The organism is Mesorhizobium sp. WSM3859 (assembly GCF_002295065.1).
Lineage (GTDB): Bacteria > Pseudomonadota > Alphaproteobacteria > Rhizobiales > Rhizobiaceae > Mesorhizobium.
The window spans coordinates 53581-104327 of record NZ_NSGG01000018.1; the positions used below are offsets into that span (position 1 = coordinate 53581).

Below are 50747 nucleotides of genomic sequence, written 5' to 3' on the forward strand. Positions count from 1 at the left end.
GGCGGGGCTGGCGGCCGCTGTCTATGCCGCCTCGGAAGGGCTGTCGACCATCGTGCTCGACTGCCGCGCCTTCGGCGGGCAGGCGGGCGCCTCGGCCCGCATCGAAAACTATCTCGGCTTCCCGACCGGGATCACCGGCATGGCGCTGATGGCGCGCGCTTACAATCAGGCGCAGAAATTCGGCGTCGAGATGGTCATACCCGACGAGGCGAAGCTGCTCGACGATGACGGCGACGGCGCACGCTACAGGCTTGCCATCGGCGATGGCGAGAGCGTGCGTTCACGCGCGGTGGTGATCGCCAGCGGCGCGCGCTACCGCCGCCTCGACATCGCCAACCTGGCGCAGTTCGAGGGCACGTCGGTGCATTACTGGGCCTCGCCGATCGAAGCGAGGCTTTGCCAGAGCCAGGAGGTGGCGCTGGTCGGCGCAGGCAATTCGGCCGGACAGGCGGCCGTCTATCTGGCGAGCCAGGTGCGCAAGGTGACGCTCCTGGCGCGCCGCGGCCTCGACGCCACCATGTCGCGCTATCTGGTCGAGCGCATCGCCGCGCAGCCCAATATCGAGGTGCTGACCGGGACCGAGGTTGCGGCGCTGGCGGGCCATGACGGCAATCTCGAGCGGCTGCGCTGGCGCAACCGGATAAGCGGCGAGGAGACGGAGCGCGCCATCCAGCACCTCTTCCTGTTCATCGGCGCCGATCCGAACACCGACTGGCTGGCGAACTGCAACGTGGCGCTGGACGCCAAAGGCTTCGTGCGCACCGGGCCGGACACGACGCCGGGGCACGGGCTGATGGAGACGAGCCGCAGCGGCGTCTTCGCCATCGGCGACGTGCGCTGCGGCTCGACCAAGCGGGTCGCGGCCGCCGTCGGCGAAGGCGCGCAGGTGGTCGCGGCTCTGCATGCTTATCTGGCGCGGAACGGCGGCGCCGCCAACGAATAAATCAGCCCGAACCGGCCAGGAGACCGTGATGGACGAATGCAGGCACACCAGGGACATCAAACAGGTCACGCCGAGCGCGCTTGGCTGCGAGGAATGCCTGAAGAGCGGTTCCTGGTGGGTGCATCTGCGGCTCTGCCGCACCTGCGGCCATGTCGGCTGCTGCGACGACTCGCCCAACCGCCACGCGACAAAGCATTTCCATGCCACGCAGCATCCGATCATCGAAGGCTACGACCCGCCGGAAGGCTGGGCCTGGTGCTTCCTCGACGAGGTCTTTGTCGACCTTGAGGGCGATACGACGCCGCAGAAGGGGCCGATCCCGAAGTTTGTTTGAATACAGCCGTCCGGGCGGCGCTTCTTCAGCGCACCGAGCTCGTGACGGTCGGATCGATCACGTCGGGCACGGATTTGCGCTCATTGCCGGCGAAGATGCCGATGAGCAGCAGGCTGAGCACGACCGGCACAAACAGGATGGCGATGCGGGCCTGCACATAAAAGATCGCACGCCATTCATTTCGCTTTTCAGGGCTGTCCTTCATCATGCTCGCTCTGTGGTGCCTCCCGGAGAGGGGACATAGAGACGAAGCGTTAAACATCTCCTTCCGATTCGGTTAACGGGCGGATTTGGCGGGCCAGCGAATCGCACGTGCCGAGTGTCTCGATGGAGGTGGTCCCAATCAAAGTCGATGCCGCGTTGAAGCGGCTCGACGACCATAGTGCGGTTCGACGGTTTGTTTTAACATTCCCGGGTCGAGTCGTGCGGAGGTGGGACCATGCGCGAACTGATGATTGCAGCGGGTACGCTGGTGGCATTGTGGAGCTCGGTCGTTTCCAGCGACGCTCAGGATGCCTCTCCGACATGGACAGGATGCTACGCCGGGGGTCATGTCGGAGGCCTTTGGGTCGATGAGGGTTGGGTCAATCGAACGCCGGGCGGAGCGCATCCCAATGCATACCTCGGGGGCCACGAAAGCTCGGGCGGGCTCGGCGGCCTCCAGGCAGGCTGCGACTATCAGTTTACCGGTGGTTTTGTCATCGGCGTCCAGGGGGATTATTCGTGGGCGAATGCCGACGGCAGTCATCCGAGCGCGAAGGAAACGGGCGTCTTCTATCACAGCAAGGCCAACTCGGTGGCGACCGTCACTGGCCGCGTGGGCTATGGGTGGGATCGCTTCCTCGGCTACGTCAAGGGCGGTGGCGCCTGGCAGGGCGACGACAATTGGGCGACCACGCTGATACATGGTCCCGCCTATACTTCGCACGACACGCGGGCGGGGTGGACGGTGGGCGTCGGCGGCGAATATGCCCTGACGGACCATCTTTCGGCTTACGTCGAATACAATCACTACGATTTCGGCACGAGCAGGATAAGTTTCACGCCGCAGGTGGCGGGGCTGCCTCCGGCGTTTGTCGACATCAAGGAGACCACGAACAGCGTGCGCGTGGGGTTCAACTTTCGCTTCAACCCTTAGCGGCAGCAACCCGCTTCGGGGCGGAACTGCTGGATGAGATCGGTGAGGAGCACCGCTCACACGGCTTTCAAGGCAAACAGCCGGCCTCCGGCCGGCACGACGTCGTCGATGCCGGCGAGGCGCAGGCAGTGCCAGGCCATGGCGTGGTTGGAGGAGGTGACGGGAATGCCGATGCGCCGCTCCAGATCGGCGACCGCTTCGGCGACGCGCAGGCTGGTGCAGGAGATGAAGATCGCGTCGACGCCGGGCACCTCAGCCATGCGCTCGGCCGCGGCCTCGATGGAAGCCAGCGAGATGCGGGCCGCCTCGCGGTCGTCGCGGCGGTCGAAGGTGGCAACAGCCACGATATCCAAGCCCCGGCCGGTGAAATAGCCCACCAGGCCCCGGTTGATCTCGGGCGCGTAGGGGGTCAGCAGGCCTATACCCTTCGCGCCCAGCGCCTTGAAGGCGGCCAGAGCGCCGGTGACCGGCGTGGTGCAGGCGACGCCCGGCCGCGCCTTCCTGATCTCGGCGAAGACGGCCTCCTCGCCGAGCGTCATGGTCGCCGAGGTGCAGCCGAAGCCGACGACGTCGAGCGGGATGCTGGGCAGGATGAGGTCGACGGTGGGCGCGATGCGCGGGCCGATGGCGCGCAAAGTCTCCGGCGTGATGTCGTTGTCGTTGAACAGGCGCGCCTCGTAGAAGGCGACGCCCGGAATGCGCACCAGCGCGCGGAACTCGTGCTCCAGCGTCTGGTCGGTGGCGAGGATCGCCAGGCCGATCGCCGCGCGCGAGGCGAGGCCGCCATCGATCTCCGATGGCAGCACGCCCAGATCGACCGGTCCTGATGACTGAGGGCGGGTAGCGGCGCTGACGGACATGGCATTCCCTTTCTCGATCGGAGCGAGGACGGGCCTCGCTCAGCAGGATCCTGCGTTCAGTTCAAAAGTCCATCCATGGAAACAGAAGGCTTGCGGCCGGCGATCAGATCGGCGGTGATGCGGGCCGAGCCGTGCGACATGGTCCAGCCGATATGGCCGTGCCCGGTGTTGAGGTAGAGATTGCCGAGGCGCCGCCGGCCGAACTCGGGCAGGTTGTTCGGCGTCATCGGACGCAGGCCTGCCCACATCTCGGCGCGGTCGTAATCGGCGCCTTCCGGATAGAGCTCCTCGGTCACGCCCTTCATGAAGGCGAAATCGGTCGGCTTGTGGCTGGTGTCGTAGCCGGCGAATTCCGCGGTAGCGGTGACGCGCAGCCGGTCGCCGAAGCGCGAGACGGCGACCAGATTGTGTTCGTCGATCGCGGCGATGGTCGGCGGCGCCGGCCGGTTGCCGATCGGAATGGTCAGCGAATAGCCCTTGATCGGATAGATCGGCAGGCTGAGCCCGATCGTCTTCGCGATCAGCGGGCTGTAGGAGCCGAGCGCCAGCACATAGGCGTCGCCCTTGACCGCCCCCTTGTCCGTCATCACCTGCGCGACGCTGTCGCCAGATGTCTCGATGCCGGTGATGGTGGTGCCGGTGCGGATCTCGCCGCCGCGCTCGACCACCTTGGCGGCAAGCGCCCGGGTGAATTTCGCGGGGTCGCCGGTCTCGTCGGTCGGGCAATGGATGCCGCCGGCGATCTTTTCCTTGGCCGCGGCCAACGACGGGTCGAGCGCGACGATGGCGTCGCGGTCGAGCACCTTGATCAGCTGGCCGTCGGATTCGAGCAGCCGCATATGCTCGACGCCTTTGTCGAGCGCCTGCTGGCTGCGATAGAAATAGAGGATGCCGCGATCGTTGCGGTCATAGTCGATGGCCTCGTCTGCAACGACCTCCTGCAGCACCGATTGCGAATAGACGGCGAGGCGATGCTTGAGCAGCGTGTTGCGCCTCGCCTTGTCGGCCGTGCATTCCATCAGGAACAGCCAGGACCAGCTGTAGAGCCGGGGATCGGCCGAAAGCTTGAAGCGCAGCGCCTGATCCTTCAGCACCAGCGACTTCAACAGGATCATCGGCGCCCTGGGCGACGACCAGACGAAGGAATGCCCCGGCGCGATCATGCCGGCATTGCCCCAGCTGGTCTCGGCGGCGACCTGTTGCCGGCGCTCGAGGATGACCACCTCGTGCCTGTCCTTCTGCAGTTGGTAAGCGGTGGTGACGCCGACCACGCCGCCACCCAACACGATCACGCGCATCACGCCTCCGGAGATCGCAAAGTGAGAGGCAGTTTAGAGTGTAAGCTGCGGTCTGCAATGGCACACATTGCGAGATGTCGGCGGGACAGCGCCCCTCTCTGGCCTGCCGGCCATCTCCCCCACGAGGGGGGAGATCAGATGTCACGCCGGCTTTCGCCAATCGCCAACATCGCAGAGATGCGCGGGACGCTGGAACTGTCAATCTCCCCCCTTGTGGGGGAGATGTCCGGCAGGACAGAGAGGGGCGCGAAGGATCACCACGCTGACGGGTACGGGTATCGACGAGTTCTCACCCCCCCAGCGCCTGCTCCAGATCCGCGATCAGATCATCGCCATCCTCGATGCCGCAGGACAGCCGCACCAGCGAATCGGTGATGCCGATGGCGCCGCGCTTCTCTGCCGGGATCGAGCCGTGCGTCATCAGCGCCGGGTGCTCGATCAGGCTTTCGACGCCGCCCAGGCTTTCGGCCAGCGTGAAGAGCTGGGTTCGCTCGAGGAAGCGTTTCGTCCCCGCCAGGTCGCGGTCGAGGTCGACCGAGATCATCCCGCCGAAGGCATGCATTTGCTGGACGGCGATGGAATGCTGTGGGTGGCTGGCGAGGCCGGGGTAGATCACCCGGCGGACATCTTTTCGCGTTTCCAGCCATTGCGCTATTTTCAGGCCGTTCGCGGAATGGCGCTCCATCCTCAGCGCCAGGGTCTTGATGCCGCGGAGCGCCAAAAAACTGTCGAAGGGACCGGAGATGGCGCCGATGGCGTTCTGCAGGAATTTCAGCTGGTCGGCGAGATCCTTGTTGTCGCCGACCACCGCCACGCCGCCAACCATGTCGGAATGGCCATTGAGATATTTCGTCGTCGAATGGACGACGATGTCGATGCCGAGCTCCAGCGGGCGCTGGATATAGGGGCTGCAAAAAGTATTGTCGGCGACGGTAAGCAGACCCTTACGCTTTGCAAGCGCCGCGAGAGCTTCGAGATCGACGATGCGCAGGAGCGGATTCGTCGGCGTCTCGACCCAAAGCAGTTTTGTTTCCGGCCGGATCGCGGCCTCGACCGCCGCAAGGTCGGTGAAGTCGGCGAAACTGACCTGCAGCCCGGCCGAACGCTTGCGCACCCGCTCCATCAAGCGGAACGAGCCGCCATAGATGTCGTCGGTGGCAACGATATGGGCGCCGGAATCGAGCAGCTCGAGCACCGTCGAGATCGCCGCGAGGCCGGAGGCAAAGGCGAAAGCCCTGGTGCCGCTTTCAAGGTCGGCGACCGCGCGTTCGAAGGCAAAGCGCGTCGGGTTCTGGCTGCGCGCGTACTCAAAACCCTTGTGCACGCCGGGCGACTGCTGGCCATAGGTGGAGGTGGCGTAGATCGGCACCATCACCGCGCCGGTCAGCGGGTCATGGCTCTGGCCGCCATGGATGGTGCGGGTGGAAAAGGCCAGGCGGTTCTTGCCGTTTGACGTCATTTTGCGCGGCGCCTCAGATGGTTGATCAGGTCGATACGGGTTATCAGGCCGATGAACTCCTCGCCATCGAAGACGATGGCGACCTCGTTGCGGTCGAAGACCGGCAGCAGCGCATCCAGCGTCTGATTGGCCTGCAGCGTGTGCAGGTTCGAGGTCATGGCGGAGCGCACCGGGCCGTTGAAGCGGTCCCAGCGGCCGTCATAGGGGCCGTCGACCTTAGCCAGGATATCGCTCTCGTCGACGATGCCGATCAGCTTGCCGCCGTCCAGCACCGGCAGCTGCGAGACGTCGGAACGGCGCATGCGGCCATAGGCATTGAGCAGGCTCTCGTCCGGGCCGACAGTGACGATGTCGCCGGTGCGCGGCGAGCGCATGACGAGGTCACGCAGGTCGCCATGCTGTTCCTGGTCGGCTAGGCCCTGCTCGGCCAGCCAGATATCGTCGAACACCTTCGACAGATATTTGTTGCCGCTGTCGCAGACGAAGGTGACGACGCGCTTCGGCACCGTCTGCTCGCGGCAATAGCGCAACGCCGCCGACAACAGCGTGCCCGACGACGAGCCGGCCAGAATGCCTTCGCGCGACAAGAGATCGCGCACCGCCAGCATGCTCTGCTTGTCGGGGATGGAGTAGGCCTTCTTGACCAGCGAGAGATCGGCATTGGGCGGCACGAAATCCTCGCCGATGCCTTCGACCGTCCAGCTGCCGGCCTCCTCCATCTTGCCGGTCTTGATCAGCGGCGCCAACACCGAGCCGACCGGATCGGCGAGCACCATCTCGGTCTTCGGCGAATGTTTCGCAAAGTAGCGGCCGAGCCCGGTGAGCGTGCCGCCGGAGCCGACGCCGACCACCACCGCGTCGACGTCGCCCTTGAGCTGCCAAAAGATTTCCGGCCCGGTGGTCGTCTCATGCGCCAGCGGATTGGCCGGGTTGGCGAACTGGTTGGCGTAGAAGGCGCCGGGCAGCTCGGCGGCAATCTTCTCGGCCATGTCCTGGTAGTATTCGGGATGGCCCTTGCCGACGTCGGAGCGGGTCATGCGCACCTCGGCGCCCAAAGCGCGCAGATGCTGGATCTTCTCGCGCGACATCTTGTCGGGCACGACCAGGATGATGCGGTAGCCTTTTGGGATGCCGACCTGGGCAAGGCCGAGGCCGGTGTTGCCGGCGGTGGCCTCGACGATGGTGCCGCCGCGCTTCAGCGCGCCGGATTTCTCGGCCGCCGCGATCATCGACAGGGCGATGCGGTCCTTGATCGAACCGCCGGGATTCTGGCTTTCGAGCTTGATGAACAGACGGCATTTGCCGGTGTCGAATTTTGTCAGCTCGACGATCGGCGTCTGGCCGATCAGGTCGAGCACCGAAGCGTAAGGCGGACGCAAACGGGACAGATTGATGTCCGCGCCGCCGGGCGCCGGTTGTCTCTGCTCGCTCATCTGAGATGCTCCATGGAAGCAGTGTTGGCAATCTCGCGCATCGGGCCGCCGAAAGCCATTGCGGTTTCACGGATCGCTCGCCCTGTCTTTTCCAGCCCTTTTCATCCTGAAAGAAGATAGATCGTGCCAATCCGGCGGCGAGTCGGGGAATGGAATTTCGCAGGCGGCGCCAAATCTCCGCCCTCGAGGGGGGAGATGTCGCCGAAGGCGACAGAGGGGGTCGCCGCGCGTGAAGCGCCAACCTCCTATCGGGCAGGTGGGCCGAGCCCGGTCGAACCGACCCCCCTCTGCCTGCCGGCCATCTCCCCCTCAAGGGGGGAGACTAGGCTCTCGGCCGCTTTCGCCAATCATCGACGTTGCAGGCGAGGTGCCGTCGGCGGAGCTGCTGATCTCCCCCCTTGCGGGGGAGATGGCCGGCAGGCCAGAGGGGGGTGCTGTCCCGCCAGCGTTTCAGGAAATCTCGCACAACGACAAAATCGCGCTACCCCAGCAGCTGCTTGCCGAGCTTCGCGCATTGCACCCGGATATCCGGAATGGCGTCGATCTCGAAAAAAGTGCCGCGCGTCAGCGGCCCGACGGCGAGCAGCTTCGACGATACCGTGCCGTCGGCCGCGATCAGTTCGCATTTCGCGGTAACGTCGAGGCCGAGGCGCAGCGGATCGGGCCGCGCCACGCCGCGCTCGATAAGCGAGCGCACGACGCCGTTCGACGTCCTCGAAATGTCGCGGGCGATGCCCATGCAGTCATAGAGCCGGGCGACCTCCAGGGTCTCGATGTCCTGTGTGCCGCGCGGCTGGATTTTCACGGTGAAGCTGCCGTTCGCCTCGACATTCACGACCCTGCCGGCGACCAGGCGGATGCGGCCCGACCCGACCGCCTCGGTGACGCGCGCGTAGACTTCCGGCGCCATGCGGTGGCGGTGGATGTCCCACCAGGCCTTGGTATGCTCGACGAAGCGGCGCTTGGCCGAGGACGGCCAGTTCTGCCAGATCGTCTGGTTGAACGGCCGCAACCCGTCGACCACGTCGCGCCAGTCGCCGCCGGCCTTCTGGGTCTCGCGGATCAGGTTGCGGAACCAGCCGACGAAATAGGAAAGCTCCGTGCCGAGCGGGATGTCGGCGATGTCGAGCTTGATCGGATTGCCCTTGCGGTGCGGCGACGGCAGCAGGCCGCGCCGCGACACCGCAATGATCGGCCCGCGATGGCCGCGCTGCTCCAGCGACAGGAAGGCGTCGACCATGCTGAGGCCGGTGCCGAGCAGCAGGACCGGAGCGTCAGGATCGAGCGCGGTGTCGGCCTCCGTGCCCATGCGGATGGCGTGGCCCTGGAAGGCGCCGGGCTGCTCGTCGTGGCCGGTGGCAAGCACGGCCAGATGCCCAACGACGCTGGTGCCGTTGGCGAGCACCACTTCGACGCCAGCCGGCGTCGGCGAGATCGACAGGCTCTCCTCGGCAATCAGCCGCAACCGGCCGGTCTCGCGCTCACGTTCCACTAGATCGTCGAGCAGTTCCCTCAGGTAGCGCGCATAGAGGCTGCGCGGCGCATAGAAAGGCCCCTGGTCGGGTTTGGCGAAGCCGCGCTCCAGCACCCAGCGCGCGAAATGGGTGGGGTCGTCGGCATAGGCGCTCATCCCGGAGGCTTTGACGTTGAGCACATGCGCGGACAGCAAAGTGGAATAAGCCATGCCCTGGCCGAAATGCGGACGCTTCTCGATCAGCGTGACGCGCAGATCGGAGTTTGATGACATCAGCAAATGCGCTGCCAGCACAACGCCGCTGGCGCCGCCGCCGACAATGATGATGGAGTTGCCGCGTCCAACCATGGTTGCGAGCCGGTTTTGTCGAGCGATCAGCGTGCGGGGAGCGCCGCGGGTGGGCTCGTCCGCAGGCCACGAACGATCGCCGGAACGGTTTTCAGAAGGTCGCGCATCGTTCTCTCACTCCCAATGTTGATAAGATTACTATACTAAGCGAGGCAGGCACGAAACCCGCTTTCCAATTCGCCTGCAATTTGAAGCATGGGTTTGCCCGGATGGGTCAACCGGAGAATTTTCGTTCGCAGGACCCATCACCCTTGGCGAGTGGCTACGCAATCCCTTCCGGTCGTCATTCCAGGGCGGAGTAAGGAGCGAAGCGACGCGCGCAGACCCTGGAATCCATGCCGTGACATCGAGGCGACGCCACGGTGCAAGCTATCTGCTGTTGTGCCCGGTCTTTATTCTGCACCGTGCTACCTATCATGAATGTAACGGCATGGATCCTAGGGTCTCCGCTTCGCTTCGCCCTAAGGCGAGGCGCACCAAACCCTCCCCGCGACCGTTCCTTTGCGCGCATTCCGCCGGTACCCGGCGACACTTTTCCAATAAAGCCCGCTTCGTTGGAAGGATTTAACTCTACAAACATGATAGAATTAGCGGACGATAGAAAGGCAATCCGGTTTTCAGGGGTTTATGGAGCCTTTCAATGTCAATCCTTTCACGACGCATTCTGTTGCTTTCGTCGGCCGCCGCTCTTGCCGGCACCGCCCTGCTCGGTCCGGCCAGCGCCGAGGACCTCAAGATCACCATCGGCTACCAGACGGTGGTCGAGCCATCGAAAGTGCCGCAGGCCGACGGCGTCTATGAGAAGGCCACCAAGGCGGCGATCGACTGGCGCAAGTTCGATTCCGGCGCCGACGTCATCGCGGCGATCGCTTCCGGATCGGTCGACATCGGCTATGTCGGCTCGAGCCCGCTGGCCGCGGCCGCCAGCCGCGAATTGCCGATCCAGACCATCTTCGTCGTCGGCCTGATCGGTCCCTCGGAAGCGCTGGTCGCCCGCAACGGGTCCGGCATCGAGAAGGTCGCCGACCTTGCCGGCAAGAAGGTCGCGGTGCCGTTCGTCTCGACCACGCATTACAGCCTGCTCGCGGCGCTGAAGCATGAAGGCGTCGATCCGAAGTCGGTGCAGATCCTCAATCTGAGACCGCCGGAAATCGCCGCCGCCTTCGCGCGTGGCGACATCGACGCGGCCTATGTCTGGGACCCGGCGCTCGGCCAGGTGAAGACGTCCGGCAAGGTGGTGCTGGACTCTTCGCAGGTGGCCGCCTGGAGCGCGCCGACCTTCGACGCCTGGATCGTTCGTACCGATTTTGCCGAAAAGCATCCCGAGGCCGTGCGCGACTTCGTCAAGGTGACGGGCGAGGCCTATGCCCGGTTCCTCGCCAAGCCGGAGGCCTGGTCGGTGTCATCGCCGGAAGCCGGCAAGATCGCCAAGCTCACCGGCGCCAAGCTGGAAGAGGTGCCGGAGCTGCTCAAGGGCTATGTCTTCCCGCCGCTCGAAGAACAGGCCTCGGACAAGTTCCTCGGCGGCGCGACCGTCAAGGCCGTCGCGGCAACATCCGCCTTCCTCAAGGAGCAGGGCAAGATCGACGCCGTGCTGCCCGACTATTCGAAATATGTGACGGCGAAATATGCCAGCGAGGCGCTCGCCTCGAACTGAGCCTTCTCCACGCAATTCCCGGAAGGATGACCGCCTTTCCGGGGACTGTTCGGAAGCGCGGCGCCTTCTTCCCTGGCCTTGCGCTTGCCTGTCCCGAAGCCGCTTACGAGGCGCGGCTTCGGGGCAGGCCTCCTAATGCAGTGAGGCCAGATCCGATGACGCATCTCATCCTCGACAAGGTCAGCGTTCATTATGACGGCCAGCCGGCGCCGGCTGTCGAGCGCGTTTCGCTCGACATCGCTAAGGGCGATTTCGTCGTGCTGGTCGGCCGTTCCGGTTGCGGCAAGACCTCGCTGCTCAACGTCGCCGCCGGCCTGGTCGAGCCCGCGGGGGGCCTGGCCACGGTGGGTGGCCGGCCGATCACCGGGCCCGGCTCCGATCGCGCCGTGGTGTTCCAGAACGATGCATTGTTCCCCTGGCTGACGGCACGGGAAAACGTGGCCTTCGCGCTCAGGCTGCGTGGCGTATCCGCCGACAAAAGGGCGCGCCGCGCCGACGAATTGCTGTCGCTGGTCAAGCTCGGCGATGCCGGCGACAAGCGCATCTGGGAGCTTTCCGGCGGCATGCGCCAGCGCGTCGGCCTTGCCCGGGCTTTGGCCGCCGAACCCGAATTCCTTCTGCTCGACGAGCCGCTCGGCGCGCTCGACGCTCTGACGCGCGAGCGCATGCAGACGACCCTGCTGGACCTGTGGGCAGCGGCCCAAGTCGGCGTGCTGATGGTGACGCACGGCATCGAAGAGGCGCTGGTGCTCGCCACCCGCATCGTCGTGCTGGCGCCGGGTCCAGGGCACGTGGTTCGGACATTCGAAACCCATTTCGGCCGCCGCTACGCCGCAGGCGAGCCGATCCGCGCGATCAAGGCGGATCCCGCCTTTGCAGCGGCCCGCGCGGAGCTGACCGGCGCGATCTTCGAAGGAGAGGCGGCATGAGCGTGAGCACCTACAGCGAAAGGCCCGCCGCGAAGGCCGGTGAGACCGACGGGTTTTCCGTGCCGTGGTCGCGGCCTCGGCCGAAACGGGCAGTGGTTTCAGGCAGGCTGGTCAGCGCGGTCACTATCCTTCTCTTGTTGGCCGCCTGGACGGCGGCAGCCTCGCTGGAGTTGGTATCGCCGGTCTTCCTGCCCTCGCCCGCCGCGGTCTGGGCGAAATTTGTCGTCGGCGCCCGCGACGGATTCGTCGATGCGACGCTGCTCCAGCACACCCTCGCCTCGCTTTGGCGCGTATTCGCAGCGCTGATCGTGGCGATCCTCGTCGGCGTCCCGATCGGCCTTGCCATCGGCATCAGCCGGATCGGGCGCGGCGTGTTCGATCCGCTGCTCGAGTTCCTGCGGCCGATCCCGCCGCTCGCCTATCTGCCGCTGATCATCATCTGGTTCGGCATCGGCGAGCCGTCGAAGATCCTGGTGATCGCCATCGCCATGCTGGCGCCGGTGGCGCTGTCGACCGCCGCCGGAGTGCGCGGCGTTTCGCGCGAACGCGTCGACGCGGCGCGATCGCTCGGCGCCACGCGAGCCCAGGTCATCCGCCATGTGATCCTGCCAAGCGCGCTGCCATCGATCCTCACCGGCCTGCGCATCGCGCTCGGCGCCGGCTGGTCGACGCTGGTCGCGGCCGAGCTGGTGGCGGCGACGCGCGGCCTCGGCTTCATGATCCAGTCGGCGGCGCAATTCCTGGTCACGGATGTGGTGGTGATGGGCATACTGGTGATCGCGATCATCGCTTTTGCCCTGGAATTCGTCATCCGGCGTGTCGAGCGGGTGCTGGTGCCCTGGGCGGGGCGGGAATGAACGAAAGCGAAGGAGTAGGACTTGTGACCCATTCCACCGCGGTGCTGTTCGCGCATGTCGGCGCTTGGCTGTTGCGTTTGCCGCCGAGCGACACACGACAGGAAGACGAACCGAAGTCGCCGACGCCGGTGTTTCTGGCCGGCGACCGCGATCGTCTGCCGCCCCGTGACGAGAGCTTCTACTGGGCCTGGCAGTACTGGTCGCAGTGATCGGGGCGCAGGAGCATTCTTTGTTCCGGCGAGGCGATGTGTGGTCGACCGCCGCTGCTTGTAGAAAATGATTCCGACTTGCGCCGCGAACTCGCAAGATCGTTCCTCTACTAACTTTATAGATTTACCTAGCCTGACCTTATTCAAACGGCCCGGCAGCTCCGGGACCAACGAAGGAGAGGGTCATGTTCAATCTGACGAGACGCGCTTTCGGCGTCGGCCTGCTGGCAGCGGCGGCCTTTGCCGCATCCTTTGGGACGACATCCTTCGGTGCCGCGGCGGATGATCTCAAGGCGTTCAACATCGGCTACCAGAAGACCGGCCTGCCGGTGATCGCCCGGCAGCAGAAGATCATCGAAAAGGCGCTGGCCGACAAGGGCGTCACGGTGAAGTGGGTCGAGTTCACCGCCGGCCCGCCGCTGGTGGAAGCCTTGAATGTCGGCGCCATCGATGTCGGCTGGACCGGCGACGCGCCGCCGATCTTCGGCCAGTCGGCCGGCGCCAACATCGTCTATGCCGCCGCGCTGCCGTCCAACGGCAAGGGCGAGGCGATCTTCGTCAAACCGGCCTCGCCGATCCAGTCCTTGGCCGACCTCAAGGGCAAGCGCATCGGCGTCGGCAAGGGTACCAGCGCGCACAATCTGGTCGTTGCCGCCCTGGAGAAAGCCGGCATCCCCTTCGACCAGGTCACGCCCGTCTACCTCAGCCCCGCCGATGCGGCGGCCGCCTTCGCCAGCGACCAGATCGATGCATGGGCGGTGTGGGATCCGTTCTTCGCCATCGCTGAAACGCGCTATCAGCCGCGGGTGCTTGCCCGCTCCATCGACGTGCTCCAGGTCAACACCTATTTCCTCGCCAACAAGGATTTCGCCAAGGCGCGTCCGGATTTCGTCTCGACGACGATCGCCGCGCTCGGCGACGCGGCAAAATGGGCGGACCAGAATCGCGACAAGGTGGCCGAGGCGCTGCATGAGGTGACCGGCGTGCCGCTCGACGCGCAGACGATCGCCGCCAATCGCACCAAGTTCGGCATCTATCCGATCACCGCCGAGATCGTCGCCGGCCAGCAGGCGACGGCCGACCGCTTCTTCAAGCTCGGGCTGATCCCGAAGGCGGTGCGGATCTCCGACGCCGTCTGGACCGCGCCGGGCAACTGATTTTCGTCCACGGCGCCGGGCGGCGAACGCCCGGCGCCGCCGTATTTTCTCCTGCCTTCTCCCGGGTATCAGCCATGACCGCTTCAGCCAGCCCGCTCGATTTCTTCTGGTTCATCCCGACACATGGCGACGGAACCTATCTCGGCACCGAGAAGCAGCAGCGTCCGCCCGAATTCGGCTACTTCAAGGAGATCGCGCAGGCGGTGGACCGGCTGGGCTTCCCCGGTGTGCTCCTGCCCACCGGGCAGAACTGCGAGGATTCCTGGATCACCGCCACCGGCCTCGCGACGCTGACCGAGAGGCTTAAATTCCTGGTCGCGCTGCGACCCGGCGTGACGCTGCCGACCTTCGCGGCGCGCCAGACCGCGGCGCTCGACCGGCTGAGCAACGGCCGCCTGCTGCTCAATGTCGTGGTCGGCGGCAATCCGACCGAGCTTGCCGGCGACGGCGTGTTCCTGCCGCATGACGAGCGTTATGCGCAGGCACACGAATTCCTGACCATCTGGCGCGGGCTGGTATCCGGCGAGCGGGTGAATTTCGAAGGCAAGCACTACCGCGTCGAGAACGGCCGGCTCGATCTCTTGCCCCTGCAGGAGCGGCCGCCGCTTTATTTCGGCGGCTCCTCCGATGCCGGCCAGGAGCTCGCGGCCGATCTCGTCGACATGTATCTGACCTGGGGCGAGCCGCCGGCGCAGGTCTCGGGCAAGATCGCCGCGGCGCGCGAGAAGGCGGCGCGGCGCGGCCGCAAGCTGCGTTTCGGCATCAGGCTGCATTTCATCGTGCGCGAGACCGAGGACGAGGCCTGGCGCGCCGCCGAGCGGCTGATCAGCCATGTCACCGACGCGCAGATCGAGAACGCCCAGGCGCGCTTCCTCAAGGAGATGGATTCGGTCGGGCAGCGGCGCATGGCCGAGCTGCATGGCGGCCGGCGCGACCGGCTCGTCGTCTCACCGAACCTTTGGGCCGGAGTCGGCCTGGTGCGCGGCGGCGCCGGCACGGCGCTGGTCGGCACGCCGGAGCAGATCGTCGAGCGCATCGGCGAATACCAGGCGATCGGCATCGACACCATCATCGGCTCCGGCTACCCGCATCTCGAGGAAGCCTATCGCGTTGCCGAGCTCCTGTTCCCGCGGCTAGGCCTCGGCACGCAGCGGCAGCGGGCGCACAAGAATATCGCCAACGAATTCTCGGTCGGCTTCCACGGCGCCAGCCGCCTGCAGGCCGCGTCATGAGCCTGGCCATCCGCCTTGCCCGCAACGGCGCGGCCGGCTGGCTGCTGCCCGCGGCAATCATCGCCGGCTGGGAAGCCGCGGCGCGCGCGGGCCTGATCCCGGCCAATGTGCTGCCGGCGCCGAGCGCGGTGGCCGAGGCCTTCTGGCGGCTGACCCTGTCCGGCGAGCTGATCCGCAACATCGGCGTCTCCACTTTGCGGGCGCTGTCGGGCTTCGCCATAGGCGGCTCGATCGGCTTCGTGCTCGGCCTCGCCAACGGATTGTCGACGCTGAGCCGCGGCCTGACCGACACGACGCTGCAGATGATCCGCAACATCCCGCATCTGGCGCTGATCCCGCTCGTCATCCTGTGGTTCGGCATCGACGAGGAAGCAAAACTCTTCCTGGTGGCGCTCGGCGTGTTCTTCCCGATCTATGTCAACACGCTGCTCGGCATCCAGAGCGTCGATCCGCAGCTGGTCGAGATGGGCCGGGTCTATGGGCTCGACCGGCGCGCCTTGTTCTTCCGGGTGATCCTGCCCGGCGCGCTGCCGTCGATCTTTGTCGGCCTGCGCTATGCGCTGGGCATCATGTGGCTGACCCTGATCGTCGCCGAGACGATCTCGGCCAGTTCCGGCCTCGGCTACATGGCCATGCAGGCGCGCGAGTTCCTTCTGATCGACGTCGTGGTGCTGTCGATCCTGATCTACGCGCTGCTCGGCAAGCTCGCCGACAGCCTGGCCCGCCTGCTCGAGCGCCTGTCGCTCGGCTGGCATCCGGCTTTCCAGAAAGGGTGAGAACAAAGATGCCAGCCGCCGCCCTCACCGCCGCACGCTCCCTCGTCGCCACGCCGGCGCAAGCCCGGACGATCGGCTCGGTCGAGGGCCGCCGCGCCTTCGCCTTCAAGGAGGTGGGAAAACGCTTCGGCGACAAGATCGTGCTCGACGGCATCAGCCTCGACGTGCGGGCCGGACAGTTCCTGGCCGTCATCGGCAAGAGCGGCTGCGGCAAGAGCACGCTGCTTCGGCTGCTGGCCGGGCTCGACCGCCCGACCAGCGGTTCGCTGACCTTCGGCGCCGCCGAGGAGGGTCACAGCCGCACGCGCTTCATGTTCCAGGAACCGCGGCTGCTGCCCTGGGCGAGCGTGGTGAAGAATGTCGAGATCGGACTGACCGGCATCGCCGGCGGCACTGACGCCAGGCAGCGGGCGCTTGCCATGTTGGACGAGGTCGGGCTCGCCGACCGCGCGGACGAGTGGCCGTCGGTGCTGTCGGGCGGTCAGAAGCAGCGCGTCGCGCTTGCCCGCGCCCTGGTCGGCCAGCCGCAGATCCTGGCGCTGGACGAGCCGCTTGGCGCGCTGGACGCGCTGACCCGCATCGAGATGCAGCAGCTTCTGGAACGGATATGGCTCGACCAGAAGTTCACCGCCGTGCTGGTGACGCACGATGTCGGCGAGGCCGTCGCGCTCGCGGACCGCGTCGTGGTGATCGGCGCCGGCAGGATCGCCCTCGACCTCGACGTGCCCGTGGCCCGGCCACGCCGCCACGGTTCGGCGGAGCTTGCCCATATCGAGGGCACCATCCTGGATCACCTGTTCAGCCGGGTCTGAGCGCGGCGCGCGCGTCGCCGCCCGCCGGCACAGCAAGTTCAGACACGCGAGCGGTTCGCCCAGCGCAGCCCGACGATGCCAACCAGCATGGCGATGAGCCCGATATAGAGCCATTGCGTCCGGCCGGTCATGAAGCTGCCGCCCACCAGGCCGAGGCCCTGCAGCGACCATAGCGCGCCCAGCCCCAGCACAATCAGCGCCAGCACAAACCTGATCAATCGCATCGGCTGGACCCTCTCCGGAAGTCGATCCTGAACTGCAACAGGGACGCAACAAAAGACGTCGAGGAATCGGAATAATCCGGTTTCTCTGTACTTCCAATCTTGGGTACCGATCTTGTCCGGAACGTCCCGGATAGTGATCCGATATTCATCAAGAATACGCCTTGCCGGCTCCAAGAATATCATGACAAACTGTTTCGCGGCGACTCCAAACGTGTGCCGTCGCCATGGAACCGCCAGAAGGCTGCCGCATTTCCCGCCTCATTCGGTACTTACGCGGGGCTACTCGATCAACGGAGCCACCCCCAAAGCATGAAGAGAACCAACCAGACCGCGCTTGTCGCGGTAACGATCGCGGCTGGGCTGATGGCTGGCGCCTCGTCCGCCTCCTCCGCCGCCGCGCAATGCGGCCGCGCTTCCTGGTATGCGCTGCATTCCAGAACCGCCTCAGGGGAACGCATGAACCCCTCGGCACTGACTGCCGCCCATCGCTCCCTGCCCTTCGGCACCAAGCTTCGGGTCACCAACAAAGACAATGGCCGCAGCGTCGTCGTGCGCATCAACGATCGCGGTCCGTTCGTGAGGGGACGCGTGCTCGACCTCTCCCGCGGCGCCGCCAGCCAGCTCGGTTTCATCGGCTCGGGCCACACCGCCGTCTGCATGGCGCGCGTCTAGAGCGCTTTACCGTTTTCGCCGGGCCATAATCCAACGCAGCCCCAGGGTTCTGGATTATGGCCGGTGTCCGGCGTGGAGGGCCGGACACATATCCTTCACATTTCGGCACCGCACAGTGAGCCGGCTCGCCCGCTCAAGCCCGATTTTCAACAGGTTGAACCAAAGAAGCATTCGTCAGACAAAATGACGTATTGCATCGCAACAATATCTCGTTAACCTCGCCGGGAGACATGCAAGGCTCGGCGCTGTTCGTCGTCCTTTGGTCGATGGACGGCAGCGAGGTTCTCGATGTTCTACCAGCTCTACGAAATGAACCATGCGGCGCTGCAGCCGGCCCGCCTCTATGCCGACGCGGTGCGGCTCTTCTACTCCAACCCGCTCAATCCGATCTCCCACACCCCCTTCGGCCGTTCGGTCGCAGCGACCGCGGAACTCTTCGAGCGCACCACGCGCCGCTACGGCAAGCCGCAATTCGGCCTGGATAAGACGACGGTCGACTGGAAGAGCGTCGACGTCACCGAAAAGACGGTCTGGTCGAAGCCCTTCTGCAATCTCGTGCGTTTCGAGCGCGCGCTGCCCGCGGGGCGCAAGCCTGACCCGAAGCTTTTGATCGTGGCGCCGATGTCGGGCCACTACGCGACGCTGCTGCGCGGCACTGTCGAGGCGATGCTGCCTCACGCCGACGTGCATATCACCGACTGGGTCGACGCCCGCATGGTGCCGGTGGCGCAAGGCAGCTTCGATCTCGATGACTATATCGACTACGTCGTCGAGATGTTCCATGCGCTCGGCCCCGATACGCATGTGATGGCCGTGTGCCAGCCTTCGGTGCCGGTGCTGGCGGCGGTGGCGCTGATGGAGAAGCGCGGCGATCCTTTCGTGCCCTCGACCATGACGCTGATGGGCGGCCCGATCGACACGCGCCGCAACCCGACCGCGGTCAATCTTCTGGCCGAGGAAAAGGGCACCGCCTGGTTCCGCGACAATGTCATCATGCAGGCGCCGTGGCCGGTGCCTGGCTTCGGCCGCGAGGTCTATCCGGGCTTCCTGCAGCTTTCGGGCTTCATGAGCATGAATCTCGACCGCCACATCATCGCGCACAAGGACTTCTTCATGCATCTTGTGAAGAACGACGGCGACGGCGCCGAAAAACACCGCGACTTCTACGACGAATATCTGGCGGTGATGGACTTGACAGCGGAATTCTACCTGCAGACGGTCGACACCGTGTTCGTGCGCCACGCTTTGCCGAAGGGCGAGATGACGCATCGCGGCGAGACGGTCGATTGCACGGCGATCCGCAACGTCGCGCTGCTCACCATCGAGGGCGAGACCGACGACATTTCCGGGCTCGGACAGACCGAGGCCGCGCATGATCTGTGCGTCAACATTCCCGCCGACAAGCATGTCCATTACATGCAGCCGGCGGTCGGCCATTACGGCGTCTTCAACGGCTCGCGCTTCCGCTCCGAAATCGTGCCGCGCATCGCCGACTTCATTTCCAGCTATGGCCGCCAGCAGCGTGTGGCGACCAAGCCGAGACTGGTCCGTTCGGCGAAAGGCTGAACGCCGCAGGCCGCGCCAGCGCGAACTTTCCACCGCTAGGCGGCGGCCGCTGGTGTTGCGCCGTTGCCTCTGTTGCGAAAGTGCCGCTACGGGATCGTCGAGGTAACCATGCCGTCAAACTGGCCGCGGTCTCTAATTGACACGGACTGTAAATCGCCTTTAACGTTTCGTTAATAAAGAGAGGGCGGCGGGGGCAATGACTTCCTCAGCTATGACGCGGATACTGCGTTTGTGTTCAGTCGCAGGGCTGGCGATTTCGGCTCACTGGGCGGTGCCCGCCTGGGCGGCGGGCGCGATGGCCACGGGCGGCCTGACCTCGCAGCCGATCGGACATTATGATTTCTGCAAAGCGCGCCCGAACGAATGCAACATCCATCCGGCCGATCTCGAGCCGGCCAGGATGACGGACGGCCTGTGGCGCAAGCTGGTCAACGTCAGCGCCAAGGTCAACGCCGCCGTCAAGCCGTTGAGCGATCTCGATCACTACGGCAAGGATGAAGTCTGGGCCTATCCGGATGACAGCTATGGCGACTGCGAGGACTATGTGCTGGAAAAGCGCCGCCAGCTTTATCGCATGGGCATGTCGCTCGCCGATCTCCTGATCACCGTCGTGCGCAAGCCGGATGGCGAAGGCCATTCGGTGCTCACGGTGCGCACCGACAAGGGCGACTATGTGCTCGACAATCTGACCGACAAGGTCAAAGTCTGGGACGCCACCGGCTACCGCTTCCTCAAGCGCCAGGCGATCGACAACACCGGACGCTGGGTCTCGATCCGCGACGGCCAGGCAGTGCTGGTCGGTTCGGTGCAATAGGCGGAGGCCCACGCGGCTTTCATCCCCGCGCGAAGCAAGAAACACGTAGCGACGCAGCGCGGACCCTAGAATCCATTCCGTTACCTACAGGCGTCATTCGCGGTGCAGAACGACCTCTGTTCTGCACCGCTTTTACCCTTCGCGCGAGGTTACGGAATGGATCCTCGGGTCTGCGCGTCCGCTTCGCTCCCGCTCCGCCCGTGGATGGCGAAAGCGATGGGCCTCCGAAGATTTTCAGGCGACTCCATGAACCGTTTCCGTTCAGCCGGCGACACACAGCCGTGAATGGCAAACCCAACCATGGAGACCTCAAATGACTGCCTTTCTGCGCAACACCCTTCTTGCCGCCGTCGCCGTGTCGGCCCTGACCGGATCGGCCCTGGCGGACCAGACCTACAAAAGCTGCGCCGCGACCAATCTCAATGACCTGTGGAGCGGCCGCTGCTGCAGCGTCGGCTCCGAGAACTGCCTTGGCGGCGGCAATGGCGGCCGCGACCATCAAGGCCATCAGGGCAAGGGCGACCGCGGCAGCACCAACGGCGCCGCCGGCAAGTTCTGATCGGAAAATGAGGGCTGCCCGCGAATCGTACACGGGAGCCTTGGCCTCGCGCCGCCGTCATTCCATGGCGGAGCAAGCAGCGAAGTGACGCGGTGCAGAACTACCTCCGTTCTGCGCCGCCTCTACCCCTGGCGCGAGGTCACGAAATGGATCCTCGGGTCTGCGTGTCCGCTTCGCCCGTGGATGACGAAGTTCCGGCGCTTCGGCCAACCGCGGCCGTTGTCACCCGGGCAAACTATCTGCGCAGCGCGGTCCGGACCAATGCTGTGATTTTCCGCAGCTGCTCTTCATCGAGCTTTTCGATGCTTTCAGCCAAGAGATTGGCAAGCTCGGTCGCCGCCGGCGACAGGCCGGAGGTGTCGATCCTGACCCTCGGGTGCGAGCTCTCCGCAAGGCGGGCGAGGTCCTCGGCATCGTCCCAGATGATGTTGAAATAGCCGATGATCTTCTGGATCAGCGTCCAGGTCGGCGCGCCGCGACGGCCGTGCTCGAGCGCCGACAGATAGGCGGCGCTGACGCCGATGGCCTCGGCCATCGCCTTCTGGCTGACGCCGCGTTCGGCACGCAGGGCCCTGAGCTTCTCGCCGAACGGGGTCATGTCGGCCTGCCAATTGCCGAGCCCCTCATTGCCGAGCCCCTCATGGGCGCGTCCGCCGCAGCCGCACATAGAGCGCGCCCGAGCCGCCATGGTTGCGGGCCGCGTGATCGTGGCTGGAGACGAGATGGCGGAAGGCCGGCGTCGAGAGCCAGGCCGGCACGGCGCGGCGTAGGATGCCGTCGCCGCCGGAGGACGAGCCCTTGCCGGTGATGATCAGAACGTAACGAATGCCGCCGGCATGCGCCCGATGCAGGAAGGTGAGCAGCAGCGAATAGGCCTCGTCCTGCGTCATGCCGTGCAGGTCGACACGGCCTTCGATCGGCAGCCGGCCTTTCTTCAACTTGTGCAGCGTCTGGTCGTCGAGCGCGTGCGCTACATGCGGCGTCTTCGGTTTTGCCGCGACGGCCGGGATACCGTTGACCGGAGCGGCGGCCGGCGTCGGCTTGGGCTCAATGATTTCGGGAATCTCGACCGCGGTCTTGCCTTTCAAGGGCCGGGCCGAACGCGCCACCAGGTTCCACAGGATGCGGTCGTCGTCGCTGAGATGATCGTCGCGGCGGCTCACTGGGCCGCTCCTTTCACAAGCGCACGCGGAACCAACGCATAGAAATCGGCCGCGTTGCGGACCACGCCGGCGATCTCACCGGCGGCATCGCCGGAGCCTGCGAAGAGGTCGCCGCGGGCGGGCCCGGTGATGGCCGAGCCGGTGTCCTGCGCGATCATCAGCCGCCGAAACGGTTTTTGGTCGAAGGCGGTGAGCAACGGCGCGTCGATATAGAAGGGCGTGCCGAAAGTGTGCAGCAGCCGGTCGACGGCGACCGAGCGCCCCGGCGTCAGCGGCACCTTGGCGGCGGCGATCGGCCCAAGCGCGGCGTCGTCGACCGCGGCTTCGCGGAAGAAGATATAGGAGCGGTTTTGCCAGAGGATCTCGTCGACCCGGTCCGGATGCGCCTTGAACCAGGCGCGGATCGACTGCATCGTCACCTTTTCCAGCGGGATCTCGCCGAGATCGCTCAAGATCCTGCCGGGACCGGTGAAGCGCTGGCCGGACTTGGCGGCATAGGTGACGCGGGCGAGCCTGCCGTCGGTCATCTTCAGCCTAGCTGCGCCCTGCACATGGATGAAGAAGGCGTCGACCTTTTCGGCGAGCCAGGCGATTTCGAGCTTTTTGTCGGCCAGCGCGCCGCGCTCGATCGCGCCGCGGTCGAAATATTCGACTGGGCCCTCATTCGTCTGGCGGGCGAAGGCCAGATAAGGATCCATGGCGACCGGCCGGTTGCCGTCATCGATGTCGATCAGGTCGGCGGGGCGGGATAGCAGCGGCACGGTGAACCGTTCCGTCCTGACCGGCGAGGCCTCGACCTCCGGCTCGTAGAAGCCGGTCACCAGGCCGGCGCCGTCATTGTCGGGCATGACCAGAGTGGGAACGAAATGCCGTTCGAAGAAGGATCGCGCTTCCGACCGATTCGGCGCCGAAACGGCGCGCGCCTCGGCATAGGCATCGGCAAAGGCGTTGAAATCGACGCCGAGCGAACCGGTGCGATAAGGTTTTATGGGCGCGTGGAAGGCTGAGCGCCGGAACGCAGCGAAAGCCGCGGCGTGGTCATCCTCGCCCCACGCCGGAAGGTCATCGAAAGATTTTTCGCCGAATGTGGGAAAGAGCGGCACGACCGAGCCCCGCCGCCAGAAATTAATCTTCTTCTTCGGTGGCGACGAGCTTCCAGTTCGGGTCGCGCGAGCGTGTGTCGCGGGCGAAGGTCCAGACATCCTTGACCTCGGCCACCGTTTCCGGATCGCCGTCGATGACGGCGCCGGCCTTGTCGCGGGTCGCCGAGATCAGCTCGGAGACGACGCGCAGCGTGATATGTGCTTCCGAGCCCTTCATCTCCGCGGCGACGATGTCGGCCTTGTCGATGCCGACGAAGGAGGACTGGATCTTTTCCGACTTCGCCTCGCGTTCGCCGATGGCGGCGACGAAGCCGTCATAGACCTCGCGCGACAGAAGATTCTTCAGCGTTTTGCGGTCGCCGTCGGCATAGGCCATGACGATCATCTCATAGGCCATCTTGGCGCCGTCGACGAAGCTCTTGGGCTCGAAGGACGCGTCATTGTCCTTGATCGTGCGCAGGCCCTTATTCAGATCGGTGTCCGGCTTGGCGAAGGCGTCGATGTCGGCATAGGTTTCGGCGGCGCTTTCGCCCGGCGCGCGCTTGCGCGGCAGCGACACGACGTTTTCTGGCTTCTGCGCCGTATCGGCCTCGCGCGTGCGGCTCGCCGAATAGGGATCGAAGGGCGGGCGCTCGTTGCCGGTGCGACGTCCGAGCACGTTGCGCAGCTGGAAAAAGATCACAACCGCCGCAATCAAAAAGAAAATCGTGCCGAAGTCGAAGAAACCCATATTTTCCGCCAACTCGAACCCTGTTCTTGCCGGACCGGCGTAACCCCTCGGGGATCGCGGTCGCGTAGCGTTCAACACCCAAAGCATATAGAACGGCAGGCGCAATCATTCAAATCAAAGGCAGCCATACCTATCTAAGAGCGCCAAGGCCAGCGGCGATTGTCCGCGAGCGCCCCAAAAGAAGAAAGCGATCGGTCGAAACTTTGCGCATTTCGTTCATCCCGCTGTTCCTGCTCCTGCTACCGCTGCTGGAGATCGCCGGCTTCGTGGTCGTCGGCCGCGAGATCGGCGCCTTGGCGACGGTCGGGCTGGTCATCCTGTCCAGCGTCGCCGGCAGCCTGCTGCTCAGGCATCAGGGTTTCGGCGTCATGACGCGGGTGCGGGCCGAGATGGATGCCGGGCATGATCCCAGCCGGCAGCTCGCGCATGGCGCGATGATCGTGCTGGCGGCGATCCTCTTGATCATCCCGGGCTTCATCACCGATATTTTCGCCATTCTTCTGCTGCTGCCGCCGGTGCGCGACTTCGCCTGGCGCCTGCTCAAGAGCCGCATCGTCATGGCGACTAGCTTCAGCAGCGGCTTTTCGGCGCGCCGGCGCGACACTGTCATCGATCTCGACGACAGCGACTATTCGCGCGACGATTATCCGAACCGGCCGGATCACAATTCGCCCTGGCGGCGGCTGAAAAACGACTAGTCCCAGGCCCTTTGCCCGACGGGGGCGGCAAAACTTGTTTTGTCAGACCGAGCATGGTAGCGAACCCGCGATTTCAATCCGGTCAGCAATGCTGCCCAGGCAGAAGGACTAAAGGCTCATGGCCAGCAACGATGACGCGGCGACCGGCGCCGCCAACGGCAACGGCACCCAGAACCAGCCCTCGCTCAATGTGCTTGCGCAATATGTGAAGGATCTGTCCTTCGAAAGCCCCGGCGCGCCGAATTCGTTGCGCGGCCGCGACAAGGCGCCCGGCATCGCGATCAATGTCAACGTCAACGCCAATCCGCTTTCGGACAAGCAGTTCGACGTCAACCTGACCTTGAACGCCAAGGCTTCCTTCGACCAGGAAGTGCTGTTCAATGTCGAACTGGTCTATGGCGGCGTCTTCGCCATCTCGGGCTTCCCGCAGGAGCACATGCTGCCGATCCTGTTCATCGAGTGCCCGCGGCTCCTGTTCCCCTTCGCCCGCCAGATCATCTCCGATGCCACCCGCAATGGCGGCTTCCCGCCGCTGATGCTCGACCCGATCGATTTCGCGCAGATGTTCCAGCAGCGCATCGCCGAGGACCAGGCCGCGAGCAAGGTCCAGGTGAGCTGAGGCGGGTCTGCGCCACACCGTATCGAGAGCCCGGCTTCGGCCGGGCTTTTTGTTGTACACCTCTGAGCGAAGGCCTCCGTGCGGTCGTCATTCCAGGGCGGAGCAAGGAGCGAAGCGAAGCGCGCAGACCCTGGAATCGATGCCGTTACGCTAAGGCGTTGCTGCGGTTACAGAATTCTGCACCGCTGCGCCCTACGGTGGCGGTCACGGCATGGATACTCGGGTCAAGCCTGAGTATGACGACGTCACAGAGGGATTCGGCTAATCTCCGACGTCGGTGCCAAAAGCTCTCAGCCTACCGCCACCTTCAGCCAAAGCGCCTTTTCGCCAAGCGTCGAAACCAGCCCGACATGCGCCGCGCGGTCCGCTTCGCTCAGCCTCGGCGGCAGGGCGATGGGCCGCGCGCCGATCGAGACGTCGATATCGGCCACCTCGCCGGCACCGTTCATCTGCACCGCAACGGCTTCCAGCACCAGCGCCGCCTGCTTGCCGCCGATGAGCTCGATATAGACTTCGGCCAGCAGCTCGGAGTCGAGCAGCGCGCCGTGCTTGGTGCGGCGGGTGTTGTCGATGCCGTAGCGCCGGCAGAGCGCATCAAGCGAGTTCGGCCCCATCGGATGCTTGCGGCGCGCCAGCGCCAGCGTGTCGATGATGCGGCCGGGATCGATGGCCGGATGGTCGAGCCGGCTGTATTCGAGATTGAGGAAGCCGAGGTCGAAGGTGGCGTTGTGGGCGATCAGCTTGGCGCCATCGGTGAAGGCCAGCCACTCATCGACGATTTCGGCGAATACTGGCTTACCAACAAGGTCGGCGGCGCTGATGCCATGCACGGCTTGCGCCTCGGCGTGGATGGCGCGGCCCTGCGGATTGATGAATTTATGGAAGGTGCGGCCGGTCGGGAAACGGTTGACCAACTCGACGCCGCCGAGCTCGATGATGCGGTCTTCGCGCAAATCGAGGCCGGTGGTTTCCGTATCGAAGATGATCTCACGCATTCGAATCAATCCGCTCCAAAGAGCAGAATCACGAACCAGAACAAAATGGCAATGGGGACTGCTGACGGCAGACGTCAGGAGCTGGCTTTGCCGGACTTTTCCCCTGAGAGTTCAGTGATGATCGCGTCGACTGCCGCACGGGCGGCATCAAAACCTTGTCCGGTGTCGACGACGAAATCGGCCTGGCGGCGCTTCTCGGCGTCGGGCACCTGCTTGGCGAGGATCGATAAAAACTTCTCCTCGCTCATGCCAGGCCTCGCCAGCACACGCTCGTGCTGGATCTCGGGCGACGCGGTGACGACCACGACCTTGTCGACGCGGTTGCGGCCGCCGGTTTCGAACAACAACGGGATGTCGAGCACGGCGAGCGGCGCGCCGGCGGCGCGATGCTTCGCCAGAAACGCATCGGCGTCGGCCCGCACCAGCGGGTGGATGATCGCCTCGAGCTTCTTCAGCGCGGCGGGATCGCCGAGCACTTTTCCGGCGAGCTTTTCGCGGTCGACCACGCCCGCCTCAGTCGTGCCCGGGAAGGCCGCCTCGACCAAAGGCGCCGCCTTGCCGGAATAAAGGCGATGCACGGTCTCGTCGGAATCATGCACCGGCACGCCGGCCTCGGCGAACATCTTCGCCGTCGCCGATTTTCCCATGCCGATCGATCCGGTGAGGCCGAGCACGATCATCAATGGCCCTCGATGTCGGCGACAATCATGCGCCGCAATTCGGGCGTGACTTCGGGCTTCCTGCCGAACCATCGTTCGAAGCCGGGCACGGCCTGGTGCAGCAGCATGCCGAGCCCGTCGACCGTCTTCAACCCCCGCGCCCGGGCGGCGGCAAGCAAAGGCGTCTCCAGCGGCACATAGACGATGTCGGTGACGATGGCGCGGTCCGGCAAGCCGGCCGGATCGGCGGAGAGCGTCGCATCGCCATGCATGCCGAGCGCCGTGGCGTTGATCAGCAGGCCGGCATCGGCAAGCAGCTCGCCGACCGCGGCCGCAGCATGCGCCGAGACTCCGGCGCCGAAATGGCGGCTGAGTTCCTCAGCTCTCGCCAGCGTCCGATTGACGATGCGGATATCCTTGATGCCACGCTCTTTCAGCGCGTGGATGACGGCGCGGGAGGCGCCGCCGGCGCCCAGCACCACAGTCGGTCCATTGGCCGCCCAGCCCGGCGCATACTGGTCAAGATTGGCGGCAAAACCGTAGCCGTCCGTATTGCCGCCCCAGAGAACGCCATCCTCGAACCATAGCGTGTTGACAGCGCCGATTTCATCGGCCGCACGGTCGCGGCGCGCGACGCCGGCGAAGGCGGCTTCCTTGTGTGGAATGGTGACATTGCCACCGCGGTAGCCATCCTCGCCGAGAGATTTGAGGAACGCGGCGAAATCGGCCGGCGCCACATCGATCGTCTGGTAGCTGCCGTCGATGCCGTATTTCGTCAGCCAGTGGCCATGGATTTTCGGCGAGCGGGAATGGGCGATCGGATGTCCGGTGACAAAGGCTCGTTTCTCAGCCATCGATCGCTCCCAACGCGCGCAGCTCCTTCAGGATCGGCAGCAAGGGCAGGCCGACGATGGTGAAATAGTCGCCTTCGATCTTCTCGAACAGCTGGATGCCCTCGCCCTCGATCTGATAGGCGCCGACGCTGGACAGCGCCTTGGCGCCGACCCGCGCCAGATGCCGGCCGATGAAGGCGGGGTCGAGCTTGCGCATAGTGAGGCTGGCAATGCCGACATGGCGCCACAGCACTTCGCCGTCGCGGCAAAGCACGGCGGCGCTGTTCAGCTGATGTGTCTTGCCCGACAAAGCCAGCAGATGCCTCCGCGCGCTTTCCATGTCGGCCGGCTTGTGAAAGACCTCATCGCCCAGCGACAGGGTCTGGTCGCAGCCGAGCACCAGAGAGCCGGGCCTGCGCTCGCTGACCTCGGTCGCCTTGGCCTCCGCCAGGATCGAGGCGACGTCTTCCGGCGAAACGCCGCTGTCCTTCAACGGAGCCTCGAGCGCGCGCTCGTCGACATCGGCCGGCACCGCCTCGATGTCGAGGCCGGCATTGACGAGCACGGTCTTTCGGAATGGGCTGCCGGAGGCAAGGATGATCTTTTCGGGCATTTTTCACTCGGGTGCGGGCACAGGCGCGGTTTGCTTATCAGGAGCTTCACTTTAGCTGGTCGGCGCTGCCCCTCATTGTCCTGCCGGACATTTCTCCCCGTATAGTGACGGAGAGAAAGCGGCAGCTTCAACGCGGAAGCTCATGCGGCAACGCTGGCGATTGGCGAAACCAACGGCGAGAGCGCCCCTCTCCCCGTCACTATACGGGGAGAGGATGCCGGCAGGCAGGTGAGGGGCAGCGCCGACCTTCGCAAATTCGCTCGGAAAACCGAGAGTTCGGCCATTTACCGCGTCTTGCCCCGCAGGGCAACGATCGCCGCCGCCGTTTCCTCGATGGAGCGGCGGCTGACGTCGATCATGGGCCAGCCATGCCTTGTGCAGAGCTGGCGCGCATAGGCGAGCTCCTCGTTGATCGCGGCGCGATCGACATAGTCGGTCGGCACGAAGGCGGCGCTGTTGCCGAGAATGCGGTTTTGCCGGACATGCGAGATGCGCTCGGCCGTGGCGATCAGGCCGACGACCAATGGCTTCTTGGCCTCGACCAGGCTCTCAGGCAACGGCACGCCGAGCACGATCGGGATGTTGGCGGTCTTGATGCCGCGGTTGGCGAGATAGATCGAGGTCGGCGTCTTCGAGGTGCGCGAAATGCCGATCAGCACGATATCGGCATCATCCATATTCGCCGGCAGCTGACCGTCATCATGCTCCATGGTGAAGTTCAACGCATCGATGCGGCGGAAATATTCGGCGTCGAGCACATGCTGGGCGCCGACGCGGCGGCCGGCCGGCGTGCCGAGATAGGACTGGAAGACGGCGAGCACCGGCTCCAGCACCGAGACGCAAGGCAGGCCCATGGTAGCGCAGCGCTCGTCGATCGAGCGCGCCAGCTTCTCGTCGACGACCGTGTAGAGGATGATGCCGGGCTCTTCCTCAATATCCTCGAACACCTTGGCGACCTGCTTCTCGGTCCGGATCAGCGGATAGATATGTTCGATGGCGCGCGCGTCCTTGTATTGCGCGGACGCCGCGCGGCCGGCCGCCAGCAGCGTTTCGCCGGTGGCGTCGGAAATCAGGTGCAGGTGGAAGAAGCTCTGAGGTTTGTTCACAGGGGATGGGTCCAGGCTGTGGGCAATTGTGGACAAGGCTGGATGGGCGGGCCTCGGATAAGGAAGCGACTGTATCAGATGGCCGCTTGTCCACAATTCGACCTGCTGTAGGCTTTGCCGTGGCGCTGGGGACAAAACTGGGGATCAACTTTTCTGGGCCGGTTTCGTCCACAGCCCGGATTTCGGAGCGGACCGGCCAAGCTTTTGACTCGAAAGCCTGAATCGTCCTTGTCCCCAGATCCCTCCAATTTGCGAAAGCGAGTGCGCGACAATATGCTGACTGGCCTTTTAGGGCCGCAGGCTGGACAGGTCGCAACCATCACAACCAACAGACTCTTAGAATCAGAAGACTCTTTTAAAATAGATATTTGATTTAAGTGGGCGCGCATGACCCCGAACCGGAGGTTCGGAAAGGATCATGCGCTAAATGAAAGCGCTACAGCGTCCTTTGCGCGTCTAAGGACGCGCGGCGCTGTAGAGAGGGCAGCGCTGGATGGCTGGGAAACGGATCGTGCTCGACGTCCTCAAGGGCCAGACGGTTTCACCGCCGCCGCTCTGGATGATGCGTCAGGCTGGCCGCTATCTTCCGGAGTATAGACAGACAAGGAAGCGCGCCGGATCCTTTCTCGATCTCTGCTATGATCCGGACCTCGCCGTCGAGGTGACGCTGCAGCCGATCGAACGCTTCGGCTTCGACGCCTCGATCCTGTTCTCCGACATTCTCGTCGTGCCCAATGCCCTTGGGCGGGATGTGCGCTTTGAGGAGGGTCGCGGGCCGGTCCTGAAGCCGATCACGGCGGCCGGGATTGCGGCGCTGAACGGCGAGATGTTTCACGTGAATCTCGAACCGGTCTACGAGACCGTGCGCCGGCTGCGCGCGAAGCTGCCTGACGAGATCACGCTGCTCGGCTTCTGCGGTGCGCCCTGGACGGTGGCGACCTATATGATTGCCGGGCATGGGACGCCCGACCAGGGCCCTGCGCGGCTTTTCGCCTATCGAGAGCCCGGGGCCTTCGCGCGACTTCTCAAAATTCTGGCAGACCATTCGGCTGCCTATCTCATCCGCCAGATCGAAGCCGGCGCCGATGCGGTGCAGATTTTCGATTCCTGGTCGGGCGTTCTGGATGAACCCTCTTTCGAGGCTTTCTGCGTCGAGCCGGTGGCCGAGATCGTTGGCCAAGTGAAGGCGGCGCACCCCGACGTGCCGGTGATCGGGTTTCCGAAGGGTGCCGGCGAGCGCTATCGCGACTACAGGAAGAAGACCGGTATCGCCGGGCTCGGCCTGGACTGGACCGTGCCTTTGTCTATGGCGAAGGAGTTGCAGCGCGAAGGCGCGGTGCAAGGCAATCTCGATCCGCTGCGCCTGGTCGCCGGCGGCAAGGCGCTGGCCGATGGCGTCGAGTCCATCCTGAAGATGCTGGGCGGCGGGCCGCTGATCTTCAATCTTGGCCATGGCATCACGCCAGAGACGCCGGTGGCGCATGTCGAAGCGATGGTGAAAATGGTGAGGAACCATCGATGAGCAATGCAGGCTACGAGAACAGCACTGGCCAAGCGATGAAGCGCATGGCCATCGGTATTGCCGTTCTCGTGGTCGCGACCGCCCTTCTCTATTTGGTGGCCGGCGACGGCTTCTATCTTTGGGCCAAGGCCATCCATGTGATCGCGGTGATCGCCTGGATGGCTGGCATGCTCTATCTGCCGCGGCTTTTCGTCTATCACGTCGATGCCGAGAAGGGCTCCGTGCAGTCCGAGACTTTCAAGGTGATGGAGCGCCGGCTGCTCAGGGGGATCATCAATCCGGCGATGATCGTGACCTGGGTGTTCGGCCTTTGGCTGGCCTGGAAAGGCTTCGGCTTCCAGGGCGGCTGGCTGCACACCAAGATCGCGCTGGTGCTCGTTTTGTCGGGTCTGCATGGCTATCTCGCCGGCGCGGTCAGGAAATTCGCCGAGGACAAGAACGAAAAACCGGCGAAGCACTGGCGGATCGTCAACGAGATCCCCACATTGCTGATGATCGTCATCGTCATCCTGGTCATCGTGAAGCCGTTCTAGGACTTCCAGAGATCGGCCGGGGTCCGCAAAAGGCGGCTTGCTCTTTCAGGCGACCGACGATAAAAGACGGGTCTTCCTTCCCGTCATGCGCCGCCCCTTTCACTCGCTTTCGGCCGCGCCCGGCATTTGTCGTATTCAGCCGATTTTTCTCCCCAAAGCCTACCCAGAGTCTATCTAATGCAAGAAATGAAACTCGCAGAGTTCAAGAACAAGAAGCCGCCAGAGCTGATCGCTTATGCCGAATCGCTCGAGGTGGAGAACGCCAGCGTCATGCGCAAGCAGGAGCTGATGTTCGCGATCCTGAAGAAGCTCGCCGCCCAGGACATCGAGATCATCGGCGACGGCGTCGTCGAGGTGCTGCAGGACGGTTTCGGCTTCCTGCGCTCCGCCAACGCCAACTACCTGCCAGGTCCCGACGACATCTATATCTCGCCGTCGCAGATCAGGCGCTTTTCGCTCAAGACCGGCGATACGGTCGAAGGGCCGATCCGCAGCCCGAAAGAGGGCGAGCGCTATTTCGCCCTGCTCAAGGTCAACACCATCAATTTCGACGATCCCGAGAAGATCCGTCATAAGATCCACTTCGACAATCTGACGCCGCTTTATCCGACCAAGCGGCTGAAGATGGAGGTCGACAATCCGACCTCGAAGGACATCTCGCCGCGCGTCATCGACCTGGTGGCGCCGATCGGCAAGGGCCAGCGTGCACTGATCAACGCGCAGCCGCGCACCGGCAAGACGGTGCTGATGCAGAACATCGCCCACTCGATCACCGCCAACCATCCGGAATGCTATCTGATCGTGCTTCTGATCGACGAGCGCCCGGAGGAAGTGACCGACATGCAGCGCTCGGTGAAGGGCGAGGTGATCTCGTCCACCTTCGACGAGCCGGCGGCGCGTCATGTGCAGGTCGCCGAAATGGTCATCGAGAAGGCCAAGCGCCTGGTCGAGCATGGCCGCGACGTGGTCATCCTGCTCGATTCGATCACCCGTCTCGGCCGCGCCTACAACACCGTCGTGCCGTCATCCGGCAAGGTGCTGACCGGCGGTGTCGACGCCAACGCGCTGCAGCGCCCGAAGCGCTTCTTCGGCGCCGCCCGCAACATTGAGGAGGGCGGCTCGCTGACCATCATCGCCACGGCGCTGATCGACACCGGCAGCCGCATGGACGAAGTCATCTTCGAAGAGTTCAAGGGCACCGGCAACTGCGAAATCCAGCTCGACCGCAAGGTGGCCGACAAGCGCATCTACCCGGCGATGGACATCCTCAAGTCCGGCACCCGCAAGGAAGACCTGCTCGTTCCGCGCGCGGACCTGCAGAAGATCTTCGTGCTGCGCCGCATCCTGGCGCCGATGGGCACGACCGACGCGATCGAGTTCCTTATCGACAAGCTCAAGCAGACCAAGACCAACGTCGACTTCTTCGATTCGATGAATACGTGATTGGGTAAGGTTCCCCTTCTCCCCTTGTGGGAGAAGGTGGATCGGCGCGCAGCGCCGAGACGGATGAGGGGTGTTCCAGCGGAGTGAGACGCTGGCTTTCCCTGGAGCACCCCTCATCCGTCGCCTTTGGCGACACCTTCTCCCACAGGGGGAGAAGGGAAAGCGCGTCGCCGCAACAGCTTCTCCAACTCGCCCGCATCCGTCACCATCGGCAGGCATACCTGCCCGCTGCAGAACCAGGCGCCTGGCTTGTCCGTCGGCGGCAGAACGCCGCCCGGCAGGAGGGGTCGATTCGCCTCCGTACCGATCGGCGCGAGGATGTCGACCCGGCGCGGATCAGGATTCCGATTCGCGACCGGAACGAGGCTTGAAGACACCGGCTTATCTATGATGACGAGCTTCAGCGGTTCGAGCGCCAGGGCGCAGGCGTTGACGATGCCGGCTTGGCCATAGGCCTGCTGCACGGCGCGGCCCATGGCATGCTCGGCGGTCGCCCAGGCCTTTTCCCAGAGTTCGAGGCCGCCGGTGAGCGAGGACAACCGCACCAGCGCCTCGACGATCTGGCTGGTGGCCGAAGGGATCGCCTCATCGACATCGCCGCGGATGCGGATCGGGACGTCGCCGCTGTCCGACGCCGTCAGCCAGTAGCCGGTCTTGTCGCTGTCCAGGTGCCAGCGGTCGAGCTCGCCGATGAACTGCCTGGCGTGATCGGAATATTCCGGATTGCCGGTCGCTTCGAACAAAGCAATCGCGGCATTGGCCATGGCGGCGTAATCGCTGGACAGTGCCGGGAAGAGCTTTTTCGTGCCGAGCATGGAATGCGGCAGCCGGCCGTCCTGGCTGGCCTCGACGATATGGGAGAAAGCCTTGGCTGCTGCCTCGATCCAGTCGGGGCGCCCAAGCGAGCGGCCGGCTTCCGCGAGTGCCGTGATCATCAGGCCGTTCCAGTCGGTGAGCGCCTTGCCGTCGCGGCCTGGCCTGACGCGTTGTTCGCGGACAGCCAGCAGCTTCGCTTTCAAGGGGGCAAGGTTGGTGTAGTCGGCGACGCCCTGAGCTTGCTGCGCGTCGCTCTGGCGGATGATCGGCTTGCCTTCCCAGCCATGCGGCGCGGCCAGCTCGAAATATCGGAAGAAAGTCGGGGCGTCGTCGCCTAGCGCGACCTCGATCTCGTCGCGGTTCCAGGTGTAGAAAAGCCCCTCCTCGCCCTCGCTGTCGGCGTCGAGACTGGCGGCGAACGCGCCGCCATCAACCCGCATCTCGCGCAGCAGCCACGCGACGGTCTCTTCGATTCGTACCCGGAACAAGCCGTTTCCGCTGGCGGCATAGGCCCAATTGCACAGGCGGATGAGCTCGGCGTTGTCGTAGAGCATCTTTTCGAAATGCGGCACCAGCCATTCGGCGTCGGTGGAATAGCGGCTGAGGCCACCGCCGACATGGTCGTAAATGCCGCCGGCGAGCATTTTTTCGAGACTCACCAACACGGCGTCGCGATGCGCGGTCTGGCCGTCGCGCAGCCAGGAGAGCCAGAGCGTGTGCATGAAGGGGGCGTTGGGGAATTTTGGAGCTCCCTTCAAGCCGCCGAGACTGCGGTCGATCATGCCATCGATGCGGCCAGCGAGATCGGCGAGCGTATCGCGGTCGAGCACCGCTCTGCCTTTCACGCCGGCAAGCCGCTGTTCCACATGAGCGGTCAGCCCGTCGGCGCTTTCCGCGAGGCTCTGCTGTTTTTCGCGCCAGGCCTTGTCGACCGCCTCCAGTACCTGGATGAGGCCCGGCCGCCCGTAACGTGCCTCGCGCGGAAAATAGGTGCCACCCCAGAACGGCTTGCCCTCGGGCGTCAGAAACATGGTCAGCGGCCAGCCGCCCTGCTCGCCCATGGCGTGGAGCGCGGCCATATAGATCTGGTCGATGTCCGGCCGCTCCTCGCGATCGACCTTGATATTCACGTAGAGCCGGTTCATGACGGCCGCGACGGCGTCGTTCTCGAAGCTTTCATGCGCCATGACATGGCACCAGTGGCAGGCGGCGTAGCCGATGGAGAGCAGGATCGGCCGCCCGAGCTCCTTGGCTTCGGCAAGGGCAGCCGGCGACCAGCCGCGCCAATGGACAGGATTGTCGCTGTGCTGCCGCAGATAGGGGCTGGCCTCTTCGGCAAGCAGGTTTCGCGCGGGCAAGGTCACGATGGGCGGCTCGGCGTGGTTTGAGGCAGAGGTCAGAGCGTGATGCCGAAAGGTGAAGCGGCCGACACGCTCTACCTTTTAATCTAGGCGGTTCGGCAGGTCCGGCAAATGGTTTCGCCAATGGCTTCGAAGGATTCGATCGTAGCGCTGTCCAGCGGCCGCCTGCCCGCCGGCATCGCCGTTATCCGCATTTCTGGCCCTCGGACTCGATTCGTGGTCGAAACGATCGCCGGGCCAATTAAGGATCGGTTTACCAATTTGCGGACGCTCAGGGCGGCGGATGGCTCGACGATCGACCATGGGCTCGTGCTGTTCTTCCCTGGCCCCGGCAGTTTCACCGGCGAGGATGTCGCCGAGTTCCAGGTCCATGGCAGCCGCGCCGTCGCTGCCAAGATGCTGGAGACGATCACCGGCTTCGAGGGCGTCAGGCACGCTGAGCCCGGGGAGTTCACCAGGCGCGCCTTTCTCAATGGCAGGCTCGATCTGGTCGAGACCGAGGCGCTGGCCGATCTGGTCAATGCCGAGACCGAGGCGCAGCGCCGCTTTGCCCTGCGCAACGCCGAAGGCGCGCAGAGCCAGCTTTATTCTGAATGGCGCCGCCGCCTGATCCACGCCCGAGCGATGATCGAGGCGGAGATCGACTTCGCGGACGAAGAGGATGTGCCTGGCTCTGTTTCGGAGGCGGTTTGGTCGGACGTGACAGTAATGATCGGCGAGATCGAAAGGCACATCCAAGGGTTCAAGGCCGCGGAGATCATCCGCGACGGTTTCGAAGTGGTGATCATCGGCGCACCGAATGCCGGGAAGTCAAGCCTGTTCAACGCGCTGGCACAGCGCGAGGCTGCGATCGTCACCGACGAACCGGGCACCACCCGCGATCTGCTCGAGGTCGTCATGGACCTCAACGGGCTGAAGGTGCGGCTTGTCGATACCGCCGGGCTACGCGACGCGGCGGGCAAGGTGGAATCGATTGGCATCGAAAGGGCGCGGGCCAAAGCTGACGCCGCGGATCTTGTTCTGCTGTTGGAGGATATGGCCGATCCGGCGCCTGTCGGGGGCGTCCCGGGTGGGGCTCCGCTGCTGAGGATCGGCACGAAGTCGGACATCGCCGACGCGGACGACGGCGCCTACGACCTGGTGATTTCTTCCAGGGACGGCAGAGGACTGGCGCGCCTTCTCGACGAGATCGGCAGCCGGGCCGCTGCCGCGGTTGGCGAGGCGGGTGACGTCCTGCCATCCAGAATGCGCCACGTCGAGCTGCTGCGAGAGGCAATGGATTTTCTGCGGGCGGCGCTGTCAGGGCACAGCCAGGAGCTGCGCGCCGAGGAATTGCGGCTGGCGGCCGAGCGCCTCGGGCGCATCATCGGCGCCGTCGACGTCGAAGATTTGCTCGACGTCATCTTTTCGCAGTTCTGCATTGGTAAGTGATTCACGTGAAACACCGGGCGACCAACTGTCCGGCAGTGACTCACGTGAAACACTATGCGATCGGGCCGATCGATGTTTCACGTGAAACGAGTCCGATAGGGGCTTCCGAGTGTCGTATTCACGAGAAGCCTTTTCAGGCGCTGGCGCTGCCCCTCACCTGCCTGCCGGCATCCTCTCCCCGTATAGTGACGGGGAGGGGCGCTTTCATCGCCGGTTTCGCTAATCGCCAGCGTCGCAGGAGAGGCGCCGTCGTTGCGGCCAGCCCCTTCTCCCCGTCACTATACGGGGAGAAGTGCCCGGCAGGGCGATGAGGGGCAGCGCCGTCCTCGACCTTTAGCGTCCTCGGAAATCGGGGCTTTGACTTGGCGTGAGCGATTCGCGCTGGCGAGTCCGGTCTTCGTCCTTGACAGCGCGGGGTGGCGGGGACATGTGTCAATCCATCTCTGAAAGCGGATTCTTGGAAAAATGACCGATCACTATGATGTGGTGGTGGTGGGCGGCGGCCATGCCGGATGCGAGGCGGCGAGTGCTGCCGCGCGCGCTGGCGCCAGGACCGCGCTGGTGACGCTGCGTTTCGACACGATCGGCGTCATGTCCTGCAATCCGGCGATCGGCGGTCTCGGCAAGGGTCATCTCGTGCGTGAGATCGACGCCATGGACGGGCTGATGGGCCGCATTGCCGACGCCGCCGGCATCCAGTTCCGCCTGCTCAATCGCCGCAAGGGCCCGGCGGTGCGCGGTCCCCGCACCCAGGCCGACCGCAAGCTTTATCGGCTCGCCATGCAGGAAGCGATTCGGCAGCAGAACAATCTCGATGTCGTTGAAGGCGAAGTTCTCGACCTCGAAATCCGGGACGGCCGCGTGGCGGCGGTGCTGGTTTCAGGTGACCGGCGGGTTGCCTGCGGCGCCGTCGTGCTGACAACCGGCACATTTCTGCGCGGTCTGATCCATATCGGCGAGAAGAAGATCGTCGCCGGCCGCATGAACGAGCAGGCCAGCCACGGGCTGTCGACCACCATGGCGCGCGCGGGTTTCAAGCTCGGGCGCCTCAAGACCGGAACGCCCCCTCGCCTCGATGGCCGCACTATTGCCTGGGCGTCGCTGGAAAGCCAGGCCGCGGACGAGGATCCGGTGCCGTTCTCGCTGATGACAAACGCAATCGCCAATCCGCAGATCCATTGCGGCATCACGCGCACCATGCCGGCGACGCATGATTTGATCCGCGCCAATCTCGGCCGTTCGGCCATGTATTCCGGCTCGATCGAAGGCGTCGGCCCGCGCTACTGCCCATCGATCGAGGACAAGATCGTCAAGTTCGGCGACCGCGAGGGCCACCAGATTTTTCTGGAGCCGGAAGGTCTCGATGATGACACCGTCTATCCGAACGGCATCTCGACCTCGCTGCCGGAGGACGTTCAGCTCGAGATCCTGAAAACCATTCCCGGGCTGGAAAAGGCGACGATGCTGCAGCCGGGTTACGCGATCGAATATGATCATGTCGACCCGCGCGAGCTTAAGACGACGCTGGAGACAAAGCGTGTCGCCGGCCTGTTCCTTGCCGGGCAGATCAACGGCACAACCGGTTATGAAGAGGCCGGAGCGCAAGGTCTGCTCGCCGGCATCAACGCGGCGCGCAAGGCGGCCGGCGATGACGAAGTCGTGCTCAGCCGAACCGAAGCCTATATCGGCGTGATGGTCGATGACCTCACCAGCCGCGGCGTCGCCGAGCCCTATCGCATGTTCACCTCGCGCGCCGAATTCAGGCTTTCGCTGCGCGCCGACAACGCCGACGAGCGGTTGACGCCGCTGGCCGGGAAGCTTGGTATCGCCTCTTCGGAGCGGCTGAGGCGTTTCGGCGGGATGGTCCAGAAGCTCGACGAGGCTCGCATCCTGGCAAAGTCGGTGGCCTGGACGCCGAACGAGGCGGCGCGACACGGGCTGGAGATCAACAAGGACGGCGTGCGCCGTTCGGCCTATGAATTGCTGGCGCATCCTGGTGTCGACATGGCCTGGCTTACCCGTGTCGAGCCGCGTTTTGCCGAGCTTGACGCCAAGACCGCCGAGCGGCTTAAAACGGAAGCGAAATATTCGGTTTACCTCGACCGCCAGCAGGCGGATGTCGCGCAGGTCAGGCATGAGGAATCACGGCTCATCCCGGAGGGAATCGACTTCGCGGATGTACCGGGCCTCTCGAATGAGTTGAAGCAGAAGATGAAGACGCGGCAGCCGCGCTCGATCGCCGACGCGCAGCGCATGGAAGGCATGACGCCGGCGGCGCTGGCAATCATCGTCGCGCATGTCCGCAATGCCGAGCTTGCCGCGCGAAGGTCCGTGGCGTGAGCGCAAATGGCTGGGCGGACCTGCAGAAAGCAGCGGGTCCGGTTTCACGTGAAACATTCGAGCAGCTGCAGGCCTTCGAACAGCTGTTCCTGAAATGGAACCGCAGCATCAATCTGGCGGCGCCATCGACGCTGGACGACGTCTGGCGGCGCCATATCCTGGACAGCGCCCAGCTCGCGCGAATCGCGCCCGCCGCGACACGCTGGGTCGATCTCGGCTCAGGGGGCGGGTTTCCCGGATTGGTGCTCGGCTTCCTGCTTAAGGAGCGTCCCGGCGCCTCGATCGACCTGGTCGAAAGCAACCGCAAGAAGGCGTCGTTCCTGCAGTCTGTCGTGGGCCAGTTCGATTTGCCGGCGCGGGTCCTGGCGAAGCGCATCGACGACAGCTATGCGCTTGTTTCTAAACCGGAAATCGTCACGGCACGGGCGCTGGCGGCGCTCCCCGACCTGCTCGATCTGGCTGCGCCCTGGCTGACCAAAGGGGCGCGCGCGCTTTTCCACAAAGGCCGGGATTACCGGGCCGAAGTGGAAGAAAGCACTCACCGCTGGGCCTTCGATCTGGTAGAACATTCGAGCATGACCGACCCCCATGGCGTCATCCTCGAAATCAGCGACTTGCGCCCGGCGAAACAGCAATGAATTACTGGCATAGGCCCATGAGCACAGCACCGCGTATCATCACTGTCGCCAACCAGAAAGGCGGCGTCGGCAAGACGACGACGGCCATCAATCTGGCGACGGCCCTGGCCGCGATCGGCGAGCGCGTGCTGATCGTCGATCTCGATCCGCAGGGCAATGCCAGCACCGGGCTCGGCATCGATCGCAAAGACCGGACCACGTCATCCTACGATGTGCTGACCGGCGAGCTCGAGCTGGAGGCGGCTGCGGTGCCGACGGCCGTGCCGGGCTTGTCGATTATTCCCTCCACGCTCGACCTGCTTGGCATCGAGATGGAGATCGCCTCGGCGCCGGATCGGGTGCTCAAGCTGCGCAACGCGCTGCGCGCCGCGGCGGAGCGTTCGGCGCCGTTCGGCTATGTGCTGATCGACTGCCCGCCCTCGCTCAATCTTTTGACTTTGAATTCAATGGCGGCAGCCGATTCCGTTCTTGTGCCGCTGCAATGCGAGTTCTTCGCGCTCGAAGGTCTCAGCCAGTTGCTGGAGACGGTCGAGCAGGTGCGCGGCACGATCAATCCGGATCTCACCATCCAGGGCATCGTGCTCACCATGTATGACGGGCGCAACAACCTCGCCAACCAGGTGGTGCAGGATGTGCGCACGCATATGGGCGACAAGGTCTATGAGACGATCATCCCGCGCAATGTGCGGGTCTCCGAGGCGCCGTCCTACGGCAAGCCGGCGATCCTCTACGACCTGAAATGCTTGGGCAGCCAAGCCTATCTGCAGCTCGCCTCCGAGGTGATCCGCCGCGAGCGCAAGCTGCGCGCCGCCTGAGCCGCGCCTGGCAGGCGTGGTTAATCAGCCGATTCGATTCCGAAACGATCTGGACTTATAATGAGCGAAGACCAATCAAGAAAAAGACTGGGCCGTGGCCTCGCGGCGCTGATCGGCGAAATCGACCGTCCGGCGACGCCGGAAAAGCCAAACGCGGCGGTTGCGGCCGACGGCAAGGTGCCGATCGAATTCGTCACCCCCAACCCGAAGAATCCGCGCCGGCATTTCGGCGACGCCGAGCTCACCGACCTTGCCCAGTCGATCCGCGAGCATGGCGTGGTGCAGCCGGTGGTGGCGCGCCCCTCGCCGTCGCAGCCCGGCCGTTACGAGATCATCGCCGGCGAGCGGCGCTGGCGGGCGGCGCAGCGCGCCGGCCTGACCGAGATCCCGCTGATCGTGCGCGACGTCAACGACCGCACCGCGCTGGAACTGGCGATCATCGAGAACGTGCAGCGCGCCGACCTCAATCCGGTCGAGGAGGCGCAAGGCTACCAGCAGCTGATAGACGAGCATGGCTACACCCAGGCCGATCTCGGACAGGTGATCGGCAAGAGCCGCAGCCATGTCGCCAACACGCTGAGGCTGCTAAAGCTGCCCCCGGTCATCCATTCGATGCTGGTCGACGGCGACTTGTCGGCCGGCCATGCCCGCACGCTGGTCACCGCCGAGGACCCGGCCGGGCTTGCCAAGCGCATCGTCAAGGAAGGGCTTTCCGTGCGCCAGGCCGAAGCGCTGGCGCAGATGCCCGCCGGCCCGACGCCGGCCAAGACCAAGTCCGCGCCGAGTTCGGCGGAGAAGGACCCCGACACGCTGGCGCTCGAGAAGCTGATGACCGACACAATCGGCATGATCGTGAGCATCGACCACAAGGGCAAGGGCGGCACGCTGCGCGTCGATTACCGCTCGCTGGAGCAGCTCGACGAGTTGTGCCGACGGCTGAAGGACGAGCGGTAGGCGGCTGCGGCGCCACGGTATTTGCCGTGATTTGAGATTTTGCCTTAAGGCTGGATACGACTGATATATCGGTGATAGACAATAGTGGGCTGGCGATGCGCCGGCCCTTTTTTGTTGACGGCGGTGGCTGGCGCAGGCCCGCGGAGACGGCTAATTTCCCCCACGTTCATCTAACGCACATATTTTGTGAGTGGCGTGACTGATCGGGCCTCGGCTTGATTGCCACGTGGTTCCCCCAATCCGTCGCTGCTTCGCAGCGCCACCTTTCCCCCCTCCGGAGGGAAAGGAAAGGAGCGTCGCTAGACGAGCCGTTGAGGGCAAAAAAAGGCTTGGCACCTTTCCTCTACCCCGTCGATCGGGGGAGAGGTGTCTCGGCGAAGCCGAGACGGAGTGGGGGGCGACGAGCGCTATGTTGGACGATGCATGCGCCAAGCTGCCATGCACGCTACCAAAGACCAGCGCTTGGAAATGTTTGCATGCCGAAGCCAAAAAGGGGAGATCAGCCGGTATCTCGGCTGGCGAATTCAACCCGGAGCCCGCCGCTTGACAGTCGGGGGCAACGGCGTACCCTCTTTTAGCTTGATCTTAAATTATGCCCTGGCGTGCCGGTCAGTCGCGATGAGGGCCATCTGCTGTTCCTAGCGTTCGCGGAACGGCACCGCCTCGTCAAAGCGATATGCCCGACGCGCCTGACGCCAACGGGAGGAGCAAATGGCGGTCAGTTGGCAGTTGTCCGGAAGCTACTTCGAAAATTGCAGCTGCGATGTCGTATGTCCCTGTCTGATATCCACCAACGCGCAGCTGACATCGAAGCCGACCAAAGGCGTTTGCGACGTCGGTCTGGTCTTTCACATCGACAAGGGCAATTACGGTGACGTTCGACTGGATGGGCTCAACGTCGCGATGGTCGCGCACACACCAGGCCCGATGGCGGAAGGCAATTGGACGGCTGCCGCCTATATCGACGAACGGGCCGATGACCGGCAAACGGAGGCGCTGGGCGCGATCTTCACCGGCGGCGCGGGCGGTCCGATGGCGGTGTTGGCGCCGATGATCGGCACGAATCTCGGCGCCAGGAAGGTTCCGATAGACTATCGGATAGACGGCAAGAAACGGTCGGCGGCGATTGCGGGCGTGGCGCAGCTGGCGGTCGAACCGCTGCCGACCATGCGCGAGGACGGCGAGATGTGGGCGGCCACCGGCCATCCGGTCAATCCCGACTGGCTCGGTCTGGCGATGGGGGCCTCAGGCAGCACCTTCAGCGACCATGGCATGAGCTGGGACAATTCCCGCCGCAACGGGCATTACGCGCCGATCAACTGGTCCGGCCAGCACTAGAGCGTTTCACCGTTTCACGGAAACGGCGATCCGCTCTATCCCTTTGTTTTTACGCAATTCCGGACGGAGAACCGCTCACACTTTTCCTGGAATTGCTCTAGCGCCTGGCAGCAGAACGGCCCGCTCATGCCGCTGACCCTGCAGCGAAACATCATTCTCACGCTGCTGATTGCCGCGGCCGCGGCGGCGTGGTGGGCGCTGCTTGCCTGGCAGCAGACCGGCATGGACGTCGACATGCGCATGGACTCCCCCACCATGGGCATGACGGCCACGCTGTTTCTTGCCGTCTGGCTGATCATGATGATCGCCATGATGTTTCCGGCGGTCGCGCCCATGATCCTGACGTTTCACCAGGTGCAGAGCGGCAAACGGAGCCGCGGCCAGGCCTTTGTCTCGACCTGGCTGTTCGTAGCCGGCTACATGCTTGTCTGGACGGCAACGGGCGTTCTCGCTTTCGCCGGCGCGGCGGGCGCGGAGATGCTTGCCGCGCAGGTGGGATTGTCCGCAGCGACGGCCGCGCGCATCGGCGGCGCGCTGCTGATGATGGCGGGCGCCTATCAGCTCTCCCCGTTGAAAGACCTGTGTCTGGCCAAATGCCGCTCGCCGATCGGGTTTATCCTGACGTCATGGCGCGATGGGCGATGGGGCGCTGTGCGCATGGGCGTGCGGCATGGGCTCTTTTGCCTGGGCTGCTGCTGGCTGTTGTTCCTCACGCTTTTTCCGCTCGGGATCATGAACGTCGCCGCTATGGCCGTCGTCACCTTGCTGGTCTTTGCGGAGAAGACATTCCCGTATGGAGAGAGGATCGCGAAGGTGTCGGGCGTCGCCCTACTTGTTTACGGCGCAGCGGTGCTGGTCTTTCCGCAGGCGCTGCCGACCTTCCAGCCGATGGACGCGATGATGATGAACTGAGCGGCAGAACAAGTGCGACGGCGCGCCACCGCCTTTAAAGCGCATCACGATCTCCTTCTTTCCGGTGCAGACGATTGGCGAAAGCGCCGGAGCAGCCGATCTCCCCCCTCGAGGGGGAGATGGCCGGCAGGCCAGAGGGGGTCGTCTCACATAGAGCGCCAACGTCCGCTTTCGCCACGGAAGGCGTCGGCGCTCGACGCGCAGCGACCCCCTCTGTCGCCTTCGGCGACATCTCCCCCCCGAGGGGGGAGATTAGCCGCGCTGCCCTAGCCTCGCGCTTTCAATCGCGATCCCCAGCAGCGCCTGCCTCGCCAGCGCTTCCGACAGGTCCGGCCGCTTGCGGGTCTGCAGCACTGCCGTCTGCAGCCGTCCCAACGCGCGGCCGAGCGCATCGACGTTCCAGCGCTCCAGCGTCTTTTCCACTAGCTTGCGGCGCGAGAAGAAGACCGGCGGACGGGCGCCGGCAACGACCGAGGCGGCGTTGCGACCGCCGCTCTCCATCTGGCCGCGCATCGCCTGGATCGCCTGCAATTGCCGCATCGCCGAGGACAGCACCAGGAACGGATGGCCGCCGGACTGGCAATGGCGGGTGAAGGCGATGTCGAAATCGCCGACCTTGCCGTCCAGCATGGCGTCGACGGCGGCGTCGAAGGAGGCGCCGGAGACGTCGCCCGACAGCGCGTTGATGTCCTCGATGCCGATCTCCTTGCGGCCGTGCGCATAGAGCACGAGCTTTTCGATCTCGCCGCGCGAGGCGAGCCGGTCGCCGCCCAGATTGCGGCGCAGCGCCTGGCGGGCGTCCAGGCTCATCGACATGCCGGCCTTGCGCAATTCGTCGTCGATCACCGAATCCAGGTCGCGGGCCTCGTCGGCATAGCAGGGCAGAGCGATGGCGTTGCCGGCGGCCTCGACGATGGCCCGCAAACCGGTGCCCTTCTTCAGGTCGCCGGCCTCGATGAGAATGATGGCGTCGCGCGCGGGCTCGGCTGTCAGCGCCTTGATGTCGTCGGCCAGCGCCTTCTGACCGCTGGCATTGCGCACCCAAAGCAGCCGCCGGTCGGAAAACATCGGCACCGTGCGCGCCTCGTCGAGCAGCCGGCCTTCATCCCGGTCAACCTCCGCGCCGTCGAGCTTGACCACGGAGAAGGGGTCGTCGAGCGGCAGGCCAGTTTTCACGGCGAAGGCTTTTGCACGCTCGGCGACAAGGCCGCGGTCGGGGCCGTAAAGCAGGACGACTCCCATGGAGGGGTCCGGCCTCGCCAGCCACGAATCGACCTCGTATCCTTTCTTCTGTGCCATGGCGGATGGGTTAGCATGAGGCGGGGCGGGGGAACCAGCGCCATCTCCTTCTCCCCTTGTGGGAGAAGGTGGCCGCGTAGCGGCCGGATGAGGGGTGCTCCAGGGAACGCCGACGTCTCACTCCGCTGGAACACCCCTCATCCGTCTCGGCGCTGCGCGCCGATCCACCTTCTCCCACAAGGGGAGAAGGGGAGGTCGCGCCCGGCCGCAGCCTCCCAATTGCATTTTCTAACGGCAACCGCCTCGCAAACTTCCGCCAAATTGCGCGCAGGGCGAAAACATCGACAAGAAATTTCGTCGCCATATCTGCATCTTGAGCCTGCGCGCCGCATCGGCTTGCCGAGGCCGGGGCCGGGGAGGAAGGCCGTGGCCAGACTCGGCGAATTCGCACTGGTGTGGCGGCGCGGATGTGCAAAGATCGCACCGGCAACATTGGAGGATGTGAGCTCATGGCCGATGCTGGAATGTTGCGCTTTCATGTGCCCGAGCCGGAGGTGCGGCCCGGCGGCACGCCCGACTTCTCCAATGTGACCATTCCCAAGGCCGGCTCGGTGCCGCGTCCGGAGATCGACGTCGATCCGCGCACCATCCGCGACATGGCTTTCTCCATCATCCGCGTGCTCAACCGCGCCGGCGAGGCGGTTGGGGCGTGGTCGGGGCTGCTCAGCGACCAGGAACTGCTTGAAGGCCTGCGCCACATGATGACGCTTCGGACCTTCGACGCGCGCATGCAGATGGCGCAGCGCCAGGGCAAGACCTCCTTCTACATGCAGCATCTCGGCGAAGAGGCAGTGAGCTGCGCGTTCCGCAGGGCGCTTCAGCCGGGCGACATGAATTTCCCGACTTATCGACAAGCAGGCCTTCTCATCGCCGACGGCTATCCGATGGTCACGATGATGAACCAGATCTATTCCAACGAGGCCGATCCGCTGAAGGGCCGGCAGCTGCCGGTCATGTATTCCTCGAAGGAGCACGGCTTCTTCTCGATCTCGGGCAATCTGGCGACGCAATATATCCAGGCGGTCGGCTGGGCGATGGCCTCGGCGATCTCCAACGATTCGCGCATCGCCGCCGCCTGGATCGGCGACGGCTCGACCGCGGAGTCCGATTTTCACGCGGCGCTGGTCTTCGCCTCGACCTACAAGGCTCCGGTCGTGCTCAACGTGGTCAACAACCAGTGGGCGATCTCGACTTTCCAGGGCATCGCGCGCGGCGGCTCCGGCACATTCGCCGCACGCGGCCTTGGCTTCGGCATTCCTTCGCTGCGCGTCGACGGCAATGACTACCTCGCGGTGCATGCCGTGGCGAAATGGGCGGCGGAACGGGCGCGCGCCAATTTCGGACCGACGCTGGTCGAATATGTCACCTACCGCGCCGGCGCGCATTCGACGTCGGACGATCCGTCGGCCTACCGGCCGAAGGCCGAGTCCGACGCCTGGCCGCTCGGCGATCCGGTTATCCGGCTCAAGAACCACCTGATCCACAAAGGCGTCTGGTCCGAGGATCGCCACACCCAGGCGGAAGCCGAGATCCTGGAGACGGTGATCGCCGCGCAGAAGGAGGCCGAGGGCCACGGCACGCTGCATGCCGGCGGCAAGCCGTCGACCCGCGACATGTTCGAGGGCGTCTATGCCGAGATGCCGCCGCATCTCAGGCGCCAGCGCCAGCAGGCGGGGGTCTGACCATGCCAAGGCGTACCATGATCGAGGCGATCCGTGACGCCATGGACGTGTCGATGGGCCGCGACAGCAAAGTCATCGTCTATGGCGAGGATGTCGGCTTCTTCGGCGGCGTCTTCCGCGCCACGCAAGGCCTGCAGGCCAAATACGGCAAGAGCCGCTGCTTCGACGCGCCGATCAGCGAATCCGGCATCGTCGGTTCGGCCATCGGCATGGCCGCCTACGGGCTGCGTCCTTGTGTCGAGGTGCAGTTTGCCGACTATGTTTATCCGGCCTACGACCAGATCGTGTCAGAGGCAGCGCGGCTGCGTTACCGTTCGAACGGCGACTTCACCTGCCCGATCGTGGTGCGCATGCCGACTGGCGGCGGCATTTTCGGCGGTCAGACGCACAGCCAAAGCCCAGAAGCGCTGTTCACCCATGTCTCCGGCCTGAAGGTGATCGTGCCCTCCAATCCGCACGACGCCAAGGGGTTGCTGATCGCGGCGATCGAGGATCCGGATCCGGTGATCTTCCTCGAACCGAAGCGGCTCTATAATGGGCCGTTCGACGGCCACCACGACAAGCCGGTGACGCCATGGTCGAAACATGAGCTCGGCGAGGTCGCCGACGGCCATTACACGATCCCGCTCGGCAAGGCGGCGATCCGCCGCCAGGGTTCGGCCGTGACGGTGCTCGCCTATGGCACGATGGTCTATGTGGCACAGGCTGCGGCCGAGGAGACCGGCATCGACGCCGAGGTGATCGATCTGAGGACGCTGCTTCCGCTCGACCTCGACACGATCGTCAGCTCGGTGAAGAAGACCGGACGCTGCGTCGTCGTGCATGAAGCGACGCTGACTTCCGGCTTCGGCGCCGAGCTGGTCTCGCTGGTGCAGGAGAACTGCTTCTACCATCTGGAAGCGCCGGTGGCACGGGTCGCCGGCTGGGACACGCCCTATCCGCACGCACAGGAATGGGATTACTTCCCCGGCCCGGCGCGGGTCGGCCGCGCGCTCTTCGAAACATTGGAAGCTTAGGGGGAGGCCTGACATGGGCGAACACGTCATCAAGCTTCCCGATGTGGGCGAAGGCGTCGCCGAGGCCGAGCTTGTCGAATGGCACGTCAAGGTCGGCGACCTCGTGCGCGAGGACACCGTCCTGGCCGCCGTCATGACCGACAAGGCAACCGTCGAGATCCCCTCGCCCGTCGACGGCGAGATCCTGTGGCTCGGCGCCGAGATCGGCGAGACGGTGGCGATCGGCTCGCCGATCGTGCGGCTGAAGGTGGCCGGCGAAGGCAATGTGAAGGCCGCCGCCGATGAGAGCAGCGAGAAGACCACCGCCGCTGGGGTGGACGCCGCTGGGGTTGGCCGCGGCTCTCGCCCTTCCGTCCGGCCCGGCCAAGAAACACCGCCGTCATCCTCGGGCTCGTCCCGAGGATCCACCGGTCCATCAGGAATGGCGACGCCGCATCCTTCAAGGCCGGCAGATCCTCGGGACAAGCCCGAGGATGACGGCGTCAAAACGAACCGTGCCGCGCCGAAGACCGCGCGCCCTGCCTCCATCTCCGGCGCGCCGCGCGCGGAAGGTGAGAAGCCGCTGGCTTCGCCGGCCGTGCGGCTGCGCGCCAAGGAAGCCGGCATCGACCTGCGCCAGGTGCCGGGCAGCGGTCCGGCCGGGCGGATCAGCCATGAGGACATCGATGCGTTCGTGGCGCGGGGCCCGCAGCTCGCCCGCGCCACCGGACTTGCGCGCAAGGACGGCGTCGAGGACATCAAGGTCGTAGGGCTCAGGCGCAAGATCGCCGAAAAGATGTCGCTGGCCAAATCGCGCATCCCGCACATCACCTATGTCGAGGAGGTCGACGTCACGGCATTGGAGGAACTGCGCGCGACGCTGAACAAGGAGAAGCGGGCGGATCGCCCGAAGCTGACGCTGCTGCCCTTCCTGATGCGGGCGATGGTCAAGGCCATCGCCGAACAGCCCAACCTCAACGCCTTGTTCGACGACGAAGCCGGCATCATCCACCAGCATGAAGGCATCCATATCGGCATCGCCGCGCAGACGCCCAACGGGCTGGTGGTGCCGGTGGTAAAACATGCCGAGGCGCGCGACCTCTGGGATAGTGCTGTGGAAGTGAACCGGCTGGCCGATGCGGCCAAGGCCGGCACGGCGAACCGCGAGGAGCTGTCCGGCTCGACCATCACCATCACCTCGCTCGGCGCCATGGGCGGCGTGGCGACCACGCCGGTCATCAACTATCCGGAAGTGGCGATCATCGGCGTCAACAAGATCATGGTGCGGCCGGTGTGGGACGGCACGCAGTTCATCCCGCGCAAGATGATGAACCTGTCGTCCAGCTTCGACCACCGCGTCATCGACGGCTGGGATGCCGCGGTTTTCGTGCAGCGCATCAAGGCTCTGCTCGAGACGCCGGCGCTGATCTTCGTGGATTGAGGCGGCGGATGTTGGGCTCGAACGTCGCGGCGCCGGCATGCGCGCTCCCCCTTCTCCCCTTGTGGGAGAAGGTGTCGCCGAAGGCGACGGATGAGGGGTGTTCCAGGGAAAGCCGACGTCTCACTCCGCTGGAACACCCCTCATCCGTCTCGGCGCTGACGCGCCGATCCACCTTCCCCCACAAGGGGGGAAGGGAAGGCGCGCACCAGTCATCGCCGAGAGGACAGCCAACATGAAAGAAATCTCCTGCAAGCTGCTCGTCATCGGCGCCGGGCCGGGTGGCTATGTCTGCGCCATCCGCGCCGGGCAGCTCGGCGTCGACACCGTCATCGTCGAGGCGGGCAAGCCGGGAGGCACCTGCCTCAATGTCGGCTGCATCCCGTCCAAGGCGTTGATCCATGCCGCCGAGGAGTTCGAGAAAATAGCGCATATGGCCGCCGGCAAGGACCCGCTCGGCATCAAGGTCGCCGCGCCGACGCTGGAACTAGCGAAAACCGTCGCTTGGAAGGACGGTATCGTTAGCCGGCTCAACAGCGGCGTGGCCGGGCTGCTGAAGAAGGCCAAGGTGAAGACCGTGCAGGGTTGGGCAACGTTCCGCGACGGCAAGACCGTCGAGGTCGAGACCGAGACCGGGACACAAGTCATCCGCGCCGAAACGGTGGTGATCGCCACCGGCTCGGCGCCGGTCGAGCTGCCGTTCCTGCCGTTCGGCGGTCCGGTCATCTCGTCGACCGAGGCGCTGGCGCTGAGCGATGTGCCGAAGAAGCTCGCGGTCGTCGGCGGCGGCTATATCGGGCTCGAGCTCGGCATGGCCTTCGCCAAGCTGGGCGCCAAGGTCACGGTGGTCGAAGCGCTGCCGCGCGTGCTGGCGCAATATGATGCCGAGCTGACGAGGCCGGTGCTGAAGCAGCTCGGCGAGCTCGGCGTCGACGTGATGACTGGCGCGAAAGCCAAGGGGCTATCTACCAAGAGCGATGCTTTGCTGGTGGAAACCGCCGATGGCAAGAGTGCCAAGATCGCCGCCGACAGGATTTTGGTCACGGTCGGCCGCAAGCCGCTGACCGAGGGCTGGGGGCTGGAGCAGATCGACCTCGACAGGGCGGGAAAATTCATCCGCATCGACGATCAGTGCCGCAGCTCGATGCGCGGCATCTATGCCATCGGCGACGTCACCGGCGAGCCGATGCTGGCGCACCGCGCCATGGCGCAGGGCGAGATGGTGGCCGAGATCGTCGCCGGCCATAAAAGAAGCTGGGACAAGCGCGCCATTCCCGCGATCTGCTTCACCGATCCGGAGCTGGTCACCGCCGGCCTGTCACCGGAAGAAGCGAAGGCGTTCGCCGGCGAGGTCAAGATCGGCCAGTTCCCGTTCGCCGCCAATGGGCGGGCGATGACCAGGCAGGGCGAGGACGGTTTCGTGCGGGTCGTGGCCCGCGCCGACAATCACCTGGTGCTCGGCATCCAGGCGGTCGGGCAAGGCGTGTCGGAACTGTCGGCTGCCTTCGGCCTGGCGCTCGAAATGGGCGCGCGGCTGGAGGATATCGCCGGCACGATCCACGCGCATCCGACGCAAGGCGAAGGGTTCCAGGAAGCGGCGCTGAAGGCGTTGGGGCACGCGCTGCATGTTTAGCTCCCCTTTTCCTCTCCCTCCGGAGGGGGGAGAGGTGGCGCCGCGAAGCGGCGACGGAGTGGGGGAAGCCGCTGCTCAAATGCGGATGCGCTGACAACCAGCTACCGGCCTCAATCGAGGCGAAGCATCGCCCCCGGCTTGAAATGGCAGCAGCTGGTGCTGGTCGACCCCCACTCCGTCGAGCTTCACTCGACACCTCTCCCCCGATCGACGGGGGAGAGGAAAGGCGTGTCCGAACCGGATAGATAGGTAACAGAATGGACCGATTAGATGGGTGACAGTTTTCTCGCCAGCCGGGAGGACCGGCGATGGTTTGGCGAGAGACTG

The 50747-nt window shown here is 64.8% G+C and carries 49 protein-coding genes (1 of these 49 running past the window's edge); 31 read left to right on the plus strand and 18 right to left on the minus strand.

Annotated features, from left to right (window positions below; all coding sequences use genetic code 11):
• Together CK230_RS28465 and CK230_RS28470 are read left to right on the plus strand one after the other, a co-directional pair.
• Positions 1–943, plus strand: the 3' portion of a protein-coding gene (locus CK230_RS28465) for a cyclic nucleotide-binding domain-containing thioredoxin-disulfide reductase (RefSeq protein ID WP_095820133.1). It extends 725 nt beyond the left edge of the window; the window shows 943 of its 1668 coding nt (coding positions 726–1668); its start codon lies off the left edge, out of view; the stop codon is at positions 941–943.
• 28 nt (positions 944–971) lie between these two features.
• Positions 972–1277 (plus strand): UBP-type zinc finger domain-containing protein, encoded by a 306-nt coding sequence (locus CK230_RS28470; RefSeq protein ID WP_095820134.1) that lies wholly within the window; start codon positions 972–974, stop codon positions 1275–1277.
• Positions 1278–1302: 25 nt separating this feature from the next.
• On the opposite strand, the gene CK230_RS28475 is transcribed toward CK230_RS28470, so the two are convergent.
• Positions 1303–1485 (minus strand): hypothetical protein, encoded by a 183-nt coding sequence (locus tag CK230_RS28475; RefSeq protein ID WP_095820135.1) that lies wholly within the window; start codon positions 1483–1485, stop codon positions 1303–1305.
• A 231-nt stretch (positions 1486–1716) separates the two neighbouring features.
• On the opposite strand from CK230_RS28475, the gene CK230_RS28480 reads away from it, so the two are divergent.
• Positions 1717–2415 (plus strand): outer membrane beta-barrel protein, encoded by a 699-nt coding sequence (locus tag CK230_RS28480; protein ID WP_095820136.1) that lies wholly within the window; start codon positions 1717–1719, stop codon positions 2413–2415.
• A gap of 56 nt (positions 2416–2471) precedes the next feature.
• On the opposite strand, the gene CK230_RS28485 is transcribed toward CK230_RS28480, so the two are convergent.
• From CK230_RS28485 to CK230_RS28515, 5 genes are all read right to left on the minus strand, one after another.
• Positions 2472–3275: an aspartate/glutamate racemase family protein gene (locus CK230_RS28485; RefSeq protein WP_095820137.1), complete on the minus strand. Its 804-nt coding sequence runs from the start codon at positions 3273–3275 to the stop codon at positions 2472–2474.
• 56 nt (positions 3276–3331) lie between these two features.
• Positions 3332–4573, minus strand: coding sequence for a D-amino acid dehydrogenase (locus tag CK230_RS28490; RefSeq protein ID WP_095820138.1), 1242 nt, complete (start codon positions 4571–4573; stop codon positions 3332–3334).
• A 289-nt stretch (positions 4574–4862) separates the two neighbouring features.
• On the minus strand, positions 4863–6032 hold the full coding sequence (locus CK230_RS28500) for a cystathionine gamma-synthase (protein ID WP_095820139.1): 1170 nt from the start codon (positions 6030–6032) through the stop codon (positions 4863–4865).
• Positions 6029–7465, minus strand: a complete 1437-nt coding sequence (locus tag CK230_RS28505) for a pyridoxal-phosphate dependent enzyme (RefSeq protein ID WP_095820140.1) — start codon at positions 7463–7465, stop codon at positions 6029–6031. The genes CK230_RS28500 and CK230_RS28505 overlap by 4 nt, the downstream gene beginning before the upstream one ends.
• Before the next feature lie 481 nt (positions 7466–7946).
• On the minus strand, positions 7947–9287 hold the full coding sequence (locus tag CK230_RS28515) for an FAD/NAD(P)-binding protein (RefSeq protein ID WP_095820141.1): 1341 nt from the start codon (positions 9285–9287) through the stop codon (positions 7947–7949).
• Positions 9288–9927: 640 nt separating this feature from the next.
• Between CK230_RS28515 and tauA the strand changes: the two genes are divergently transcribed.
• The 8 genes from tauA (at position 9928) to CK230_RS28555 (ending at position 16916) form a co-directional block, all read left to right on the plus strand.
• Entirely contained in the window at positions 9928–10944 is a 1017-nt protein-coding gene (gene tauA / locus CK230_RS28520) for a taurine ABC transporter substrate-binding protein (RefSeq protein ID WP_095820142.1), read from the plus strand.
• A 155-nt stretch (positions 10945–11099) separates the two neighbouring features.
• Entirely contained in the window at positions 11100–11873 is a 774-nt protein-coding gene (locus CK230_RS28525; RefSeq protein ID WP_095820143.1) for a taurine ABC transporter ATP-binding protein, read from the plus strand.
• Positions 11870–12730, plus strand: coding sequence for an ABC transporter permease subunit (locus tag CK230_RS28530; protein WP_095820144.1), 861 nt, complete (start codon positions 11870–11872; stop codon positions 12728–12730). Before CK230_RS28525 ends, CK230_RS28530 begins: the two co-directional genes overlap by 4 nt.
• Before the next feature lie 23 nt (positions 12731–12753).
• Entirely contained in the window at positions 12754–12939 is a 186-nt protein-coding gene (locus tag CK230_RS28535; protein ID WP_095820180.1) for a hypothetical protein, read from the plus strand.
• Positions 12940–13124: 185 nt separating this feature from the next.
• The gene (locus CK230_RS28540; RefSeq protein WP_095820145.1) at positions 13125–14096 is read left to right on the plus strand and encodes a sulfonate ABC transporter substrate-binding protein; all 972 of its coding nucleotides are present in this window, start codon (positions 13125–13127) and stop codon (positions 14094–14096) included.
• A 74-nt stretch (positions 14097–14170) separates the two neighbouring features.
• Positions 14171–15328 carry an FMNH2-dependent alkanesulfonate monooxygenase gene (gene ssuD / locus CK230_RS28545; protein WP_095820146.1) on the plus strand — a complete coding sequence of 386 codons (1158 nt, stop codon included), beginning with the start codon at positions 14171–14173 and terminating at the stop codon, positions 15326–15328.
• Complete coding sequence (locus CK230_RS28550) at positions 15325–16104, plus strand: ABC transporter permease subunit (protein WP_095820147.1); 780 nt, start codon at positions 15325–15327, stop codon at positions 16102–16104. The genes ssuD and CK230_RS28550 overlap by 4 nt, the downstream gene beginning before the upstream one ends.
• Positions 16105–16112: 8 nt before the next feature.
• Complete coding sequence (locus CK230_RS28555) at positions 16113–16916, plus strand: ATP-binding cassette domain-containing protein (RefSeq protein ID WP_095820148.1); 804 nt, start codon at positions 16113–16115, stop codon at positions 16914–16916.
• 38 nt (positions 16917–16954) lie between these two features.
• Here CK230_RS28555 and CK230_RS28560 read toward each other — a convergent pair whose 3' ends face one another.
• Entirely contained in the window at positions 16955–17140 is a 186-nt protein-coding gene (locus tag CK230_RS28560; RefSeq protein ID WP_095820149.1) for a hypothetical protein, read from the minus strand.
• 309 nt (positions 17141–17449) lie between these two features.
• Between CK230_RS28560 and CK230_RS28565 the strand changes: the two genes are divergently transcribed.
• The 4 genes from CK230_RS28565 (at position 17450) to CK230_RS28580 (ending at position 20751) form a co-directional block, all read left to right on the plus strand.
• Positions 17450–17812: a septal ring lytic transglycosylase RlpA family protein gene (locus CK230_RS28565; RefSeq protein ID WP_095820150.1), complete on the plus strand. Its 363-nt coding sequence runs from the start codon at positions 17450–17452 to the stop codon at positions 17810–17812.
• A gap of 288 nt (positions 17813–18100) precedes the next feature.
• On the plus strand, positions 18101–19378 hold the full coding sequence (locus CK230_RS28570) for a polyhydroxyalkanoate depolymerase (RefSeq protein ID WP_095820151.1): 1278 nt from the start codon (positions 18101–18103) through the stop codon (positions 19376–19378).
• Positions 19379–19574: 196 nt separating this feature from the next.
• Positions 19575–20192, plus strand: a complete 618-nt coding sequence (locus CK230_RS28575) for a transglutaminase-like cysteine peptidase (protein ID WP_095820152.1) — start codon at positions 19575–19577, stop codon at positions 20190–20192.
• 313 nt (positions 20193–20505) lie between these two features.
• On the plus strand, positions 20506–20751 hold the full coding sequence (locus CK230_RS28580; protein WP_095820153.1) for a hypothetical protein: 246 nt from the start codon (positions 20506–20508) through the stop codon (positions 20749–20751).
• 235 nt (positions 20752–20986) lie between these two features.
• Here CK230_RS28580 and CK230_RS28585 read toward each other — a convergent pair whose 3' ends face one another.
• From CK230_RS28585 to CK230_RS28600, 4 genes are read right to left on the minus strand one after another with little or no spacing between them, the layout of a single operon-like run.
• Positions 20987–21349 (minus strand): helix-turn-helix transcriptional regulator, encoded by a 363-nt coding sequence (locus CK230_RS28585; protein ID WP_095820181.1) that lies wholly within the window; start codon positions 21347–21349, stop codon positions 20987–20989.
• Positions 21350–21389: 40 nt separating this feature from the next.
• Positions 21390–21914, minus strand: coding sequence for a Smr/MutS family protein (locus CK230_RS28590; protein WP_095820154.1), 525 nt, complete (start codon positions 21912–21914; stop codon positions 21390–21392).
• Positions 21911–23017: a murein transglycosylase A gene (locus CK230_RS28595; RefSeq protein ID WP_095820155.1), complete on the minus strand. Its 1107-nt coding sequence runs from the start codon at positions 23015–23017 to the stop codon at positions 21911–21913. The genes CK230_RS28590 and CK230_RS28595 overlap by 4 nt, the downstream gene beginning before the upstream one ends.
• Positions 23018–23039: 22 nt before the next feature.
• The gene (locus CK230_RS28600; protein ID WP_095820156.1) at positions 23040–23747 is read right to left on the minus strand and encodes a Tim44/TimA family putative adaptor protein; all 708 of its coding nucleotides are present in this window, start codon (positions 23745–23747) and stop codon (positions 23040–23042) included.
• Positions 23748–23950: 203 nt separating this feature from the next.
• Between CK230_RS28600 and CK230_RS28605 the strand changes: the two genes are divergently transcribed.
• Both CK230_RS28605 and secB read left to right on the plus strand, forming a co-directional pair.
• The gene (locus CK230_RS28605; RefSeq protein ID WP_095820157.1) at positions 23951–24445 is read left to right on the plus strand and encodes an FxsA family protein; all 495 of its coding nucleotides are present in this window, start codon (positions 23951–23953) and stop codon (positions 24443–24445) included.
• A 118-nt stretch (positions 24446–24563) separates the two neighbouring features.
• Positions 24564–25064 (plus strand): protein-export chaperone SecB, encoded by a 501-nt coding sequence (secB, locus tag CK230_RS28610; RefSeq protein ID WP_042645309.1) that lies wholly within the window; start codon positions 24564–24566, stop codon positions 25062–25064.
• A gap of 290 nt (positions 25065–25354) precedes the next feature.
• On the opposite strand, the gene dnaQ is transcribed toward secB, so the two are convergent.
• The 5 genes from dnaQ to CK230_RS28640 all read right to left on the minus strand — a co-directional run bounded on the left by dnaQ (position 25355) and on the right by CK230_RS28640 (position 29270).
• Positions 25355–26059 (minus strand): DNA polymerase III subunit epsilon, encoded by a 705-nt coding sequence (gene dnaQ / locus CK230_RS28615; protein ID WP_095820158.1) that lies wholly within the window; start codon positions 26057–26059, stop codon positions 25355–25357.
• Between the two features lie 74 nt (positions 26060–26133).
• A complete protein-coding gene (gene coaE, locus CK230_RS28620) occupies positions 26134–26739 on the minus strand; it encodes a dephospho-CoA kinase (RefSeq protein WP_095820159.1) in 606 nt (201 codons plus the stop codon).
• Positions 26739–27572, minus strand: coding sequence for a shikimate dehydrogenase (locus CK230_RS28625; protein WP_095820160.1), 834 nt, complete (start codon positions 27570–27572; stop codon positions 26739–26741). Before CK230_RS28625 ends, coaE begins: the two co-directional genes overlap by 1 nt.
• On the minus strand, positions 27565–28164 hold the full coding sequence (locus CK230_RS28630; RefSeq protein ID WP_095820161.1) for a Maf-like protein: 600 nt from the start codon (positions 28162–28164) through the stop codon (positions 27565–27567). The genes CK230_RS28625 and CK230_RS28630 overlap by 8 nt, the downstream gene beginning before the upstream one ends.
• Before the next feature lie 284 nt (positions 28165–28448).
• Positions 28449–29270 carry a pyruvate, water dikinase regulatory protein gene (locus CK230_RS28640; protein WP_095820162.1) on the minus strand — a complete coding sequence of 274 codons (822 nt, stop codon included), beginning with the start codon at positions 29268–29270 and terminating at the stop codon, positions 28449–28451.
• Between the two features lie 493 nt (positions 29271–29763).
• Here CK230_RS28640 and hemE point away from each other — a divergent pair, with 493 nt between their 5' ends.
• From hemE to rho, 3 genes are all read left to right on the plus strand, one after another.
• Entirely contained in the window at positions 29764–30792 is a 1029-nt protein-coding gene (hemE, locus tag CK230_RS28645) for a uroporphyrinogen decarboxylase (RefSeq protein WP_095820163.1), read from the plus strand.
• Positions 30789–31325, plus strand: a complete 537-nt coding sequence (gene hemJ / locus CK230_RS28650) for a protoporphyrinogen oxidase HemJ (protein WP_095820164.1) — start codon at positions 30789–30791, stop codon at positions 31323–31325. Before hemE ends, hemJ begins: the two co-directional genes overlap by 4 nt.
• 177 nt (positions 31326–31502) lie before the next feature.
• Complete coding sequence (gene rho / locus CK230_RS28655; RefSeq protein ID WP_095820165.1) at positions 31503–32768, plus strand: transcription termination factor Rho; 1266 nt, start codon at positions 31503–31505, stop codon at positions 32766–32768.
• 113 nt (positions 32769–32881) lie between these two features.
• Here rho and CK230_RS28660 read toward each other — a convergent pair whose 3' ends face one another.
• Complete coding sequence (locus CK230_RS28660; protein ID WP_095820166.1) at positions 32882–34948, minus strand: thioredoxin domain-containing protein; 2067 nt, start codon at positions 34946–34948, stop codon at positions 32882–32884.
• A 120-nt stretch (positions 34949–35068) separates the two neighbouring features.
• Here CK230_RS28660 and mnmE point away from each other — a divergent pair, with 120 nt between their 5' ends.
• The 7 genes from mnmE to CK230_RS28700 all read left to right on the plus strand — a co-directional run bounded on the left by mnmE (position 35069) and on the right by CK230_RS28700 (position 43373).
• Complete coding sequence (mnmE, locus tag CK230_RS28665; RefSeq protein WP_095820167.1) at positions 35069–36376, plus strand: tRNA uridine-5-carboxymethylaminomethyl(34) synthesis GTPase MnmE; 1308 nt, start codon at positions 35069–35071, stop codon at positions 36374–36376.
• A gap of 465 nt (positions 36377–36841) precedes the next feature.
• Positions 36842–38716, plus strand: coding sequence for a tRNA uridine-5-carboxymethylaminomethyl(34) synthesis enzyme MnmG (mnmG, locus tag CK230_RS28675; RefSeq protein WP_095820168.1), 1875 nt, complete (start codon positions 36842–36844; stop codon positions 38714–38716).
• The gene (rsmG, locus tag CK230_RS28680; RefSeq protein ID WP_095820169.1) at positions 38713–39354 is read left to right on the plus strand and encodes a 16S rRNA (guanine(527)-N(7))-methyltransferase RsmG; all 642 of its coding nucleotides are present in this window, start codon (positions 38713–38715) and stop codon (positions 39352–39354) included. Before mnmG ends, rsmG begins: the two co-directional genes overlap by 4 nt.
• 17 nt (positions 39355–39371) lie before the next feature.
• A complete protein-coding gene (locus CK230_RS28685; RefSeq protein WP_095820182.1) occupies positions 39372–40169 on the plus strand; it encodes a ParA family protein in 798 nt (265 codons plus the stop codon).
• A 60-nt stretch (positions 40170–40229) separates the two neighbouring features.
• The gene (locus CK230_RS28690; RefSeq protein WP_095820170.1) at positions 40230–41123 is read left to right on the plus strand and encodes a ParB/RepB/Spo0J family partition protein; all 894 of its coding nucleotides are present in this window, start codon (positions 40230–40232) and stop codon (positions 41121–41123) included.
• Between the two features lie 711 nt (positions 41124–41834).
• Positions 41835–42461 carry a DUF1326 domain-containing protein gene (locus tag CK230_RS28695; RefSeq protein WP_095820171.1) on the plus strand — a complete coding sequence of 209 codons (627 nt, stop codon included), beginning with the start codon at positions 41835–41837 and terminating at the stop codon, positions 42459–42461.
• A gap of 126 nt (positions 42462–42587) precedes the next feature.
• On the plus strand, positions 42588–43373 hold the full coding sequence (locus tag CK230_RS28700) for a DUF2182 domain-containing protein (RefSeq protein WP_095820172.1): 786 nt from the start codon (positions 42588–42590) through the stop codon (positions 43371–43373).
• A gap of 252 nt (positions 43374–43625) precedes the next feature.
• Here the strand turns inward: CK230_RS28700 and holA are convergent, their stop codons facing one another.
• On the minus strand, positions 43626–44672 hold the full coding sequence (gene holA / locus CK230_RS28705) for a DNA polymerase III subunit delta (protein WP_095820173.1): 1047 nt from the start codon (positions 44670–44672) through the stop codon (positions 43626–43628).
• Positions 44673–45121: 449 nt separating this feature from the next.
• On the opposite strand from holA, the gene CK230_RS28710 reads away from it, so the two are divergent.
• The 4 genes from CK230_RS28710 to lpdA all read left to right on the plus strand — a co-directional run bounded on the left by CK230_RS28710 (position 45122) and on the right by lpdA (position 50420).
• Complete coding sequence (locus CK230_RS28710) at positions 45122–46354, plus strand: 3-methyl-2-oxobutanoate dehydrogenase (2-methylpropanoyl-transferring) subunit alpha (RefSeq protein ID WP_095820174.1); 1233 nt, start codon at positions 45122–45124, stop codon at positions 46352–46354.
• 2 nt (positions 46355–46356) lie between these two features.
• Positions 46357–47370, plus strand: a complete 1014-nt coding sequence (locus CK230_RS28715; RefSeq protein ID WP_095820175.1) for an alpha-ketoacid dehydrogenase subunit beta — start codon at positions 46357–46359, stop codon at positions 47368–47370.
• Positions 47371–47383: 13 nt separating this feature from the next.
• The gene (locus tag CK230_RS28720) at positions 47384–48790 is read left to right on the plus strand and encodes a dihydrolipoamide acetyltransferase family protein (protein ID WP_095820176.1); all 1407 of its coding nucleotides are present in this window, start codon (positions 47384–47386) and stop codon (positions 48788–48790) included.
• Positions 48791–49022: 232 nt separating this feature from the next.
• Complete coding sequence (gene lpdA, locus CK230_RS28725; protein WP_095820177.1) at positions 49023–50420, plus strand: dihydrolipoyl dehydrogenase; 1398 nt, start codon at positions 49023–49025, stop codon at positions 50418–50420.
• Positions 50421–50747 lie beyond the last annotated feature (327 nt).

What these genes read in the sequence shown, in the direction of transcription:
- CK230_RS28470 (WP_095820134.1), top strand. Translation starts at nt 972, where the DNA reads ATGGACGAATGCAGGCACACCAGGGACATCAAACAGGTCACGCCGAGC.
- CK230_RS28475 (WP_095820135.1), bottom strand. Translation starts at nt 1,485, where the DNA reads ATGATGAAGGACAGCCCTGAAAAGCGAAATGAATGGCGTGCGATCTTT.
- CK230_RS28480 (WP_095820136.1), top strand. Translation starts at nt 1,717, where the DNA reads ATGCGCGAACTGATGATTGCAGCGGGTACGCTGGTGGCATTGTGGAGC.
- CK230_RS28485 (WP_095820137.1), bottom strand. Translation starts at nt 3,275, where the DNA reads ATGTCCGTCAGCGCCGCTACCCGCCCTCAGTCATCAGGACCGGTCGAT.
- CK230_RS28490 (WP_095820138.1), bottom strand. Translation starts at nt 4,573, where the DNA reads ATGCGCGTGATCGTGTTGGGTGGCGGCGTGGTCGGCGTCACCACCGCT.
- CK230_RS28500 (WP_095820139.1), bottom strand. Translation starts at nt 6,032, where the DNA reads ATGACGTCAAACGGCAAGAACCGCCTGGCCTTTTCCACCCGCACCATC.
- CK230_RS28505 (WP_095820140.1), bottom strand. Translation starts at nt 7,465, where the DNA reads ATGAGCGAGCAGAGACAACCGGCGCCCGGCGGCGCGGACATCAATCTG.
- CK230_RS28515 (WP_095820141.1), bottom strand. Translation starts at nt 9,287, where the DNA reads ATGGTTGGACGCGGCAACTCCATCATCATTGTCGGCGGCGGCGCCAGC.
- tauA (WP_095820142.1), top strand. Translation starts at nt 9,928, where the DNA reads ATGTCAATCCTTTCACGACGCATTCTGTTGCTTTCGTCGGCCGCCGCT.
- CK230_RS28525 (WP_095820143.1), top strand. Translation starts at nt 11,100, where the DNA reads ATGACGCATCTCATCCTCGACAAGGTCAGCGTTCATTATGACGGCCAG.
- CK230_RS28530 (WP_095820144.1), top strand. Translation starts at nt 11,870, where the DNA reads ATGAGCGTGAGCACCTACAGCGAAAGGCCCGCCGCGAAGGCCGGTGAG.
- CK230_RS28540 (WP_095820145.1), top strand. Translation starts at nt 13,125, where the DNA reads ATGTTCAATCTGACGAGACGCGCTTTCGGCGTCGGCCTGCTGGCAGCG.
- ssuD (WP_095820146.1), top strand. Translation starts at nt 14,171, where the DNA reads ATGACCGCTTCAGCCAGCCCGCTCGATTTCTTCTGGTTCATCCCGACA.
- CK230_RS28550 (WP_095820147.1), top strand. Translation starts at nt 15,325, where the DNA reads ATGAGCCTGGCCATCCGCCTTGCCCGCAACGGCGCGGCCGGCTGGCTG.
- CK230_RS28555 (WP_095820148.1), top strand. Translation starts at nt 16,113, where the DNA reads ATGCCAGCCGCCGCCCTCACCGCCGCACGCTCCCTCGTCGCCACGCCG.
- CK230_RS28560 (WP_095820149.1), bottom strand. Translation starts at nt 17,140, where the DNA reads ATGCGATTGATCAGGTTTGTGCTGGCGCTGATTGTGCTGGGGCTGGGC.
- CK230_RS28565 (WP_095820150.1), top strand. Translation starts at nt 17,450, where the DNA reads ATGAAGAGAACCAACCAGACCGCGCTTGTCGCGGTAACGATCGCGGCT.
- CK230_RS28570 (WP_095820151.1), top strand. Translation starts at nt 18,101, where the DNA reads ATGTTCTACCAGCTCTACGAAATGAACCATGCGGCGCTGCAGCCGGCC.
- CK230_RS28575 (WP_095820152.1), top strand. Translation starts at nt 19,575, where the DNA reads ATGACTTCCTCAGCTATGACGCGGATACTGCGTTTGTGTTCAGTCGCA.
- CK230_RS28580 (WP_095820153.1), top strand. Translation starts at nt 20,506, where the DNA reads ATGACTGCCTTTCTGCGCAACACCCTTCTTGCCGCCGTCGCCGTGTCG.
- CK230_RS28585 (WP_095820181.1), bottom strand. Translation starts at nt 21,349, where the DNA reads ATGACCCCGTTCGGCGAGAAGCTCAGGGCCCTGCGTGCCGAACGCGGC.
- CK230_RS28600 (WP_095820156.1), bottom strand. Translation starts at nt 23,747, where the DNA reads ATGGGTTTCTTCGACTTCGGCACGATTTTCTTTTTGATTGCGGCGGTT.
- secB (WP_042645309.1), top strand. Translation starts at nt 24,564, where the DNA reads ATGGCCAGCAACGATGACGCGGCGACCGGCGCCGCCAACGGCAACGGC.
- dnaQ (WP_095820158.1), bottom strand. Translation starts at nt 26,059, where the DNA reads ATGCGTGAGATCATCTTCGATACGGAAACCACCGGCCTCGATTTGCGC.
- coaE (WP_095820159.1), bottom strand. Translation starts at nt 26,739, where the DNA reads ATGATCGTGCTCGGCCTCACCGGATCGATCGGCATGGGAAAATCGGCG.
- CK230_RS28625 (WP_095820160.1), bottom strand. Translation starts at nt 27,572, where the DNA reads ATGGCTGAGAAACGAGCCTTTGTCACCGGACATCCGATCGCCCATTCC.
- CK230_RS28630 (WP_095820161.1), bottom strand. Translation starts at nt 28,164, where the DNA reads ATGCCCGAAAAGATCATCCTTGCCTCCGGCAGCCCATTCCGAAAGACC.
- hemE (WP_095820163.1), top strand. Translation starts at nt 29,764, where the DNA reads ATGGCTGGGAAACGGATCGTGCTCGACGTCCTCAAGGGCCAGACGGTT.
- hemJ (WP_095820164.1), top strand. Translation starts at nt 30,789, where the DNA reads ATGAGCAATGCAGGCTACGAGAACAGCACTGGCCAAGCGATGAAGCGC.
- rho (WP_095820165.1), top strand. Translation starts at nt 31,503, where the DNA reads ATGCAAGAAATGAAACTCGCAGAGTTCAAGAACAAGAAGCCGCCAGAG.
- mnmE (WP_095820167.1), top strand. Translation starts at nt 35,069, where the DNA reads ATGGCTTCGAAGGATTCGATCGTAGCGCTGTCCAGCGGCCGCCTGCCC.
- mnmG (WP_095820168.1), top strand. Translation starts at nt 36,842, where the DNA reads ATGACCGATCACTATGATGTGGTGGTGGTGGGCGGCGGCCATGCCGGA.
- CK230_RS28685 (WP_095820182.1), top strand. Translation starts at nt 39,372, where the DNA reads ATGAGCACAGCACCGCGTATCATCACTGTCGCCAACCAGAAAGGCGGC.
- CK230_RS28690 (WP_095820170.1), top strand. Translation starts at nt 40,230, where the DNA reads ATGAGCGAAGACCAATCAAGAAAAAGACTGGGCCGTGGCCTCGCGGCG.
- CK230_RS28695 (WP_095820171.1), top strand. Translation starts at nt 41,835, where the DNA reads ATGGCGGTCAGTTGGCAGTTGTCCGGAAGCTACTTCGAAAATTGCAGC.
- CK230_RS28700 (WP_095820172.1), top strand. Translation starts at nt 42,588, where the DNA reads ATGCCGCTGACCCTGCAGCGAAACATCATTCTCACGCTGCTGATTGCC.
- holA (WP_095820173.1), bottom strand. Translation starts at nt 44,672, where the DNA reads ATGGCACAGAAGAAAGGATACGAGGTCGATTCGTGGCTGGCGAGGCCG.
- CK230_RS28710 (WP_095820174.1), top strand. Translation starts at nt 45,122, where the DNA reads ATGGCCGATGCTGGAATGTTGCGCTTTCATGTGCCCGAGCCGGAGGTG.
- CK230_RS28715 (WP_095820175.1), top strand. Translation starts at nt 46,357, where the DNA reads ATGCCAAGGCGTACCATGATCGAGGCGATCCGTGACGCCATGGACGTG.
- CK230_RS28720 (WP_095820176.1), top strand. Translation starts at nt 47,384, where the DNA reads ATGGGCGAACACGTCATCAAGCTTCCCGATGTGGGCGAAGGCGTCGCC.
- lpdA (WP_095820177.1), top strand. Translation starts at nt 49,023, where the DNA reads ATGAAAGAAATCTCCTGCAAGCTGCTCGTCATCGGCGCCGGGCCGGGT.